The organism is Pseudomonadota bacterium (genome assembly GCA_016195085.1).
Lineage (GTDB): Bacteria > Pseudomonadota > Alphaproteobacteria > SHVZ01 > SHVZ01 > JACQAG01.
The window spans coordinates 1-48,694 of record JACQAG010000015.1 but is presented as its reverse complement, the minus strand read 5'-3'; the positions used below and the strand labels follow the sequence as shown (position 1 = coordinate 48,694).

Sequence of the window (48,694 nt, the reverse complement as noted above, 5' to 3'; positions counted from 1 at the left end):
TACCAACAGGAACCATCCTGTCTTACGCGTTCTCTCTACCAAGACGCGCGAGCCAAAACAGCACCTAAAAGCGCCGCCGCCCACGCATCCCTTCCATCCTATAAACACTGTCAAAGAGCAATGCCCGATGCACAGCGCCACCGGGCAAGAGGCGCGGCTTATACGCTGCGCACCCTAGCCTGTCAACATTCTCCGGCCTCGCCCCCGAGGCAGGCTCGGAGGAATGCGCGCGGGCCGTTTTCAAGGGTGCGCGCGATCGCGTATTGCGCCGTCAGTCGGCCGCCGCCTTGACCGGTATGCCGCCGATCAGCAGGCCGCCCTCGCCGGTCGAAACCGACACGACCTCGCCCTCGTGGATCTTGCCCTCGAGGATCAAGCTCGCCAGCGGATTCTGCAGCGCCCGTTGGATCACGCGCTTCAGCGGCCGCGCGCCATAGACCGGATCGTAGCCGGCCGCCGCGAGCCAGGCGCGCGCCGATTCGTCGACCTCGAGCGTGATCTTGCGATCCGCCAGCATGTGCTGCAGGCGCTCCAGCTGGATATCGACGATGCCGGCCATCTGCTGGCGGCTCAAGCGCCGGAACAAGAGGATCTCATCCAGCCGGTTCAGGAACTCCGGCCGGAAGGCGCTGCGCACGATCGCCATCACCTCAGCGCGCACCTCTTCGCTCTCCTGGCCTTCGCTCTGGCTCGCTAGAACCTCGCTGCCGAGATTGGATGTCAGCACGATGATCGTGTTCCGGAAATCGACGGTGCGCCCCTGGCCGTCGGTCAAGCGGCCGTCGTCCAGCACCTGCAAGAGCACGTTGAAGACGTCGGGATGCGCCTTCTCGACCTCGTCGAACAGCACGACCTGGTAAGGGCGCCGCCTGACCGCCTCGGTCAAGGCGCCGCCTTCGTCATAGCCGACATAGCCCGGCGGCGCGCCGATGAGCCGGCTCACCGCGTGCTTTTCCATGTATTCCGACATGTCGATGCGGACCATGGCGGCCTCGTCGTCGAACAGGAACGCGGCCAGCGCCTTGGTGAGCTCGGTCTTGCCAACGCCGGTCGGGCCTAAGAACAGGAAGGAGCCGATCGGACGGTGCGGATCCTGCAGCCCGGCGCGCGCCCGCCTGACCGCGTTGGCGACGGCGATAATCGCCTCGTCCTGGCCGATGACGCGGGCGCGCAAGGCCGCTTCCATGCGCAAGAGCTTCTCGCGCTCGCCCGTTAGCATCTTGTCGACGGGAATGCCGGTCCAACGCGAGACCACGGCGGCGATGTCCTGCTCGGTCACCGCCTCCTTCAGCATGTGCTTGCCGGCCGCACCCTCCGCCCCCAAGAGCTGCTTCTCGAGCGTGGGGATGATGCCGTATTTGAGCTCGCCCGCGCGCGCCAAGTTGCCCTGGCGCTGCGCGATCTCGAGCTCGCCGCGGGCGTGGTCCAGCTGCTCCTTCAACTTTTGCGAGCCCGAGAGACGGCTCTTCTCCGCCTGCCACTCCAGCATCAGGTCCTTGAGGTCCGCCTCCAGCCCCTCGAGCTCGCCTTCGAGCCGCTCCAGGCGCTCGCGCGAGGCCGGATCGCTTTCCTTCTTTAAGGCCTCGCGCTCGATCTTGAGCTGGATGATGCGTCGGTCGAGCTCGTCGATCGCCTCGGGCTTGGAATCGACCTCCATGCGCAGCCGGCTCCCCGCCTCGTCGACGAGGTCGATCGCCTTGTCGGGGAGGAACCGGTCGGAGATGTAGCGGTGCGACAAGGTCGCCGCCGCGACGATGGCGCTGTCGGTGATGCGCACGCCGTGATGGACCTCGTATTTCTCCTTCAGGCCGCGGAGGATCGAGATCGTGTCCTCGACCGTCGGCTCGGCGACGAAGACCGGCTGGAAGCGCCGGGCCAGGGCGGCATCCTTCTCGATGTGCTTGCGATACTCATCGAGCGTGGTGGCACCGACGCAGTGCAGCTCGCCGCGGGCGAGCGCCGGCTTCAGCATGTTGGAGGCATCCATCGCACCTTCGGCCTTGCCGGCGCCGACCAGCGTGTGCAGCTCGTCGATGAACAGCACGATCTCGCCGGCGGCAGCCGAGATCTCGGCCATCACCGCCTTCAGGCGCTCTTCGAACTCGCCGCGGAACTTCGCGCCGGCGATGAGGGCGCCCAGATCGAGGGCGAGCAACCGCTTGCCCTTGAGGCTCTCCGGCACGTCGCCATTGACGATGCGAAGCGCCAAGCCCTCCACGATCGCCGTCTTGCCGACCCCGGGTTCGCCGATCAGCACCGGATTGTTCTTAGTGCGCCGGGACAAGACCTGAATGGTGCGGCGGATCTCCTCGTCACGGCCAATGACCGGATCGAGCTTTCCCTCCCGCGCCACCTGGGTGAGATCGCGGGCGTATTTCTTCAAGGCGTCAAAGCCGGCCTCGGCGCCGGCGGTATCGGCTTTGCGGCCCTTGCGCAGTTCGTCGATGGTCCGGTTCAGGCCTTGCGGCGTGACACCGTTCTCCTTGAAGATGCGCGCCGCCGGCGATCCTTCGGAGAGCGCCAAGGCCAATGCCAGGCGCTCGACGGTGACGAAGCTGTCGCCGGCCTTTGTCGCCAGCTCCTCGGCACGCTCGAAGACTCGGGCGGTTTCCGGCGCGAGATACACCTGGCCGGCGCCGCCGCCCTCGACCCGCGGCACCTTGCCCAGCTCCGCCTCGACCGAGGCGCGAATGCGCTCGAGGTTGCCGCCGGCGTTCTTCACCAGGCCCGCGATCAAGCCTTCTTTGTCGTCGAGCAGCACCTTCAAGAGATGCTCGGGCGTCAGCCGCTGATGGCCGCGCCGCATCGCCAGATCCTGCGCCACCTGGATGAAGCCGCGAGAGCGTTCGGAATATTTCTCGAAATCCATGAATTTCCCCTCTCGACCGCCGGCTCACGAGCGAGCCCGGCGTCTCCGGCCGCCCTGGAGCCGACCGACTGAAAACCATATGGGCGTGTCAAAACGGACACACAAGGGATTCAGGACGGCCGGACCCATGGCTCAGACGGGCTCCTAGCCCTAAGCTCCCGCCCATGCCGATCCTGGTCAGTGGCCTCTACCGCTACCCTGTCAAAGGCCTGACGGCCGAGTCCTTGACCTGCGTCAAACTATCGCCCGGGCGCGGCTTTCCCCATGACCGGCGGTTCGCCATCGCCCACGGCACCACCCAATACGACCAGACCGAGCCCCGCTGGCAGCCGAAGACCGCCTTCCTCCAGCTCATGAGCAATTCGAGGTTGGCGACGCTCACGGCGGATTTCGAGGCAGATTCCGGCACGTTGACGCTCGCCCGCGACGGCCGCACGGTGGCCCGGGGCCAGGTCACGACGCCGATCGGTCGCACCATCATCGACCAGTTTTTGAGGGCCTATCTCGCCCAGGATGCCCGCGGCCAGCCTCGCCTGGTGGAGGCGCCGGAAACCGGGCTCGCCGACGTCTCGCACCCGCGTGTCTCGATCATCGGCGAAGCCAGCGTCGAGGATCTGGCCCGGGTCGTGGGTCGGCCGGTCGAGAAGCTGCGCTTTCGCGCCAATGTCTATCTAACGGGGAGCACGGCCTGGGAGGAGCTGTCTTGGGTCGGAAGCGAGATCCGGCTTGGCAGCGCCCGGATGAGGGTCGCCAAGCCCATCGCGCGGTGCGCCGCCACCACGGTCAATCCGGCGACGGCGGAACGCGATCTTGCCATCCCGCGCGATCTCGAGCGCGGCTTTGGCCATGTCCATATGGGCGTCTACGCAGAAGTGCTCGCCCCCGGAACCGTCAGCCTTGGCGACGCTCTGGAACCGCTGCCCGGCGGTCCCGCATAGCCAAGATTGGCTGGGCTAACCGAGAGCGGCCGGGCTAACCGAGATTCGGTTCGCGCGGCGGCAAGAGCGGCTGGCCGCCCTCGTCCACTTCGTCCAGGTCGCCGCCGAGGAGCGGCTGGCCTCCGGCCCCGACCGGCAGACCGCTCGACGGCAGGCCGCCCGGCGGCCCCAGGGGGTCGCCTGGATTGCGCTGGCCATTGCCGTTCTGCAGGCCGCCCGGACCTTGGTGGGCCTGGGTATTGGCCAAGTCCGCGCTGATAATGCGGAAATAATGCTCGGCATGCTGGAAGTAGTTCTCCGCCGCCACCCGGTCGCCCGCCGCCGAAGCGTCGCGCGCGAGCTGCAGATACTTCTCATGCACCTGGTAGGCATTGCCGCGAATTCGAACGTCTGGACCGTTCGAGTCGAAAGTCTGGAGCCGAAGCGGTAGATGGTGCTTGCGGCCACCGCCGCCGCCGCTACCACCGCCACCGCCATTGCCGCGGCCCCGCGACCGCTTGGGGTGAGGACCTTGTCTCATATTGCCTTAGTTTTGACCATGTGGAATGACAAGCGGCGATCCGCGCGCTGTGGTCCCAGACCTCACCTTGAAGGTTCTGGACCCCGGTTATGATGATCTTTTGTTCGGGCGCCCCCCTGGGCGCGGAGCCAGCGGCTCGTCTATGCAGGCAACCGTAGTCGGAACGCGCGGTAAATCCAACAGATATTTTGGGCCTGGCCTGTTTTTCTTAGGCACTGTTGCCGGCCCGAACCAGGGTGAGACAGCGCTCGATCGCCGATAAGTCCCGCCGCCGTTCGACGGTTCTGAGCCCGGACGCCCGCAAGATCGCCTCCACCTCGTCGGCTTGGCCCCGTCCGACCTCCACCACCGCGAAGCCGGCGGACCCGATGAGGCGAAGGAGTTCGGCCCCGAGCCGCCGGTACTGCTCGAGCCCGTCGGACCCGCCGATGAGTGCCAGGCGGGGTTCGTGGCGAGCCACCTCGGGCTCAAGCTGCTCGATCTCGCCCGTCGGCAAATAGGGCGGATTGCACAAGATGAGATCGTAGGGACCATCGAGCCCCGCACCCCAATCGCCCTCTTGAAATCGAACCCGACCGGCAAGGCCGTGGCGGGCCGCGTTCCGCCCGGCGACGGCGACAGCCTCCGGGTCGATATCGATGCCGAGTCCGGTGGCGAGCGGCCTCTCGCTCAACAGCGCCAGCAACAGGCAACCGCTGCCGGTGCCGAGGTCGAGAACCGCAAGCGGTGTTTCCGGCCGGCTTACCGCAAGTGCCGCCTCGATCAGGGTCTCGCTGTCGGGCCTGGGGTCGAGGGTCGCCGGCGAAAGCACGAAATTGAGGCTCCAGAACTCACGGTGGCCGACGATCCGGCTCACCGGCTCGCGCCCAACGCGCCGGGCAATGAACCGCTGATACTGGTCGCTGACCGCCGGCGGCAGGCTCACCTCGCCAGCGCCCATCAGGGGCTCGAGCGGCCCCCCCAGCGCATGCGCCAGCAGCACGCGGGCATCCAGGCGCGGCTGCGGCACGCCGGCTTGAGCCAGGATCTGGACGGCCTGGCTCAGCTCCTCGCCGATGGTCATGCCAGCGTCGCCATCCGCTCGGCCTCGTCCTCGGCGGTGAGCGCGTCCACGAACTCGTCCAAGGCTTCGCCCAGCAGCACCTTCTCGATCTTGTAGAGGGTGAGATTGATGCGGTGGTCGGTCACGCGACCCTGCGGGTAGTTGTAGGTGCGGATACGCTCGGAACGGTCGCCGGAGCCGATCTGGCTCTTCCGGTTGGCGGCCCGCTCGGCTTCCTGCCTCTCGCGCTGGGCTTGATAAATCCGGGCGCGCAGCACCTTGAGCGCCTTCGCCTTGTTGCGATGCTGCGACTTCTCGTCCTGCTGCTGCACGACGATCCCAGTCGGCAGATGCGTGATGCGGACGGCGGAGTCGGTGGTGTTGACCGATTGGCCGCCGGGGCCGCTCGAACGGAAGACGTCGATGCGGAGGTCCTTCTCCTCGATATGGACGTCCACCTCTTCGGCTTCCGGCAGCACGGCCACGGTCGCCGTCGAGGTGTGAATACGGCCCGATGCCTCGGTTGCCGGCACCCGCTGCACCCGGTGCACGCCCGACTCGAATTTGAGCCTGGCGAAGACATTGCGCCCGACGATCGAGGCGGTCGCATCCTTGAAGCCGCCGAGTGCCGTCTCCGACAGATCCATCGTCTCGAACTTCCAACCCTTGAGCTGCGCGAAACGCTGATACATGCGAAAGAGCTCGGAGGCGAACAGCGCCGCCTCGTCGCCGCCGGTGCCCGCCCTCACCTCGAGGATGGCGTTCTTGGTATCCGCCTCGTCCTTCGGCAGGAGCAGGACCTGCACGGCGCGCTCGAGCTTGGGGACACGCGCCTCGAGCTCGCCACGTTCGGTCTCGGCCAAAGTCTTCATCTCGCTGTCCGTCGAGCCATCGGCGATGATCTCGTTCAGGCCCTCGATCTCGGCGCGAACCTGCCGAAGCCGCTTGATCTCGTCAGTGATCGGCGTGAGCTCGGCATATTCCTTCGACATCTTGGCGAAGCTGCCGGGATCGACGCGCTCCGCGGCCAGCGCTTCCGACAGCTCGGCATGGCGCGCCACCACCTTGTCGAGCTTCGCGTCCAAACTCATGCCTCATCCTCCAGGCGAAACAACATACGGACCAGCCCTTCCGCGTCGGACTGCAGGCCGGGATCCTCGGCCGCCAGGCGCCGCAACGCCTCGGAGGGATCATGCAACAGCCGGTTGATCAGGAGCTCGGTTGCACGCTCGACATCGCCGGTCTCCCCCAGGATCTCGGCCCTGAGCCGCTCGAACCGGCGGCGGAGCGCCACTACGGCGGGCACCGCTCGGCGCTCGGCCCGGCTCTCGGAAAACCGGCGCGCCTCCTCGGCGACGATCGCCCGCGCGGCCTCCGCCGCCAGCGTACGCTGCGTCCGCCCGGCGAGCGCCACGCGCTCCAAATCGTCGATTCCGTAGAGGAAAGCCCCATCGAGATCGTTGATGGCGGGCTCGACATCGCGGGGCACCGCCATGTCGGCGAAGAACATCGGCCGGCGGCGGCGTTGGCGCAAGGCCTGAGCAACCATGGGGAGCGTCAGAGCCAGACGCCCCTCGCCCTGACAGGCGACGATCACGTCGGCTCCGATCAGCAGGCGGTCGAGCTCCGAGAGCGAGGCGAAGTTGCACCCGAATGCCCGCGCCAGCGCCTCGGCACGGTGCGGCTGGCGGGCGACGACCACGAGCTGACCCAGGCCGGCCCGTTGCAGCTGATCCACCAGGAGCTGGCCCATGTCGCCGGTGCCGATGAGCAGGCCGCTGGCGCGTCCGAGCTCGCCATGCAGGTCGCGGGCGAGCTGGACGGCGCAGGCCGCCATCGACACGGGATGCTCGGCGATCGCCGTTTCGCTGCGCACGCGCTTGGCGCAGGCATAGGCGGCCTGCAGCACGGCTTCCAGCTCGCCGCCGAGCCCGCCCAGCTCGCGGGCCAGACGGTGCGCGGCCTTGAGCTGGCCCAGGACCTGCGGCTCGCCCAGGATTTGGCTCTCGAGCGCCGATGCGATGGCGAAGAGCTGGGCGATGGCGGCCTCGCCCTCGAAACTTCGCGCCATCGCCAGCACGTCGTTCTCGTTGAGGCCCGCATGCCGGGCAAGGCGCTGAAGGCCGTTGCGGGCGGCTTCAGTCTCGGAGGCGATGCCGATCGCCACGACGCGGTCGCAGGTGGACAGCGTCAGAACCTCGGAGAAGCCGGCGCTCCGGAGCTCCTGCAAGGCGGTCGGCACCGCCGGCTCCTCGATGAACAAGCGCTCGCGCAACTCGGCCGGTGCCGACCGATGATCGAGGCCGACGACGACGAGGCGGCCAGCGCGTGGCTCCTCGGCCATCGCTCCGCTAGCGGTAGCGGCTGAGGCGCTCGGCCAAGCCGTCGAGCGGGACCTCCACCTGCTCGCCCGTATCAAGGTCACGCAGAGTGGCGGCGTTGCGGGCGAGCTCGTTCTCGCCGATGAGCAAGGCGGCGGCGGCATTCAGCTTGTTCGCCCGCTTCAAGCGCCGCGCCAAATTGCCGCCATAGCCATGCTCGACGGTGAACCCGTCGCGGCGAAGCCGGTGGGCGAGCTGAAGCGCCTTCGCCTCGGCCGCCTCGCCGATCGGCACCACCGCGATCGGGCGGGTGAGCGGCGGCAGATCTTCCACCAGCATGGCCATGCGCTCGATCCCCGCCGCCCAGCCAACACCGGGCGTCGCCGGCCCGCCCATGGCCTCCACCAGGCCATCATAGCGCCCGCCGCCCATGACCGTGCCCTGGGCGCCCAAGGCGCCGGTTATGAACTCGAAGGCGGTATGGCAGTAATAGTCGAGGCCGCGGACCAGGCGGGGATTGATCGTGTAGGCGATGCCGAGCGCATCCAAGCCATTGCGGACGTCGGCGAAGAAGGCCGCTGCCGAGTTGGTGAGGTAGGCGCTGTAGATCGGCGCGTTCGCCAAGATCCGGCGGTCGCCCTCGTCCTTGGAATCGAGGATGCGGAGCGGATTGCGCTCCAAGCGATCGAGGCTGTCCTTGGACAATCCGCCGCGATGGCCGCTGAGATAATCGACCAGCACCTTGCGATAGGCGGCGCGGCTGTCACTGTCGCCAAGCGTGTTGAGCTCGAGGGTGCAGCGCTCGAGGATGGCGAGCTTGTCCAGGATCTCGGCACCGAGAGCCACCACCTCGATGTCGGCCTGCGGGGCGGGAACGCCCAAGAGCTCGACGTCGATCTGATGGAATTGCCGCAAGCGCCCCTTCTGCGGCCGCTCATAGCGGAACATCGGACCATGGCAGAAATACTTCAGCGGCAAGTGCTGGCTGAGCCCGCCTGAAATGAGCGCGCGGGCGATGCCGGCGGTGGCCTCGGGGCGCAAGGTCACCTCCTCGCCGCCACGGTCGGTGAAGGTGTACATCTCCTTCGACACGATGTCGGAGGTTTCGCCCAAGGTGCGGCGGAACACGTCGGAGAATTCGAAGATCGGCGTCGATATCTCGGCGAAGCCGAAGCGCTCGGCGATGCGCCGGGCGGTATCGATCACATGTCGATGCCGCCGGCTGTCTTCCGGCAAAAGATCGTGGGTGCCGCGAACCGGCTGCAACGCTGCCAAGGACCGAGATCTCCAGCTATTCGGCGGCTCTCGCGCTTTCCTTGAAAGCGCTTTGCGTCGCCGCGGGCTTCGCGGCTTCGATCTCGGCCGCCTTCTTCTCGACGAGACCGACGAGATGGTCGACGATGTCCTTGTCCTTCAGACGATGCGCCGGCTGGCCGTTCAGGTAGACCATGTGCGTCCCGCTGCCGCCGCCGGTGAAGCCGATATCGGTTTCCCGCGCCTCGCCCGGACCGTTGACCACGCAGCCGATCACCGAGAGGGTCATCGGCGTGGTGATATGGGTCAACCGCTCCTCCAGGGCCTCCACCGTCTTGATGACATCGTATTGCTGGCGGGCGCAGGACGGGCAGGCGATCACCGTCACCCCACGGCGCCTGATCCCAAGGCCTTTCAAGATGTCGTAGCCGACCTTCACCTCTTCCACCGGATCGGCCGACAGCGACACGCGAATGGTGTCGCCGATGCCGCTCCACAACAGCATGCCGAGACCGATCGAAGACTTGACGGTGCCGAGGCGCTGGGCGCCCGCCTCGGTGATGCCGATGTGCAAGGGATAGTCGCAGGCCTCGGCCAAGCCCTGATAGGCGGCGACCGCCAGGAACACATCGGAGGCCTTCACGCTGATCTTGAACTCGTGGAAGTCGTGATCCTGCAGAATCTTCGCGTGGTTGAGGGCGCTCTCGACCATCGCCTCGGGACAGGGCTCGCCGAACTTCTCCAGGAGGTCGCGCTCGAGCGAGCCGGCATTGACGCCGATGCGCATGGAGCAGCCATGATCCTTGGCCGCCTTGACCACGTCGCGCACGCGGTCGGCCGAGCCGATATTGCCGGGATTGATGCGCAGGCACGCAGCCCCCGCCTCGGCCGCCTCGATGGCGCGCTTATAGTGGAAATGGATGTCGGCCACGATCGGGATCTTCGCCGCCTTGACGATGGTCCTGAGAGCGGCGGTCGACTCCACATCCGGGCACGATACGCGCACGATGTCGCAGCCCGCCTCCTCCGCCCGCCGAATCTGGTCGATGGTGGCCTTGGCATCCGCGGTCGGCGTGTTGGTCATCGTCTGCACGGCGATGGGCGCATCGCCGCCGACCGGGACCGATCCCACATGGATCTTGCGGCAGGCGCGGCGATGGACGTCGCGGTAGGGGCGAATGCTCATGACTTCGAACTCCGTCGGGCGCCTTCCGGCAACGGAAGCAGCGCCTATCGATGCAGGCGAGGAAGTAGCACGGAGCCAGTGGCCTCGAACAGAGCCGAGCGAGGCTCCTCGAGCTGGACGAGGCTTAAGACCTAGGTGCGGCGGTGCCGGATTTCAGCCGTTCCGGGTCGAGGACGATGTCGCGCCGGACCTGGCCGCGGGGGCCGACGGCCGGCACCAGCTCGCCATCGACCAAGACTTCAAGGGCGCCCGCATTGCCGGTGAGCAGGGTGAGCCCCGAGCGATCGGGAACCCGCACGAAATCGCCAGGCTTCAGCACCCGGGTAATGACCGGCGAATTGTCGGCGTCGCGAACCTGAACCCAGCTTTCCTCCTTGGCCCGCAGCATGACCCGGCCGCCGCCGGTCTCGACCGCCGGCGCCGCCGGCACGGCGGCCAGCTGCGAGCGGGGCGGGGTGGCGGAGGCCGCACGCTGGGAACTGTCGGCGACGGCGGTCGGCGGCCGCTCCTCCGGGGGCGGAGCCACCCCATCTTCTTCCTCGGCGGCCTCTTCGACCGGCCCGGGCTCCGCCGAAGCGCTCGCCGCGGTGGCGGACTCGCCGGAAATGGGCGGCGCCGGTTGACTGCCGGCCGCGCTCGCGGTTTGGCTTGGGGCGGCAACCGGGCTCGGTGCGGCGGCAACGGGGCTGATCGGCGAAGCCGAACCCAGCGCCGCACGCGGCTGATCGGGAAGGCTCCGCGTCACCGCGGCCTCGGCCTGATCGGCGCGCGGCAGCCGCAAGGTCACCGGCTCGCCCGAGGGCGCCAGGTTGGAGACGATCTGCGCGAGGCGCGCCGGCACCTCGGGCACCAGCTCCACCAGCGACCGCTCGCGCGCCGTCAGCCAGTACCAGGCGCCGTAGGCGAGCACGCCAAGCACGATCGATGCGAACAACACCGCGCCACCGGGAACGCGGCCCTCCGGCGGCGGCGAGGGAAAGGTCAGCACCGGAACGCGGTCGATCCCGTTCGCCTCTTGCTTGAACCGGGCCAGGGCCTCCTCGACGTCGAGCCCGAGAAGGCCGGCATAGGCGCGCACGAAGCCGATGGCATAGGCGCGACCGGGCAGGACGTCGTAGCGGCCGTCTTCTATGGCTCGCAAGTAATCGGGGCGGATCTTGAGCGCGCTGGCGACGGCGACCAGCTCATAGTCCCGGAACTCCCGGGCGCGCCTCAGCTCGGTTCCGAGCGACGTCTTGATCAGCGTCGGTCCCAGCACGCGCGCATCGTCGCCCGCCCCCGATTCGGGCGGCGCGATCTCGCGCTCTTTATGCTGTCGCAACGCCATTGGTAATCCACTCAGCTTGGACGTTACTTGGCCAGTATAGGGTCCGCTACTTCTTTTGCCTCAAATTAGGTTAAAAGACCCATCGCAAGTCGCTACTAAAAAATAGCAAAATCAGAGCGATGAAGGCAACACTTTAAACGTTAACACCATGATCTTGTGCAAAGCCCCTGAGTTTTTCCCTAACGCTATGGTCCGGCAGGTCGAGTAATGATTGCAGGTACTGCCGGAGCGGCAGAATAGCAAGACTCCGCGCCATAGTCTTGACCGCGCCGACGGTGGCCGGCGGCATCGACAGGCTGCGGAAGCCGAGACCCAAAAGCGCCATCGCCTCCAAGGGCCGGCTCGCCATCTCTCCGCACATGGTCAACGGGACCCGCGCCCGCTCGCAGGCCTGGGCGAGGCGCCAGAGGAGCGAGAGCACGGGCGGCGACAAGGGATCGTAGCGCTCCGCCATCCTCGGGCTGCCGCGGTCGCTGGCAAAGAAGAACTGCAAGAGATCGTTCGATCCGACCGAGACGAAATCGACCCGCTGAAGCAATGCCGGAAGCTGATAAAGGAGCGCCGGCACTTCCAGCATGGCGCCCACCTTGACCGCGCTCGGCGGCTCGAGCACACCTTCGCCGCCCAGGGACTCCCGCGCCCGCTCGAGCTCGAGCTCCAGGATCGCCCGCGCCAGGGTGAGCTCGGCCACCTCGGCCACCATCGGAAACATGACGAAGAGCCGCCGCCCCGCTGCCGCCCGGACCAGCGCGCGCAGCTGCTGGCGCAGCATCGAGGGACGATCGAGGGAAATGCGCAGCGCGCGCCAGCCCATGGCCGGGTTCTCGTCTTCGGCGTAGGAGAAATACGGCAGACGCTTGTCGCCGCCGGCATCGAGCGTGCGGAACACCACCGGCTTGTCGCCGGCGCGCTGCAGCACATGGCGATAGACGGTCGTCTGATCCTCGAGGCTGGGATAGTGGGTGCGCACCATGAAGGGAATCTCGGTGCGATAGAGACCGACGCCGTCGGCGCCGGTGTCCTCGAGCTGGGCCACATCCATGAGCAGACCGGCGTTGAGATAGAGCGCGATCGGCGTGCCGTCGAGGGTCACCGCCGGCAAATCCTTGAGCTGGAAGTAGTGGGCGCGGCGCGCTTGGCTCGCCGCCACCGTGCTGGCAATGGTCTCGACGATATCCTCGGAAGGCCTGACATAGACGACGCCGTGGGTTCCGTCGACGACGATGCGATCGCCGGGCTCGACGGTGGTGCGGATGTTGGGCACGCGGGCGACCGTCGGCAGATCCAGAGCGCGCGCCACGATGGCGACATGGGCGGTGGGCGAGCCCTCCTCCAGGACGAGGGCTCTGAGCCGCGTGCGATCGTAGTCGAGCAGCTCCGCCGGCCCCATGTTGCGGGCGATCAGCACGGCATCCTCCGGCAGCTCGCGCCCGCGGTCGGCGCCGGCGAGATGCGCCAGGAGCCGGTTGTTCAGGTCCTCGAGATCCAGCAGCCGCTCGCGCAGATACGGATCGGCGATCTGCGCCATGCGCGCGCGGGTGTCGTTCTGCACCTTCTGCACCGCAGCTTCGGCGGTCAACCCCGAGCCGATCGCCTCGCGAATGCGCCCGAGCCAGCCGCGGTCTTCCGCGAACATGCGATAGGTCTCGAGCACGTCGCGGTGCTCGCCCGCATGCGCGAGCTCGCCATCCTCGAGAAGATCATCCAGCTCATCGTGCATCTCCGAGACGGCGCGCTTCAGCCGTTCGAGCTCAAGAGCGGGATCCTCGGCGACGAGCTGATGCACGGTGATGCGCGGCGTGTGCAGGACCGCGCTGCCGATCGCCAGGCCGTCATGGAGCCGCGTGCCCTCGAGCCTGGCGGGCAAGAGCGAGGTTTCATCCGCCGTCCCCGGCTCCGCCAGACCGACGAGATGGCCGCCGGCGACCAGCTCGGCCACCACCATGGCGATGGTCTCGAGCGCCTCGACCTCCTCCTCGGCATATTGCCGCTTCGATCGGTTCTGCACGACGAGAACGCCCAAGGTGCGGCCGCCGCGCAGCATCGGCACGCCCATCAGCGAGTGATAGACCTCCTCGCCGGTCTCCGGGCGGTAGGCGAAGTTGGGATGGCTCTGCGCGTCGGCGAGCGCCAGCGGCCGGGCATTGAGCGCCACGTCGCCGACGAGGCCTTCGCCGACCCTGAGGCGGGTGCGGTGCACCGCTTCCTGCTTCAGGCCTTCGGTCGCAAACAGCTCGAGCACACCGCCGCGCACCACGTAGCAGGAGCAGACCTCGGCCACCATCTCGGCGGCGATCAGACGCACGATCCGGTCGAGCCGCTCCTGGCCCGAGCCGGGACCAGCCATGACGTCGCGCAAGCGCTTGAGCAAAAGCCGGGGACCGCCACTCCAGGCGCCGGCGGCTTGCATCATCCGGCCGCTCCGATCCGCTCCTGGCGGGCGATCGTGGCGATCGCCTGGCCGACGAGCTCATCGAGGATCGTCTCGGTCGACTGCTCGCTCTTGACCATGCCGACGCTTTGGCCGGCCATCAGCGAGCCGTTCTCCACATCGCCGTCGATGACCGCCCGGCGCAAGGCGCCCGCCCAGAAATGCTCGATCTCGAGCTGGGCGGATTTCTGGTCGATCTCGCCCTTGTTGAAGCGCTCGATCACCTGGCGTTGGGTTTCGAGAAAGCGCTGGCTCGCCTTGTTCTCCAGCGCTCTGACCGGGATCACCGGAAAGCGCCGGTCGAGCTGCAGCGAGGGCATGGCGTCGCGCGCGACGGCGCGGATGAACGCCTGCTTGAAGCGCGGATGGGCGATCGATTCCCTCGCACAGACGAAGCGGGTGCCGAGCTGGCAGCCGCTGGCGCCCATCTCCAGATAGCTGGCGATGGCCTCGCCGCGGCCGATGCCGCCGGCGACGAACACCGGCACCTCGCTCACCGCCGGCAGGATCTCCTGGGCCAGCACACTGGTCGACACCGGGCCGATATGGCCACCCGCCTCGGTGCCTTCGATGATGAGCGCATCCACCCCGCCGCGGATCAGCTTCTTGGCGAAGACCACGGCTGGGGCGAAGCCCATGACCTTGACGCCGGCATCCTTGAGCCGGCGGACGATCGCCGTCGGCGGCAGACCGCCGGCGAGCACGACGTGGCTCACCTCGGCAGCGATGCAGGCCTCGGCCAGGCCCATCAGTTCCGGATGCATGACAATGAGGTTGACGCCGAAGGGCTTGGCGGTGAGCCGGGTCGTCGCCTCGATCTCCTCGCTGAGCCGCGAAGGCGTCATCGAGCCCGAGGCCAGCACGCCGAAGCCGCCGCCATTGGAGATGGCGGCCACCAGATTGTGCTCCGAGACCCAGGTCATGGCGCCGCCCATCACGGCGAGCCTCACGCCGAGGAAGTCTCGACCGCGGCGCCAGAGGCGATCGAGCCGGGCCTCGGCGTCCGCCGTCACCTCAGGCGCCGTCGAGGCCGTAGGCCGTATGCAGCGCGCGGACGGCAAGCTCGGTGTATTCCTCCGCGATCAGCACGCTCACCTTGATCTCCGAGGTGGAGATCACCTGGATGTTGATGCCCTTCTCCGCCAAGGTCCGGAACATGCGCTGGGCGACGCCCGCATGGCTGCGCATGCCGACGCCGATCACGGATACCTTGACCACGTTCGGATCGGAGACCAGATCGGCGAATCCCAAGCTTTTCCGGTTCTGCCCGAGCACGGCCAGCGCGCGCTCGAGGTCGGCGCGCGCCACGGTGAAGGTGATGTCGGCCTGGCGCCCGTCCTCCGAGGCGTTCTGCACGATCATGTCGACGTTGACCGCCGCATCCGCCAGCGGTCCGAAGATGCCGGCCGCGACGCCTGGGCGGTCGGCCACTTTGACCACGGTGATCTTCGCCTCGTCCCGGCTGTAGGCGATGCCGCTCACCAGTTCCTGTTCCACGATCTCGTCCTCGCCTACCACAAGGGTCCCGGGCGCATCCACGAAGCTGGAAAGCACCTGCACCCTGACCCGGTGCTTCATCGCCATTTCCACCGAGCGCGTCTGCAGGACCTTGGCGCCGAGGGACGCCATCTCCAGCATCTCCTCATAGGTGATCTTATCGAGCTTGCGCGCCTTCGTCACGATCCGGGGGTCGGTCGTGTAGACCCCATCGACATCGGTGAAGATGTCGCAACGGTCGGCAGCGAGCGCCGCCGCCAACGCCACCGCAGATGTGTCCGATCCGCCGCGCCCCAGCGTGGTCACGCGCTGGTCGGGGCCGAGCCCCTGGAATCCGGCGACGACGGCGACCTGGCCTTGCGCGAATCGGCGAATCAGCTCGGCCGTCTCGATGCCCTCGATGCGCGCTTTGCCGTGCACCCCGTCGGTTCTGACCGGCAGCTGCCAGCCGAGCCAGGAGCGGGCGTTGACGCCGATGCTCTGCAAGGCGATCGCGAGGAGACCCACGGTCACCTGCTCGCCCGAGGCGACCACCGCGTCGTATTCGCGCGCGTCGTGCAGCTGGCCCGCCTCGGTGCACCAGTTGACCAGCTGGTTGGTGGACCCGGCCATGGCGGAGACCACCACGGCGATCTCGTGGCCGGCGTCCGCCTCGCGTTTCACCCGAAGCGCCACGTTCTTTATGCGCTCGACATCGGCGACGGAGGTGCCGCCGAATTTCATCACCAGTCTTGCCATGGGATCCGGGCCGGCATGGGGCCTAAGAGGGTCCTCGAAGCGGACCCGAGATGGTTCAAGTGCGACGCGCGGGCTATAGATATGGGAAGTCCCGGGCGGGAGCAAGATTGGCCGCCGGGAGAGGCGTGAGGAGCGAATAGGGGCTAGAGCCATGCCGACCGCGACCAGCGTCGATGCCGCCGAGATCGAGCGCTTCGCCAAGCTGGCGGATGCGTGGTGGGATCCGCAGGGCGCCTTCCGCCCGCTGCACAAGCTCAACCCCGTGCGCTTGGCCTTCATCCGCGATCAACTCAGCTTCCATTACCGCCGCGAGCCCACGGCAAAGCGGCCGCTCGCCGGCTTGCGCCTCCTCGACATCGGCTGCGGCGGCGGCCTGGTGAGCGAGCCGATGGCGCGGCTCGGGGCCGAGGTGGTCGGCATCGATGCGGGCGAGAAGAATGTCGTGGTCGCGCGCCTGCATGCCGAGCAAGCAGGCCTCGCGATCGACTACCGCTCGGGCACCGCCGAGGCGCTTTGGCAAGCGGGCGAGCGCTTCGATGCGGTCCTCAATCTGGAGGTGGTCGAGCACGTGGCCGATGTGGAGCTGTTCATCCAGGCCTCAGCCGGCTTGCTCAAGCCCGGCGGCGCCATGGTCGTGGCCACGCTCAATCGCACCGCCAAGGCCTTCGCCTTCGCCATCCTCGGGGCCGAGTATGTGCTGGGCTGGGTGCCGCGGGGCACGCATTCCTGGACCAAGTTCGTCCGCCCCTCGGAGCTGGACGCCGCACTGCGCCTTTCGGGCATGCGGCTCCAGCAGCTTTCGGGGGTGAGCTATAGCCCGCTGGCGGATAGCTGGCGCCTCAGCAAGGACCTCGACGTCAACTATCTCGGCTTCGCGGTCAAGGACTGAGGTGGGAGATCAGTTGTCGGCGGGCGGAACCCAGGGCACCCGGTTGACGGTGATGCCTTCATCCTTGAGCGCCTCAGCCTCGGTGTCGCTCGCCTCGCCGTAGATGCCGCGCTGCTCGGTCTCGCCGTAATGGATCTTCCTTGCCTCTTCCGGGAAGCGTTCGCCGACATAGTCGCAGTTGTCCTCGATCTGCTTGCGCACCCCGCGGAGCGCCTTCAGCATCTCGGCTTGCTCGACATTCACCATCTTCTCGTTCTTCGCCGGGAGCTTGCTCTCTCCGCGGCGAGAGCGGGCGAGCCGGGGCGCCATCAGCGCCTTCTCGACCTTCTTGCTGCCGCAGACCGGGCAAATGATTTTGCGCGCCTTGGCTTGCTGATCGTAACCGGCGCTGTCGCGGAACCAGCCCTCGAAGGAATGGCCATCCTTGCATCTGAGATCGTAAAGGATCATTCGGCCCCAGTCCTCAAATCCGACCCCGCTCTTGGCGCCGCCTGGTCCAGCCCCCCAGGATCGCACCAGCGTCGAATCGTCATGCTACGGTAATTCAAGTGGCATCGGAAGATCGCCAAGGCAAGAGCTTACGATGGCTCGGTCGGCGCTTCATGGGATGGTGACGCCTTGATGCCACAGACGCCGGCTTGCGACTCCTCCCCCCAAGTCTCGTCCTGGGTCGAACGCTTCGCCCGGCTGGTGCCTTCCGGCGGGACGGTCTTGGACCTGGCAGCAGGGAGCGGCCGCCACACGCGCTTCTTCAGGCGGCTCGGCTACCGCGTCCTCGCCGTCGATCGGGACATCGCTGGTCTTGCCGATCTCGCAGAGGACGCCGCCGTCGAGGTGGTCGCTGCCGATCTCGAGTCGGGCGCGCCGTGGCCCTTGGGCCAAGGGCGCTTCGCCGGCGTCGTCGTTGCCAACTATCTCTGGCGGCCCTTGTTGCCGGCGATCCTCGGCGCCGTCGCTCCCGGCGGCGCCCTGCTCTACGAGACCTTCGCCGTCGGCAATGAGCGCTTCGGCCGACCTCGCAATCCCGATTTCCTGCTCCGCCCGGGCGAGCTTCTGGAGGCCGTCCATGGCGCGCTGGCGGTGATCGCCTACGAGCATCTCGAGGTGGCGACGCCAAGACCCGCCCTGGTGCAGCGGATCGCCGCGATCAAGCCGGCTGGCTGAGCTTGCCGGCGATGGCGCGACCGGCGCGCAAGACCTCATCCGAAAGCGGCGTGCCGCCGACCGCGCGCGCAAGCTGGATGCCGCCGAAACACAAGGCCAGGATCGCCAAGGTCTCGGCCCGGCGCTCGGATTCGTCCCGCCCCGGCATCTGCAGAGCGACGGCGGCGATCAGCCGTTCCAGATCGCCGGCGATGGCATGGCGGGTCGGCTCGGCGGCCCGCGCCAGCTCGGAGAGCGCCGGGGCCAAGGGACAGCCGGCTTCCGGCTGATCGCGATGGCCGCGGTTCAAATAGCGGCGCACGAAGGCTTGCACGAACTCGGGTCCGCTGATGGCCTCGAGCCCGGCCAGCCAGAGCGCCTGCGACTCCCCGAGCGCCGCACCCAGCGCCTCGGCGACGAGCGCGTCCTTCGAGCGGAAATGCGCGTAGAAGCCGCCCACGGTCAACCCGGCCCGCGCCATGATCTTGTCCACGCTGGCGCCGGCGAGCCCGCCGGTGCGCAGCATGGCTCCCGCCGCCTTGAGGATGCGCTCGCGCGTGCGCGGCTTATGATCGGCGGCGTAGCGCATGCCTCAGCTTTTCGCCTCCAGGATCATGCAGGTGGTGGTCGCATGGGCGAAGAGCTTGCCCGCCTCGTCGAGGACCTTGCTCTCGGCGGTGGCGATGCGCCCGCCGCGATGCAGCACCCGGCCTTCGCAGGTGAGGCGACCGGTCTCGGCCGTGGCCGCGCGCACGTAGTTCACCGACAGCTCGAGCGTGGTGAAGAAGGTTGCCGGCGGCAGGGTCGACAGGATCGCGCAGCCCATGGCCGAGTCGCAGAGGGTGGCCAAGAGACCGCCATGCACGGTGGCCATCGGATTGTAGTGATGCTCGCCGGGCTCGACCGCGAACACCGCCACGCCCGGCTCGGCGGATTCCAGCTCCAGCCCAAGCAGCCGGGCCATCGGCGGCGGCGCCACCGCGCCCGCCACGATGGCGCGCAGAAAACCGAGACCGTCGAGGCCGCTTGCCGCCGCCAGCCCCGCCTGCGGGTCCTGCCACTCGATCGTCCGGCGCCGGGTTTGGTCGCTCACGTCGTTCATGTCGCCACCATGCAATTAGATTATATAGATAATATTATAATTCAAATGTCATGGCAAAGCCGTGCCGAGCGACCGCGGCGACTGGCAAAGAAAACGCTTCTGTGTGTGATCGGGGTCACATCCGGGGGGAGCGGATGGGAGGACACTAGGATCGGATCGAGACACTGCCGAGCCCCACTCCTCCCCCGGGGTTCGACCGTCACGGTCCCTCCAGACAACTCGCCCCGCGCGCTCGCGCGGGGCACTTTTTATTGGCGACGCCCCCCGGGAGGGTCGGGGAGGGGGTGATCCTCACCCCCTCCCAAAGTCCACCCCGCTTAGGCGCGGTTCATGCGCTGATCGACCAGATCCTTGACCACGGTTGGATCGGCCAGGGTCGAGGTGTCGCCCAGCTGGTCGTGCTCGTTGGCGGCGATCTTGCGCAAGATCCGGCGCATGATCTTGCCCGAGCGGGTCTTGGGCAATCCCGGCGCCCATTGGATGAGGTCGGGCGAGGCGATCGGCCCGATCTCCTTGCGCACCCATTGCACCAGCTCCTTGCGCAAAATGTCGGTCGGCTGCTCGCCCATCTTGAGCGTCACATAGGCGTAGATGCCCTGGCCCTTGATGTCGTGCGGGTAGCCGACGACGGCGGCCTCGGCCACCTTCTTGTGCGCGACCAAGGCACTCTCGATCTCCGCGGTGCCGAGCCGGTGGCCGGACACGTTGATCACGTCGTCGACGCGGCCGGTGATCCAGTAGTAGCCATCGGCATCGCGCCTGGCGCCGTCGCCGGTGAAGTATTTGCCTTTGAAGGCGGCGAAGTAGGTCTCGCCGAAGCGCTTATGGTCGCCATAGACGGTGCGCATCATGCCGGGCCAGGCATCCGCCAGGCAGAGATTGCCCTCGGCCTCGCCTTCCAGCTGATTGCCTTCGTTGTCGACGATGACCGGCTTGACGCCGAAGAAGGGCTTGGTGGCCGAGCCCGGCTTCGTTGCAATGGCGCCCGGAATGGGCGTGATCAGGATGCCGCCGGTTTCCGTCTGCCACCAGGTATCGACGATCGGGCAGCGCCCGTCGCCGACCACCCGGTGATACCACAGCCAGGCTTCGGGATTGATCGGCTCGCCGACGGTGCCGAGGATCCTAAGCGAGCTGCGCTTGGTGCGCTGGACCGGCGCCTCGCCCTCGCGCATCAAGGCGCGGATCGCGGTCGGCGCGGTGTAGAAAATATTGACCTTGTGCTTGTCGACGACCTGCCAGAAGCGCGAGGCATCGGGATAGTTGGGAATGCCCTCGAACATGACCGTGGTGGCGCCATTGGCGAGCGGGCCGTAGACGATGTAGCTGTGGCCGGTGACCCAGCCGACATCCGCCGTGCACCAGAAGATGTCGCCGTCGTGGTAGTCGAACACGTATTGGTGCGTGAGCGACACATAGACGAGATAGCCGCCGGTGGTGTGCAGCACGCCCTTGGGCTTGCCGGTCGAGCCCGAAGTATAGAGGATGAACAGCGGATCCTCGGCGTTCATCTCCACCGGCGGACAGTCGCTGGACACCTTGGCGGCTTCCTCGTGGTACCAGAAGTCGCGGCCGTCGACCCATTTGACGCTGCCGCCGGTGCGACGCACCACGATCATGGATTTGACGCTCGGGCATTGCTTCAAAGCCTCATCCGCGTTCGCCTTGAGCGCCACCGTCTTGCCGCCGCGCAGCCCCTCATCGGCGGTGATGACCAGGCTGGAGTCGCAGTCGCGAATCCGGTTCACCAGCGAGTCCGGCGAGAAGCCGCCGAAGACCACGGAATGGATCGCGCCGATGCGCGCGCAGGCCAGCATCGCGTAGGCGGTCTCGGGTATCATCGGCATGTAGATCGTGACCCGGTCGCCCTTCTTGACGCCGCGGGCCTTCAGCACGTTCGCGAGCCGGCATACATTCTGGTGCAGCTCGGCGTAGCTCACATGCTTCTGCTCGTTCGGGCTGTCGCCTTCCCACAGAATCGCCGTCTGGTCGGCGCGGGTGGCAAGATGGCGATCGATGCAGTTGTAGGAAATGTTGAGGGTGCCGTCGTGGAACCAGCGCACGCGGATGTCGCCGGTGAAGGAGACATCCTTCACCTTGCTGTAGGGCTTGATCCAATGGATCCGCTTGCCCTGCTCCGCCCAGAAGCCCTCGGGATCGTCGATCGAGCGCTGATACAGCGCCTCGTATTTCGCCGCATCGATCCAAGCGCGTTTGGCCAAGGACTCGGACACGGGAAACAAGGTCGTGTTGCTCATGGCGCCGGCATTCCTCCAAGCTAGTCTTTGTTTCCTTTGGCCTTTTCGGATCGGATCGAGATCCTGAAGAGACCTCCGAATTATCCATGGATTGATCGGCAGAGACAAGCCGCACAGGGCCGTGGCCGGGCGCGGCCAAGCAATTGCCGCAATCCTCTGCGAGATGACAGTCCAAACGCGCCTCTATAGTGTCGGATCCGGATCTCCCACCCATGACAGCGCCTGCGATGATCGGCCTACGCCTGTTGATTGCCGCTCTCTTCGGGGCCTGGCTCACGCTTGCGCCGGGAATGGCAAGCGCGCAGACGCGCCCACCCGCCGCCGCCCAATCCCACAGCCAGCCGGCGCAGGCGCTGGCAGCGGCAAGCGCGGCCGCCACCGCCATTCCGCCCGATCAGCTGAAGAGCCTCATCGGCACGCTCGAGAACGATGCCGAGCGCGCCAAGCTGCTGCTGCAGCTGAAGGCGCTGCTGGCGCTCCATGCACCGCCCGCGCAGCCGAGCGAAGATAGCCCGGTCGAGGCCTTGGGCCAGCTGGCGCTCACCACCTTGGCTGCCCGCATCAATCAGCTGAGCACCGACATTCTCTCGGCGACCGACGTGCTGACGGTGCTGCCGCGCGTCGGCTCCTGGGTCCAGGAGCTGATCTTCGAGACCGACCAACGCGCGCAAGCGCAGGAAGTCCTGATCAAGCTGGCACTCGTGCTCGGCTCGGCGCTGGCCGGCGAGGCCTTGGTTTGGCTAGGGCTGACACGGGTGCGCCGCCTCCTGGAAGCCAAGCGTGGCCGGAATCTGCTGAGCCGCCTCGGACTGCTCCTCATGCGCGCCGCGACCGAGCTGGCGCCGATCGCGGTCTTCGGCATCACCGCCTATCTCTCTTTGCCGCTGACCGAGCCCAGCTTGCGCACCGCGCTGGTTGCCGGAACGTTGATCTACGCCTTGCTCTTGGCCCGAGCGGTCAACCTCGCCGGCCGGTTGCTGCTCTCGCCCTATAGCGCCGGGCTCAGGGTGCCGGCGATCGAGGACGAGACGGCGGCCTATCTCTATCTCTGGATTCGCCGCTTCGGCGGCCTGTGGATCTACGGCTACTTCCTTCTCGATGCCTCGCTGTTCCTGGGCCTGCCCTATGGCGTCTATCGGGCGCTTGTGCATTTCCTCGGCCTCGTCCTGGCGACCCTGGGTGTGATCTTCATCCTGCAGAATCGCGCCGCGGTTGCCGATTGGCTGCGGGGGCCGTCGAGTGCCGAGCCGGCCTTAAGCCCGGATGGTCTCGGCAGCGGCATCGTCCGCCTGAAGCGCCGGTCCGCCGATATCTGGCATGGGCTCGCCATCTTCTATCTGGTTGCGATCTATCTCGTCTGGGCGCTCTCCGTGGATGGCGGCTTTCCCTTCATTCTCAGGGGAACGCTGCTGACGGCGATCGTGCTCCTGGCTGCGCGGCTTGCCTCGCTCGGCCAGCGCCGGCTCGTGACCTACGTCTTCTCGATCGCCGAGGACGTGAAGCGTGCCTATCCCATGCTGGAAAAGCGCGCCAATCTCTATCTGCCGATCCTGAAGACGGTATTCGACGCGGTGATCTTCCTGTTCGCCGGATTCGCGCTCTTGGAATCCTGGGGCGTCGCCAGCTTCGCCTGGCTCAGCACCGATCTCGGCCGCCGGCTCACCGGCATCGTCGTCAACATCGCCTTCGTGCTGGGCATCGCCGTCATCTTCTGGGAGACGGTGAGCGCGCTCATCGAGCGGTCGCTGAAGCGCCTGGATCTCGCCGGCAACACCGCCGACCACCGCGCCCGCATGCGCACCTTCCTGCCGCTCATGCACAACGCCATCTTCATCATGCTGGTGGTGGTGGTCAGCCTCGTGGTCCTGTCCGAGCTCGGCGTCAACATCGCGCCCTTGCTCGCCGGCGCCGGCGTGATCGGCCTTGCCGTCGGCTTCGGCTCCCAGACCTTGGTCAAGGACGTCATCACCGGGCTCTTCATCCTGTTCGAGGACACGATCAATGTCGGCGACGTCGTCGACATCGACGGACGCTCGGGCGTGGTCGAATCGATCTCGATCCGCACCATCCGCATGCGCGACGTGCAGGGAGCTCAGATCACCATCCCGTTCAGCCAGGTGAACGCGGTCAAGAACATGACCAAGGATTTCGGCTACTACGTCTTTGATATCGCCGTCGCCTATGACAGCGACGTCGACCACGTCACCGCCACCCTCCGAGAGGTGGACGAGACGGTACGCGGCGAGCGCGAGTGGGGCATCGCCATCCTCGACCGCATGGACATCTTCGGCCTCGACAAGTTCACCGACACCGCGATCGTCGTCAAAGCCAGGATCAAGACCCGGCCGGGACGGCAATGGCTGGTCGGGCGCGAATACAACCGGCGCATCAAGCTCGCCTTCGATTCCGCCGGCATCGTGATGCCGCATACCGCGCCGTCGGCGCCGGCGGCGATCGCCGAGCCCGCCGACGCGGCGGCGCCGCTTCTGGGTCGACCGACCGCGGCCGCCTAAATCGCCGTCAGCGGCGCCGCGCCACCAGGAGCTTGGCGAAGAACGCCCGCTCGCTCCGCTCCACCACCAGCCCGTGATCGCCGAACAGCCGGGGCAAGTCCGCGCCGATGTAGTCGGCGTAGTAGGGTTCGTGCGCCACCGCCGGAAAGCGTTCGAGGATGGCGTCATAGGGCGGGTGATCGCCCGTCTGCAGGCTGTCGAGGAAGAGGAAGGCGCCGCCCGGCTCCAACACCCGTGCCACCTCCTTCACCACCTCGCGGCGCACCTGAGCGGGCAGCTCATGGAAGAGAAAGCTCGCCGTCACCGCCTGCATGCTGGCGCTTGCCAGCGGCAATGCCTCGGCCTTGGCATTGATGAAGACGAGCTTGGAACAGCCGTCGAGGGATCGACGCGCTTCGGTGAGGTAGGGTGGGCTCAGATCGAGCCCGAACGTCGCCAGGCGCGGATGGTTCGCCTTGATCTGGTGGAGGAGCCGACCGGTGCCGCAGCCGAGATCGAGAAGCCGCGACGGTCTGCGGCCGCGCCGGCGCAGCAGCTCCGCCAGCGGCACCAGCAGCCGGCGGCGCATGGCATCAGCGCCGCCGATGAACAACGTCTCCACCTGGTGATCGTAGAGCCGGGCCGACTTGGCGCTGAGATAGCCGTCGGACTGGTAGTGGAAGTTCTGCCGGTAATAGGCGGGGTAGCGGCTCGCCGTCGGATCCTGGCGCACATCCTCTCCATTCCGGGTGCGTCGGCGCAGAAACACGGCAGGCAGGTCGCGGAAATAGAGGAGGCTTCGATCAAGGGCATCGAGGATCGTCCAGGGCCCGATGAAGCCTCCGGGCAGCCGGTACTGGCCGGCTTCGATCGAGGCGCGATCGGCCAGAAAGAGCTGTCCCAGATCCGCCAAGACTTCGCCGAGCCCCGGCGGCCTGGCACCGCCCCTTGGGCGCGGCCTCCGCCCGGTTGGCCTGGGCTGGATGCGGACCGTCGCCAAATAGTGGCCCAGATACCAGGACACGCGAAGTCCCTGGGACAGGGCGTAGGCCGCCCGCTCGATGGCTTGCAAAGGCTGCACACGAACCCTCTGAAGTGCTCGGCATCATGCTGATGCCCTCGGGTCGGCGAAAGCAAGCGACAGGTGCTGGCAGCCGACCGGCACGGGGTTGCCAAGACGCTGAGGGTCGTGGTTTGAGAATGGAAGGAAGCGAGCTTGAGGGCGAGACGGGGGACCATGGCCGATTTTCGGACCATCGATGATTTCGAGGTGGCCGGTAAGCGCGTGCTGCTGCGCGCCGATCTCAACGTGCCGATGCAGGCCGGACGGGTGAGCGACACCACCCGGCTCGATCGCCTGGCGCCGACCATCAAGGAGTTGGTGGGAAAGCGGGCGCGGGTCATTCTCCTCTCCCATTTCGGCCGGCCCAAGGGCGGCCCGGACCGAGCCAACTCGCTCTCGCAGCTGGTCCGGCCGCTCTGCCATACCTTGGGCGGGATCGCCGTTCGCTTCGCCCCCGACTGCATCGGCCCGCAAGCCGAGACGGTTGCCCAGGCGCTCGGCGACGGCGAAGTGGCGCTCCTCGAAAACCTGCGCTTTCACGCCGGTGAGGAAGCCAACGATGCCGCCTTCGCCGAGGCGCTGGCGGGCTTGGGCGAGCTCTACGTCAACGATGCGTTTTCCGCGGCCCATCGGGCGCACGCCTCGATCGATCGGCTGGCCCGGCTCCTCCCCGCCGCCGCCGGCAGGCTCATGCAGGCGGAGCTGGAAGCCCTCGGACGGGCCTTGGAACATCCCCAGCGTCCGCTCGCCGCCATCGTCGGCGGCTCCAAGATCTCGACCAAGCTCGAGCTCCTGGGCAACCTCGTCGCCCGCGTCGACCTGCTCGCCATCGGCGGCGCCATGGCCAACACCTTTCTTGCCGCCCAGGGGGTGGCGATCGGCCGCTCGCTCGCCGAGCGCGACTTGGCCGAGACCGCCCGCGCCATCAGGGAGAAGGCCAGCGCCCGCGGCTGCACCTTGATCCTGCCCGAGGATGCCGTGGTGGCGTCCGAGCTCAAGCCCGGGGTTGCCGCGGCCACGGTGCCGATCGGCGAGGTGCCCGCCGACAAGATGATCCTCGACATCGGGCCCGCGAGCGTCCGCACGTTGGTCCAGCACCTTCGCACCTGTCGCACCCTCGTCTGGAACGGGCCCGTCGGCGCGTTCGAGACGCCGCCCTTCGATGCCGGCACCACCGAGATCGCCCGCGCCGTCGCCGGGCTCACCCAAACGGCAGGGCTCGCCAGCATCGCCGGTGGCGGCGACACGGTGGCAGCCCTGGTCGATGCCGGTGTGGCCGATCGCTTGAGCTACGTGTCCACCGCGGGCGGTGCCTTCCTCGAATGGCTCGAAGGCAAGGAGCTGCCGGGCGTGGCCGCCCTCAAGCGCCGGGCCTAGAGCAGCTTTATCCGGCCAGATGGAATCGCTTTGCGATTCCATCTGGCCGGATAAAGCTGCTCTACTCTTTGAAAGATAGGGCAATTGCATCCACCGGGATCGAACCGTCCGGTTCGATCCCGGTGGATATTGCCCTAGATCCGAGCTCTATTCGGCTGCCGGTCTGCCGGCGCTGGGGGTGCGACGCCAGCCATCCACGACCTCGCGCGCGCCCTCGGGCTGCAACGTCGCAAAACAGCGCAGCACGCGCGGCACCTCGCTCTGGGCGATCTCGCGGCCGAGCGCATGCGCCCCGCGCACGAGCCCCAGAAGGGTGGCGAAATCGGCGGCATTGAGATCGATGGTCTTGGCCGCGACCGCCAGGCATTCGCCCGGAGACTCGTAGACGATCCGCCTCAGGATCGCCGGCTCGAGGCGCAGCAGGCGGGCCAGCACCGCCTCGAACAATGCGACATTTCCCGCCTGCAAGGTCGGAATCAGCAGCTGCGGACCCAGGGCCTTGCGGCTCGCCAGCTCATCGGCCAGCCGGGTCGCCCGCATATCGGCGCTTTCCGGCTGGCGCGGCTCCTCGACCGGCTCCCAGGGGGCGTTGCCGAGCAAGGTCGGGTCGAGATGCCAGCGCTCGATCAGCACCCGGCGCAGGGTCTCCGACACCCAGCCATAGAGCCGCCTCGCCAGTTCCACTGGCAGGTCGGCGCGTTTGACCAGAGGCTCCTGGAGGACCACGATCCGCTTCGACTCTTCGACCAGATGCTGGAACAGCTCTGGCGATAGGACAGCGCCGGGATTGCTCGCCAGCGCCACCATCAAGGGCTCGCTGCCGGTCGCCGCGATCGCCTCGCTCACGGCTTCGCTCAGTCGGGGACGCAGCGCCACGGCCAGCTGATGGGCGAAAGTGCGGTGCCGGACGATCTCGATGAGCGCCACATCGTCCAGCTCCGGGCTGGTCAGCAGCACCGGCAATGCCACTTCGATCTCGTCATTGGCGAGCGCCAGAATGAGGTTTTTCGGCGCGCCGGCTTGGCGCGCGAGATGCTGGGCGAGTGCGCGTCGCACCTGCAGCTCGGTGTCGTGCACGAGCTGCGTCAGGATATCGCCCATGAGCGTGCGCTCGCGCTCGGTCAACGCATCCCCATAGGCGAAGTAGAGGCCGCCCACCGTTGCCGCGATGGCCGAGCGCGGCTTGATGCGGCGCTCCTGCGCCAGGCGCAGGACCTGATTGAAATCGGCAAGGTCCCAAGCCTTGCCGCCGGCAACCCAATCCTTCTCGCTCGTTGCCGCCTCCGTCGGCCTGGGATGGCCGCAAGCACTTATTATATCAAACATTTTATCTTTTAACACTATCCTTCCATGGCAACTGACGGGCGCAAGCTCTTGTAATATATGATTTTGCTTAGAATCGAAGGGGCTGAAGGCGGTCCGCTGGAGCCGCCGGAACGGGCGGACACAAGATTGATTCAACCCTCGATTGGGTCTAATCTGCCGGCGAATCCCATGGGGTTTCGAGCGCCGCCTTGACCATCCAGTTCACCGTTCCGCCGCCGCCGCCGACACCGATCGTGATCGCGCGGCCGGTGGAAATTCCGCTCGAAAGCCGGCAAGTGGCGCCGGCGGCGATCCCGCCCTCGCGCCCGACGCTTGCCAGCCGCGACGAGCAGCAAAATCGCACCGAGCGCGAGCGCGGCGACCGCGAGTCCGCAAGCCAGAATCCCGCGCGGAGCCGCGGCAGCCAGGTCGACATCCGAGCCTAAGCGCCGGCGGATCGGCCGGCGAGTGGCCGCGCCGGGCGAGGTCGGGCGGTCGATCGTCCTGTCGCCCGGGGAGGGTCAGGGAGGGGGTGCCCTGCACCCCCTCCCAAAGTCCACCCCCGCCGAGAGCATCCCCGATGGGTTCCGACCCCACGCCAAAAGGCCCGAGCGTTCCGCGCATACCCGAGGGCGACGACCGGCTGCGTCTGGTCTGCCCGGATTGCGGCTTCATCAACTACGAGAATCCGAAGATCGTGGTGGGCTCGGTGGCGCGCTGGGAGGAGCGGATCCTCATGGTGCGCCGTTCGATCGAGCCGCGCAGCGGCTTCTGGACGCTGCCGGCGGGCTATCTCGAGCTCAATGAGACGACCGAGGCCGGCGCGCTCCGCGAGGCGGAAGAGGAAGCCAACGCGCTGATCGAGATCGAAGGACTGCTCGCGGTCTACAGCATTCCGCGCATCAGCCAGGTGCAGCTCATCTACCGCGCCCGCCTGATCTCGCCCGATGTGGCTCCGGGCCGCGAGGCCCATGAGGTGGCGCTCTACCACTGGCCGGAGATTCCCTGGGCGGACATCGCCTTTCCCAGCGTCAATTGGGCGCTCCAGCATTTCCGCGACTCCCTGGCCACCCCTCATTGGACGCCGCGGACGAACCCGCCGGAGCACGCCGCTTCTTAGGGCGTGAACTCAGAAGCGGGCAAGGGTCGCCTTGGCGCGGCAATGACCGCTTCCAGATTGGAAACGGCCTTCGTTCATGTGCCTAGGCATGTCGCAGAGGTACAAGAAGCGGGCAGCCGGTCTTGAAAACCGGCAGACCTGCAAGGGTCTCGTGGGTTCGAATCCCACCCCATCCGCCAATCTCGACCTGTCCGGCCCGGACAGATGGGTGACAGAACGTACCTAAGACATGGGTGACAACCTCGGGCCGAACGGGTTGTCCAGGGGTTGCAGGGTTTTCTGCTCCAGGTCGATGAAGCCGAGATCGTAGTGCATGAAGCTGACGATCCAAATGCCATCGTCGACTTCCTTGAGTCCGAGCTTTTGACCGGCGAGCACGGTTGAGATGTTGACCCGCTTGCGATGCATGCAGATGCGGCCGCAGGCGGTGACCAGGATGCGCGCTCATGCAGAGGATAGGAGAGCTCGGGTAGGTCCTGTTCATATTTGAATACCGTCAGTTCACCTGGGATTGACAGGAGGGGCCCTCGGCATCACAGTTCCGGCAGGATTCGTGCCTAAGAGGCCGACCCATGACAGGGCCTGTCATGTAATCACTTGCGAAAAGCAAGCATGGCCGCAAGGGAGGATAGTCAATGGCCGATTCGCGAAATCGTGATGCCGTTTCGTCCACTATCGATCGGCGTAAATTTCTGCAATATTCGGCCGGCGCCGGCGCGCTGGCGTCCGGCCTGATCCTGCCAGGACAGGCGTCCGCTGCGGCGGCCGGGGGTGTCGATACGGCCCTGTGGACCCCCGACTACGTCAACAGCATTGCCGGAACTCTTGAAGTCGACACCGCGGCCGAATGCGCCAAGGTGGTGCCGCTGACCTATAAGGGCAAGGTTACGTTCTGGTGGGTCGGCCCAAATGAGGCGTCGCCCAAGCTGGACCATGAGATCTGGGCCCAGTTCTGGGAAGCCTTCGGCAAGACCTACCCGAACATCACCGTCGAGAAGACCAGTCTCGACTACAACCAGATCCAGAACAAGCTGCGCACCGCGGCGCTGGGCAATGCGGCGCCGATGGTGTCGCGGCTTATGCTGATGTGGAGCCCGGAGCTGGCCGCCAAGGGCTTGGTGCGCGAGCTGAAACCCGAGGATGTCGGCTACAACTCGGCCGACTTCTGGCCGGGCGCCATGAAGTCGGTCACCTGGAAGGGCAAGACCTACGGCATCCCGACCAACAACGAGACCATGGCGCTGATCTGGAACGCCCAGCTGTTCCGCGACGCCGGCCTCGACCCCGAGACGCCGCCGGCTACCTGGGACGAACTTGTCAAGTTCTCCAAGCAGATCAAGGACAAGACCGGCAAGTACGGCTACGGCATGGTGGCCCGGCCCAACGCCGGCAACACGCCCTACCGGTTCATGCCGCAGGCCTGGGCCTATGGCGGAGGCGCCCTGGACGAGGCCGAGGATCACCCGACCTACCAGCGCGTCTACATGAACAACGAAGGCACCCGGGCCGCCCTGCAGGCGTCATACGACATGTATGTGCGCGACCAGTCAGTGCCGCGCTCGGCACTCACCAATACCCAGACCGAGAACCAGGACCCGTTCATCGCCGGCCAGCTGGGCATGATGATCAGCCATCCCAGCGAATATGCCGTCATGGTCGACCGCGCCCGCAAGGCGACCGGCGACGACCGGGCGGTCGCCGAGTCGGTAGTCGCCAACATGCGCTACGGCCTGATCCCGAAAGGGCCGGTACGCCGCGCCGTCGTGTTCGGCGGCTGGAATGCGCACATCTTCAACAACGGGAGTGTCGGCGGCGGCCTCGACCTGGAGGCGGCGCGCGCCTTCGTCGCCTTCATGACCGGCCCGGAATGGTCGGTCAAGCTGGCCTGGACCGGCTCGAATCCCGGCAACATTCGCGGCTTCCGCACCAAGTGGATGAAGCAGCGGCTGGAGCAGATCAAGTTCCTGAACGTCACGACTTCGATGCTTGCCGGCGGCGTACCGTTCCCGACGATCCCCGAGGCCGACGAGATCATGAACATCATCGTGCCCGAGATGATGCAGAACGCGTTGACCGGCAGGATGTCGATCGCCGCGGCGACCGACTTGGCCGCCAAGAAGGTGCGGGACGCGCTTTCCTTGATGTAGGCCCGGCGCTGTAGACCGGGCGTTCCTGGCTTCGGCGCCATTGCCGGCATTTGCCCAGCAATGGCGCCGCTGTCTTTTGCCTCAGCCGCCGAAGCCGTCCAGGGCGTTGGCGCGCAGATAGTCCATGTTCATTGCCACGCCCAGTCCAGGGGCGCGGGGCATGTGCAGACGGCCGCCCGTGTTGTCCAGCGGCTCCTGGATCATCTTGTTGTAGCGGCTCAGGTCGTAGCGGGACGTCTCGACGCGATAGAAGTTTGGCACCGTCATCATGACATGGGCGCCGGCTAGGACGTTGATCGGGCCGCTGGCGTCATGCGGCGAGACCGGGATGTAGTAGGCCTCGGCCATGGTCGCGATCTTCTTCAGCTCGGTGATGCCGCCGGTCCAGGTGACGTCGGGCATGATGTAGTCGGCCAGCCGCTTCTCAAGGATCGGCACGAACTCCCAGCGGGTGTGCAGCCGCTCACCGACCGTGATGGCGGCGTTGACCTTTTCGCGCACCTGCTGCAGCGCGTGGTAGCTCTCGACCGGCACCGGCTCCTCGAACCAGTCGATCTTGCCGGCGTCCTCCAGGGTCCGGCACAGCCGGATCGCGGTCGGCACGTTGAAGCGCCCATGGGCGTCGATCAGGATCTCGATGTCGGGGCCGGCGACCTCGCGGATGCGGGCCGTCAGGGTGGCGGCGTGCTTCTCGCCCTGCTTGCTCATGTCACCGGCCAGATAGCCGTCGTTCGCCCAGGTCTTGCCGTCGAGATGCGGGAAGGGATCGAATTTTAGCGCGGTGTGGCCGGAGGCGACGATCGCCTCGATCTCCTCCCGCAGGCCTTCGTCGGTGGCGAGCTTGCGGCTGTCGGGATGGGTGTAGAGCAGGATGTCGTCGCGCACCTTGCCGCCCAGCAACTCGTAGATCGGCAGGCCCAGCATCTTGCCGCGGATGTCCCAGAGCGCGATGTCGATGCCGCTGATGCAGTGGGTGGTCGCCCCGCGCGTGCCCATGTAGGTAAACGACCGGAAAGTCTTGTGCCAAAGCCGCTCGATCTCGGTCGGGTCCTCGCCGACCAGCAGGTCGTTGAGCTGGCGGATCATGCCCGCCACGGCCCGGTTGGCAATGCGCGTCGTCGTCGTGACCTCGCCCCAGCCGGTGATGCCCTCGTCGGTCCGGACCTCGACGAACAAATATTCCCCCCATCCAATCCCGTCCACGCGGACGAGCCAGGGCGCCAGTGCGGTGATCTTCATGGATTCGCTCCCGAGCCGGTATCGTTATCTATGGCAGTATCGTTGAAACCGCCGCGGCTGCGAAGGATCGTCCGTCATGCCGCATCGAAACATAGCGCTTGCCGCCGTGGCCGGATGACATTCCCTCAGGTCAGTCCAAGAAACCGGGAGGAGACCAACTTTGCCTTAGAGCGGCGACGATCAAGAGTTGTCGCTGAGAAGCTGCACACCTTCGCTCGGCAGACTGAGGCTGACGTCCTGACCTGGCGCGAAAATCTCCGCTTCAGGCGGGTCGGAGCGTACGACTTGCAACATCTGCCCCGCCAAGCGCACGACGTATTCGACCTTGTCACCAAGGTAGACGCGGCTCACGACCTCCGCACTCACGCTCTCGTCCGAAGGGCCGAGCGAGATTGCCTCGGGACGGATCACGACACCCAATTTGGTACCCGGCGTATAGGAAAACGGGCTCTTAAATCGCATCATCGTCCCGCCCACGTCGAGGGTCATGCGGTTGCCGACGACCTCGCGCACGACACCGTAGAGGATATTTGCGCGGCCGAGGAATCCCGCTACGAAGGTGGAGGCGGGCCGCCGATAGAGCTCTTCGGCGGTCCCGAGCTGGGCGATGCTGCCATCCTGCATCACCGCGATGCGGTCGGAGATGGCCATGGCCTCCTCCTGATCGTGCGTGACGTAGAGGGTTGTGATGCCGAGCGTCCCTTGAAGCCTCTGGATCTCGGTCCGCATCTCGACGCGGAGCTTAGCATCAAGATTTGAGAGAGGCTCGTCGAAGAGCAGCACCCGCGGCCTGATGATGATTGCGCGAGCGAGAGCAACGCGCTGCTGCTGGCCACCAGACAATTCGCTGGGTTGCCGCCGGTCGAAGCCCTCCAATCCCACGAGAGCGAGCACGTCGGTGACCGCGGCGCGCACCTCGCTCCCGGACATGCCGCGCACGCGCAGCCCGTAGGCGACATTCTCGAATACGCTCAGATGCGGAAATAGCGCGTAGCTCTGAAACACGAAGCCGATGTCGCGCTTGTTCACCGGCACATGCGTTACCTCGCGCTCGCCGATGAAGATTTGACCGGAGGTGGGCTCCTGAAAACCCGCAATCATGCGTAGCGTTGTCGTCTTGCCGCAGCCCGAAGGGCCGAGAAGCGTCAGGAGCTCACCCGGTCGCACCTCGAGATCGACATCGCGCACAGCAGGAATATCCCCGCGCTCCGGGTGGCGAAACACCGCCGACACGCGGAGCAATCGGATTCCAACGGAAGATGCGCCCGCCATCGATCAGCCGCCCACCGTCGATGGACGCATCTCCGGCGTCGTCATCTGCCGTAGCGCGAGATTGAGGGCGCTGGTCACGACTAGAACGACGACAATGACGAAGACCGAAAAGGCGGCTGCCGGGCCGAGCGACAGTTCGGTCATGTTCTCGAGGATCCGTACGGTGATCAGCGTCCAGTTGATCGAGACGAGGAAGATCGTGGCGCTGATCGCCGTCATGGCGCGGATGAAGACGACGCCGAGGCCGGCGAAGAAAGCCGGCAAGATGAGTGGCAGCATGATGCGCCGGAATGTCGCAAAACTTCCCGCTCCCAGGCTGAAGGAGGCTTCCTCGATGCTGCGGTCGATCTGCTGCAGCAGCGCGACTGTGGTGCGGATTCCGGTCGGGCTGTAGCGAAAGACGTAGCAGACGATTATGATCGCGGCCGTGCCCGTCAGGACGAAGGGTTTGTCGTTGAAGGCGATCAGATAGGCGATGCCGACGATGGTGCCGGGAAGCGCATAGTTGATCATGCTGACGATCTCCATCGCCTGTCGGCCGGCGAAGCGCGTGCGGCTCACGAGATAGCCGACGACCACGCCGTAGAGGCCGCCGAGCGGCATGCCGATGAGGGCGATGATCAGCGTATCCCTGATCGCCGGCAGCCCCTCCGTGAAGATGACGCGGTAGTGGTTGAGCGTCAGCGTCCCGTTGGCACCGAACGCGACGACAGCCGAGGCATAGACGAGGAGCGCGTAGAGGTAGACGATGAAGGCCATGACGGCGACGCAGATGCAGATCAGGAACACCCGCGTCCAAGGCGCGACGCTATCCGGCCGGCCCTGGCCGCCGACCTTTCCCGTGACCGTCACATAGCTGCGGCGCGCGACGAAGTGGCGCTGCGCCAGAAAGACAAGCGCCGCCGGCGCCAGCAGCAGAAGCGAGAGTACCGCACCGCTCTTGAGGTCGAACATGCCGGTGATCTGCAGATAGGCTTCCGTCGGCAGAACCGGCAAATCGTTGCCGGAGAGGATTAGCGGCGTGGCGAAATCGGCAAGCGAGGCTGCGAACAGCAGCAGGAAGGCGTTGCCGAGGCCGGGCACGGTCAATGGCAGCGTCACCGTACGGAAGACGCGCCAGCGAGAGCCGCCAAGGCTGTAGGCTGCCTCCTCGAGGTCGCCGCCGATCGACGCGATCAGCGGACGCAAAGCAAGGTAAGCCAGCGGGAAATAGGTGAGCGCCTCGGCTGCCAGCGTGCTCGTCCACCCATAGACCTGGGTGTTCTGCAGGCCGAGCAGATCATGCGTGATCAATCCGCGCGGGCCGAAGGAGAATACGAAAGCGATCGAGGAGGTGAAAGGCGGCGAGATCAACGGTAGCAGCGCGACCGCATCGAGGAGACGCTTCGCGCTGCGCGAGATCCTCGCCCGCTCCGCGGTAAAGGCGAAGAGGAATCCCGCAACCGTGCCGACGACCGCGACCAAGAACGCCAGCAGGAGGCTATTGCGCAAGGCGCGCAGATGGTTTGCGTTCCGCAACGTCGAGACGAACGGCGCGAGAGTGAAGGCGCCGTCGTCGCTAAAGGCCCTAACGACCAGGCACGCGAGCGGATAGACAACAAAAACGCCGAGCAGCAGCCAGAGCCCGGCGATAACGATCGCACGCAAAGGATCATCCGCGACGCGCCATCGTCGCCGCGCGGTCGATGCGGCGATCATCGTTCAGCTGGCGTTGAGGACTTCGGCAATCCAGCGTTCGACGATGCGCTGGCGGTTTGCCCCGGCCCAGCTGTCATCGATCTCGATGATCTTGACGCCCTTGAGCACGCTGACGAGGCTCGGGTCCGTCTCGACCTTCGGATGGGCGGGAATGAAATTGATCTTGCTGGGGGCAAGCAGGGACTGCATCGCCGGGCTCGTCGCCCAATCGATGAGCTTCTTGCCGGCGTCGGGATTCTTGGCACCTTTGATGAGCGCGATGCACTCCGCCGCCGAGCCGATGCCCTCTTTCGGAAAGCTGATCTGCACGTTGTAGCCCTGCTGACGCGTGTAGAGCGCATCGACGATGAAGAAGATACCGGCTCCTGCCTGGCCGAGGCCGACAGGTAGCGTGCCACCGCCACCGCTCTTGGTGTAGAGCTGCACGTTCTGCCGGAGCTTCTTCATGTATGCGAAAGCCTGCTCCTCGTTGCGGTTATGGATCTGCAGGATCGAGAAGATGCGCGTCACCGCGGTCCCTGAGGTGCGCGCGTCGGCCATCTGGATCATGCCCTTATAGGCCGGATTGAGCAGATCATCCCAGGAGGACGGCGGATTTAAATTGTGCTGCTTAAGGAACTCCGTGTTGGCCATGAAAACTAGCGGGTCGTCAGCCATCGCGGTCCACATGCCGCCGGCATCCTTGAAGCGCGCCGGTAGCTCCGACCAGGAAGCGGGCTTATAGGGTTCGAACACGTCCTTGCCCTGGCCAGCCGTAAAGGTTTCGACCGGACCGCCGAACAGGACGTCGATCTGTGGGTTGCTTTTCTCCGCGATCACGCGTGCGAGCGCCTCGCCCGACGAGAACCTGATGAAGTTGACATGGATGCCGGACGCTTTCTCAAACGCGTCCATCATCGGGCGGGCATAGTTCTCCGGCCAGATCGAATAGGCATTCAAGCTTGTGGCGGCGCGGGCAGCCCTCGCCAGAAAAGGGGCAGCCAGAGTGGCTCCCAGGAAACTGCGCCTGCTGATCCTCGCGGCATTGGATCGGTCATGCGGCCCGCGTTCGGAGGCTTCCGTCGCAGCCAAACTCATCATTCCCTCCCGTGGCGCCGAGCGCTCAGTTATATTTATGACTTGGCGATGACCATCGCGCCGACGGCGAGGCAGTGTCAAGCGTATGACATACGATGGTGACGCAAGTTTGGGATGTCTGTTTCGTTCGATAGCCAGGGTCCGCCTAAGCGCCAATCATAAGCGGTCGTCCGCCCTCGTGGTTATGGAATGAGCGCGCCATAGTCGTGCGTGTATTCACCGGGTTCGAACCGGTCGATACGCTGGCAAAAGGTTTTTCCGGGCCAGAGATAGTCGACCCGCCCCTCGGTTGGCCGGTAGACCGCGGTATAGACGGTCGGGGACGCGGCCCGGCGGGAGTAGAGCGGCGGCTCAAGGAAGCATTCGACCAGCCGAACCAGTGTCATGCCGGGCTCGGCGAGCCGGTGCTGAAGTGCGTCGCGGCGCTCGATCGTCCGGCACATCGCAGCATGCTCGGGCCAGACCACCTGCTCTTGATGGTTGGTGCAGAGCGGCTCGGCCGTGACCGCCGGCGCGCGGTCGGGTCCGAGGAACAGGGTCGCGTAGGCGCCCGACCGGTCGAGCAAGGTCACGTTCTGCGACAGCCCGATCGGAATCCGGCTGAGCGCCGTGATCGCCTCGTCCACCCGGCGACAGGTCTCGAGCACATAGCGCAATATCAGGATGATCGAGAACCCGCGGCCTTGAGCCCGACTCCCGCCGAACGTCAGGCTTGCGACCAGACCGTCCTCGTTCATGCCGTCGATACAACCGCCCCAGGGCCTCTGCGCCTTGGCGACCACTGTGCGCCCGGACCATGCGGTCGCCTCGAAGCCATCGGAGACGATATCGAGCGGGAAGTCATAGTTGCGCACCAGCGCCGGGCCGTCGTCCCCGAGCCAGACCGCCTGGCTGCAGCCGCCGATGACCGGCGGCGGCCGGTAATGGCTCAGTATGCGGTGGGCCAGATCGTCGTCGCCGACCAGATCGCAGACCCGATCATAATGCGGCATCAGCTCCGGCATGTGGCGGCGGAGCGCGGCTCGGCATTCGGCGGCGGTCGGCGGGGCCGCCAGGCCTCCCCCCAGATACCAGCGCTCGGCTTCATTTCGGCCGGCGGCGAAGCGCGCCAGCCAGGCCCTGTCCGGCCGATCCTCGCTGGCGAAGACGAAGCGCTTCAGCATGGCGCTATCCTACGCGCGCGTGCCGGCGATCGGTATGGTGCAGGCTTGCGCCATCGCCCCCCGCGAGCGGATCCGGGGCCGGCGCTAGGTGTGGCTCTCCGCCTCCAAGCCCATGAGCCCGCGGGCGAACGGCCCCGCCTCGAACGGACGAAGATCCTCAAGCCCCTCGCCGATGCCGATCCAGTGTACCGGCAAGCCGAAGCGCTGGGCCAAGGCCACCAGCACGCCGCCCTTGGCGGTGCCGTCGAGCTTGGTCACCGCAAGCCCGCTCACCTGGGCGACCGCACGGAAGACCTCCACCTGCTGATGCGCGTTCTGGCCGATGGTGGCATCGAGGACCAGCAGCGTGTCGTGCGGAGCGGAAGGATCGCGCTTCTTCAGAACCCGGATGAGCTTGTCCAGCTCGGCCATCAATCCCGCCTTGTTGTGCAGCCGGCCGGCGGTGTCGATCAGCAGCACATCGATGCCCTCTCGCTGCGCCCGCTCGAGCGCCTCGAAGGCGACGCCGGCCGCATCGGCCCCTGGCGCGCCGGTGACCACCGGCACGCCGGCACGGCTGCACCAGATGGCGAGCTGCTCGATGGCGGCGGCGCGGAAGGTATCGCAGGCCGCCACCATGACGCGCCGCCCCTCGCCCGCCATCAGCGCGGCGAGCTTGCCCAAGGTCGTCGTCTTGCCGCTGCCGTTGACGCCGACGATCAGCACCACATGCGGGCGGTGCCGGGGATCGACGGTGAGCGGACGCTGGACCGGAGCCAGCAGCCGGGCGATGTCCTCGGCAAAGAGCCGACGCACCTCGTCGGGCGTCACTTCCTTGTCGAACCGGTTCTGCTTCAGATCCTCGATCAGCCGGCCGGCGGCCTCGACGCCGAGATCGGCCTGGATCAGCAGCTCCTCGAGCTCGTCCAGCATCGCCTGGTCGAGGCGGCGCTTGGTGACGAGATCGGCAATGCCGCCGCCGAGCCGGGCAGCGGTCTTGCCGAGACCGGTCTTGAGCCGCGCCAACCACCCGGTCACGACGCGATTCCCGCCTCCGATCCGATCGCTTCGACTGAAGGAGCGTCGTTGGCAGCCGGTATGCGCTCGCCCTGGAGCGCCTCATCGCTGCGATGCGCGAGCCGAGCGGTGGCGATCTCGCCCGGCCGGACATCCTTCAGCATGACCGGGGTGAAATCCTCGGCCCGGCCGAAACCATCGCGCTCGACCAGCACCTGGGCAAGGCTTCCAACGCGACGGTCGAGATGGCGGCCCAGCGCCGCCCGACCGGCCGCGCGCAGACGGGAGGCGCGCTCGCGCGCGATCGCCTGAGGGGTCTGCGGCATGCGCGAAGCCGGTGTGCCCGGTCGGGGCGAATAGGGAAAGACATGGAGGTAGGCGAGATCGCACGCCTCGACCAGCGCCACGGTGTCGGCGAACATTCCCTCGTCCTCGGTCGGAAACCCGGCGATCAGATCCGCGCCGAACGCCGTCTCCGGCCTCACCGCGCGCACCCGCCGGCAGAACTGGATCGCCTCGGCGCGCGTGTGCCGGCGCTTCATGCGCTTCAAGACGAGATCGTTGCCGGCTTGCAAGCTCAGATGCAGATGCGGCATCAGCCGCGGCTCCTCGGCGATGAGCCGGAAGAGGTCGTCGTCGACCTCGACCGGATCGAGCGAGGACAAGCGGAGGCGGGGCAGGTCGGGCACCTGCGCCAGCACGCGGCGGATCATCTGGCCCAGGCTCGGCCGTCCCGGCAGATCGGCGCCATAGGCGGTGACGTCGACACCGCTCAGCACCACCTCCCGGCAGCCTCGCTCGGTCAGATGCCGGAGCTGCTGGACGATCGGTCCCAGCGCCACCGAGCGGCTGGGCCCGCGTCCCTGCGGGATCACGCAGAAAGTGCAGCGGTGATCGCAGCCCTGCTGCACCTGCACGATCGCCCGAGTGCGGCCGTCGAGCCCGTCGATGAGATGCACTACCGTCTCGCGGGCGCTGGCGATGTCGTTGACTAGCAGAGGTGCCGTGTCGGCGAGGCCGGCGAGGGTCAGCTTCTCGGCGTTGCCCAGGACCCGGTCGACCTCGGGCATCGCCGCGTAGCGCTCCGGCGCGATCTGCGCGGCGCATCCGGTGACGATGATGCGGGCATCCGGGCGCAGGCGACGTGCGCGGCGGATCGCCTGGCACGCCTGCCGTTCGGCCTCCTGGGTGACCGCGCAGGTGTTGACGATGACGGCGTTGGCGAGCCCGGCTTCCTTCGCCAAGCCGCGCATGACCTCCGACTCATAGGCATTGAGCCGGCAGCCGAAAGTGAGAACATCGAGGGTCATGGCGCGGCTCGCCCGACCATGTCGGGCGCCAGCGTGCCGGTGAAGCTGACGGCGACCGGGCCGGTCATGATCACGTGATTGTCGCGCTCCCAGCTTATCGCGAGCACGCCGCCGTCGAGCACCACCTCGGCGCGCCGCGGCACCATCCCGCGCCGGCTGGCGGCGACGACCGCGGCGCAAGCCCCGGTGCCGCAGGCGCGCGTGATGCCGACGCCGCGCTCCCAAACGCGCATGCGCAGCCGGTCCGCGCCCAGCGCCTGCACCACTTCGACATTGGTGCGCTCGGGAAACAGCGTGTGGCGCTCGATGACCGGCCCGAAGGCGGCGAGATCAATCGCTTGCGCATCGGCGACGAAGAAGACCGCGTGCGGGTTGCCGATGTTGACCGCGACCCCGTCCTTGAGCGGCCCTACCGTCACCTCGAGATGCAAAGGGTCGGCGGCCGTCGCCAAGGGGATGTCGCGCCAATCGAACCGGGCCGGCCCCATATCGACGCTGACCAGCCCATCGGCGGCCGCTTCCGCGTCCAGGAGGCCGACCCCGGTCTCGATGACGACGTGACCGACCGACTTCTCGCGCATGATGAGGTCGGCCACGCAGCGCGTCGCGTTGCCGCAGGCCTCGACCTCGCCGCCATCGGCATTGACGATGCGCATGAAGGCGTCGGCGAGATTGGCGCGCGCCGGCTCGATCACGATGAGCTGGTCGCAGCCGACGCCGGTATGGCGGTCGGCGATCCGGCGTGCCGCCCCGGGATCGAGCGCGAAGGCGCGCTGACGCGCATCGACGACGACGAAGTCGTTGCCGAGGCCGTGCATCTTGATGAAAGGCAGCCCATCCATGCTGCGCCTTATATGGCCCGGCCCGGCAAGCTGTCTATCTGCATGGAAAGAAAGGGCCGGCCGCGTCCGGGTCGCTGCTCAGCGCGGGGACGCCGCGAAGTGGGCGAAATAGCCTTCGATTTGCCGCTTCTTGTCCGGGGGCAGGAAGATGAAACGGCCGGCGATGCCGCTCGCATCCGTGCGCACGATGATCGCCTCGGCGTCGAAGGCGATGTCGAAGGTCTCCTGGCGCACATGGATCTTGAGCTTGCAGCGCTGCTTGGCAATGAGGTCGCCGTCATAGGGACCGGCGAGAAAGCCGAGCGTGCTCCAGTTCTTCAAGGGAAAGCGCTTGCCGTCGAAGAACACCGCGCATTCCGGCGGCGTATCGACGCGCGGCGCCTGACGCCGATTGGCGCCGCCAACCTCCGGAGCGAAGAACCGCTTTACCTGATCGAGAACGCCAACCATGCCGACGGGCAGGTTACCCGCGTATGGTTAACGGGGCCTTACCGGCGGCGGTTAGCCGTGGCCGTAATACTTCAGATAGTCTTCGATCTGCTTCTTGTAGGCAGGATTCAGATAGAAGAACTTGCAGGCGAGCCCATTGTCATCGACGCGCGTAACGATCACGTCGGCGTCGAACTCAATATTGAAGTTGCCATCCTTGACGATCATGGTGAGCCGGCTGCGCTGCTTGGCAACGAGGCCGCCGCCATAGGGGCCGACCAGCACGCCGGCCGTGCTCCAGTTCTTCAAGCGGTAGCGCTTGCTGTCGATGACCGCGACGGCCTCACCCCGGGCATCGACCCGCGGCGCCACGCGCCGTGGCTCGCTCGACACCGACTCGGTGAAGAACTTCTTCAGATCCTTCAGCATCGCCACCACCCATGCTCGCGAATATGAGGGATTCCGGCGGTTTCCGCCGGCGAATCACCCGCCCGATTACTGTTTGAAAGCTGCCAGATTAGGCAGGAAAGTCAAGGAAATTACAGAAATACAAGGTTTTGACTTTAGTAAAACCCAAATAAAATTTTTCTCAATATCAAAGTATTGCGGATGGCCGAAAACGTGGTCCTAGCTGTAGTGAGAGACGTAAGCTTGGATTTGCTTCTTATGCTCTGGACTGATGAAGTAGAACTTGGCGTCGACACCCGATCCGTCGACTCGGTTGATGGTGGCCACCGCCGAACAGCGAAGCTTGAACTCGCCGTCCATGACGATGAGCTCGACCTTGACCCGGCGCCCGGCCACCAGGTCGCCGGTGTACGGGCCGAATAAAAAGCCTTCGGTGTTCCAATTGCGTAGCTGATAGCGCCGACCGTCGAGGATGACCGCGCTCTCTCCCTTGGGCGCCACGCGCCGACCGGGCACGCCTTTGGCCGCCGGATCGCTCTTACCAAAGAGCTTTTTCAAAGAATCGAGCATCCCAAGCTCCTTCCGCCCAGCCCTCTATAGCATTGTCGCCGGCGGACTACGACCGCTGACAAATGTAGTTCCCCACATCACAAGATACCATAGTTTTCGTCCGGCCATGCCGTTGCTGTTGTTGCCAGGTTTTCTGTTCGGGCCTTGCCAACAATGACCTCCCCGGCCGCTGGCCTTGACAGCCTTCGGGCAGGATCATAGGGTCGCCCCGCTTTCGGCAGGAGTGTCTTGCCGGCTCCGAAGGGTTCGGGGCTCCGTCCGTCCGCGAGATTCGCGCACGGGCGCATTTGTGTTTGGCCCTGTTCGCGTTTGATGGGGCCGATCGCCGCAAAGGATACCGTTCCCGTGTTCGACAGCTTAGCCGGCCGGTTGGGTCAAGTATTCGACCGTTTGAAGCGCCGCGGCGCCTTGAGCGAGGTCGACGTCACCGCCGCGCTGCGCGAGGTCAGGGTGGCCCTCCTCGAGGCCGACGTGGCCTTGCCGGTGGTGAAGATCTTCGTCGACGGCGTGCGCGAGGAGGCGGTCGGCCAGGCCGTGCTGCGCTCGGTGACGCCGGGTCAGATGGTGGTCAAGATCGTGCACGATCATCTGGTGCGGCTCTTGGGCCACGAGGCCAGCGAGCTCCGGCTGGCGGCGGTTCCCCCGGTGCCGATCCTGATCATGGGGCTGCAAGGCTCGGGCAAGACCACCACCACGGCCAAGCTCGCCCGCCGCCTCCAGACCCGCGAGAAGAAGCGGGTGCTGATGGCCTCCCTCGACGTTTATCGGCCGGCGGCCCAGGAGCAGCTGGCCCAGCTCGGGCGCCAAGCCGAGATCGCCACCCTGCCGGTAGTAGCGGGCGAATCGCCGGTCGAGATCGCGCGGCGCGCCGTCGCCATGGGTCGGCTCGAGGGCTATGACGTGGTGCTCTTGGACACCGCCGGGCGCCTGCATGTGGACGACGCCTTGATGCAGGAGGTCGCCGCGGTGCGCGACGCGGTCAGGCCGACGGAGACGCTGCTCGTCGCCGATGCCATGACCGGCCAGGACGCGGTCAACCTTGCCCGGAGCTTTCAGGAGCGCATCGGAGTGACGGGCATCGTGCTGACCCGGGTCGACGGCGATGCTCGCGGCGGTGCGGCGCTCTCGATGCGTCAGGCGACCGGCGCGCCGATCAAGTTCATCGGCGTGGGCGAGAAGCTGGATGCGATCGAGGAATTCCATCCCGATCGCATCGCGGGGCGCATCCTCGGCATGGGCGATGTCGTCAGCCTGGTGGAAAAGGCCGCCGAGACGATCGACCGCGAGGAAGCGGAGAAGCTCGCCCTCAAGGTGCAGAAGGGCAGCTTCGATCTCGACGACATGGCAAGCCAGCTCCGCCAGCTGCGCAAGATGGGCGGACTCGGCGGTGTCATGGGGATGCTGCCCGGCATCGCCAAGATCAAGGATCAGCTCGCCGGCGCCAAGATCGACGACACCATGGTCAAGCGTCAGGAGGCGATCATCTCCTCGATGACCCGGGCGGAACGCCGCGATGTGCGGCTGTTGAACGGCAGCCGCAAGCGCCGCATCGCCTCTGGATCGGGCACCAGCGTGCCCGAAGTCAACCGCCTGGTGAAGCAGTACCAGGACATGAGCCGGATGATGAAGCAGGTCTCGAAGCTGGGGCAGAAAGGCCTGATGCGCCATGGGCTCAAGGGCCTGTTCGGGCGCGGATGATGACCGCGATGCTCCAGCACATATCCTTCGGCGTCGCCGATTTGCAGCGAAGTGCGGCCTTCTACGATGCCGTGCTGAAGCCCTTGGGCTATGCCCGGGTGATGGAATTCGATACCGCGGTCGGCTTTGGCGAGCCGTCTCGGCCGATGTTCTGGCTGAACGCGGTCGGGCCGACGAACGCGCCGATGCCGGTGCCGCCCGGAACCCACCTCGCCTTCGGCGCCGCCTCCCGGGCATCCGTCGATGCCTTCCATGCTGCCGCGCTGGGCGCCGGCGGCGGCGACAACGGGCCGCCCGGGCTTCGCCCGCACTACCATGCCAACTACTACGCCGCCTTCGTCATCGACCCCGATGGCCATCGCATCGAGGCTGTCTGTCATCGACCCGTTTAACCCTGAAGCGAAAAGGACGAGATCAACAAATGGCATTGAAGATCAGACTGGCTCGCGGCGGCGCCAAGAAGCGGCCGCACTATTCGATCGTGGTCGCTCCCTCGACCAGCCCGCGCGACGGGCGCTTCCTGGAGAAGGTGGGCACCTACAACCCGATGGTGCCCAAGGACCACCCGCAGCGGCTGACCTTGAAGGAGGAGCGTATCAAGCATTGGCTCTCCCACGGGGCATTGCCGACCGAGCGGGTGGCACGGTTCCTCGGCGAAGCGAAGCTCGGGCCGATGCCGGCGATCCGCGAGACGCCGGAGAAGTCGAAGCCGCGCAAGAAGAGCCTCGAGCGTCAGGCAGCGGCGGCCGGCGCGGCGCCGGCGGCGGCTCCGGGCGAGACGCCGGCCAGCTGAGCCGGGCGGGCGAGGCTCCTCGAGGCAACCCCATGGCTGAAGCGGCAAGGCTCCTGGTCGGCGAGATCGTCGGTGCGCAAGGCATCGGCGGGCTCTTGCGCGTCCGCAGCTTCACCCAGGAGCCTGCCGACCTCCTCGCCTATGGCCCGGTCATCGCCGAGCCCGACGGCAAGCCGATCGAGCTCCGGCTGGAACGGGTGGCCAAGGGCGGGGTGGTGATCGCCCGGGCGCCCGGCGTCACCGACCGCAATGCGGCCGAGCGCCTGCGCGGGGTCAAGCTCTTCCTCGAACGCGGCCAGCTACCGGTGGCGGGGGAGGACGAGTTCTACCACGCCGATCTCATCGGGCTCACGGTCGAGCTTGCCAGCGGCGAGCGGCTGGGGGTGGTGAGCGCCGTGCAGGATTTCGGCGCCGGCGCCCTCCTCGAGGTCAGGCACGCAAGCGGCAGCACCTTGTTGCCGTTCACCCGCGCCGTGGTGCCGGCGGTGGACCTGGCCCTCCGGCGGATCGTGGTCGAGCCGCCGCCCGGTCTGTTGCCGGCCGAGCGCAGCGGCTCGGGGGGCTGAGCCCATGGCCTGGGAGGTAACCGTCATCACCCTCTTCCCGGAGATGTTTCCGGGGCCGCTCGCCCATAGCCTCGCCGGCAAGGCGCTGGCTTCCGGGTTATGGCGGCTTGAGACGCTGGACATCCGTGAGTTCGCAAGCGATAAACACCGCTCCGTCGACGACACCCCGTTCGGGGGCGGCGCCGGAATGGTGTTGCGGCCCGATGTGGTGGACGCGGCCCTGGCCGCGGCAGCGGGCCGGCGGGGCCCACAGGCCTACCTCTCGCCCAGGGGGCGTCGGCTCGATCAAGAGCGCATACGGGAGCTTGCCAGCGAGCCGGGGGTGGTCTTGCTGTGCGGCCGCTACGAGGGGATCGACGAGCGCGTCCTGGAGGCGCGCGGACTGGAGGAGATAAGCCTCGGCGATTTCGTCTTGTCCGGCGGCGAGCCGGCGGCGATCGCCCTGATCGATGCCGTGGTGCGGCTGCTGCCGGGGGTCATCGGCGCCGCCGAAGGGCTCGAAGAGGAGAGTTTCCAAGCGGGTCTGCTCGAGTACCCGCACTATACCAGGCCCCGCGATTGGGCCGGCCGCGAGGTGCCCGAGGTGCTGCTTTCCGGGCACCACGACAAGATTCGAGCCTGGCGGCAGGGCCAGGCGGAGCGGATGACGGCGGAACGGCGCCCCGATCTATGGGCGCGCTATGTCGCCAGCCGGGATGCGAAGCCCGGAACGTGAGTGAGTGAGTTTGGGATCGAGGTGAACGTGCCATGAATCTGTTGCAGACGCTCGAACACGAGCAGGTCGAGAAGCTGAAAGCCAAGCGCGCGGTGCCGGATTTCGCCCCGGGCGACACGCTCCGCGTCAACGTCAAGGTGATCGAGGGCACGCGCGAGCGGGTGCAGGCCTATGAGGGCGTATGCATCGCACGCTCGAATGCCGGCCTCAACTCCTCCTTCACCGTGCGCAAGATCTCCTACGGCGAGGGCGTGGAGCGGGTCTTTCCGCTCTACTCCACCATGATCGCCGGCATCGAGGTGGTTCGTCGCGGCAAAGTGCGGCGGGCGAAGCTCTATTACCTCCGCGGCCGCACCGGCAAGTCGGCGCGCATCACCGAGCGCCAGGCACGCCAGGGCGGAGAGGCCGAGGACGCCGGCGCCGAGGCTGCCGGCGAGAGCGCGCCAGCCCAGTCCTGAAGCTGCTCAAGGGGCGCGGTTTTCAGCCGATCGAAACCCGCCCTCACCTCGCTTTGAGGCGTTTCGATTTCGGGTAATCTCTTCGAGCGATCGGAGCCGAGAGGATGGCGATGGCGAAGCCGCGCACGCTCTTCGACAAGATCTGGGACAGTCACCTCGTCGACCAGCAGGACGACGGCACCTGTCTTCTCTACATCGACCGCCACCTCGTGCATGAGGTGACCTCGCCGCAGGCATTCGAAGGCCTGCGCCTGGCCGGCCGCAAGGTCCGGCGCGCGGACCTGACCCTGGCCGTGGCCGATCACAACGTGCCGACCAGCGACCGCAGCCACGGCATCGACGACGAGGAGAGCCGCATCCAGGTCGAGACGCTGACCGCCAATTGCCGCGAGTTCGGCGTTCCCCTCTTCGAGATGAACGATGTGCGCCAGGGCATCGTGCACATCATCGGCCCGGAGCAGGGCTTCACCTTGCCCGGCACCACCATCGTTTGCGGCGACAGCCACACCGCCACCCACGGCGCCTTCGGCGCGCTTGCCTTCGGCATCGGCACCTCCGAGGTCGAGCATGTGCTGGCGACCCAGACGCTGGTGCAGCAACCGGCGAAGAACATGCGGGTCACCGTCGAGGGCGATTTGCCCATCGGCGTCACCGCCAAGGACCTGATCCTCGCCGTCATCGGCATGGTCGGCACCGCCGGCGGCACCGGACACGTCATCGAGTATGCGGGCGATGCCGTCCGCAAGCTCTCGATGGAAGGCCGGATGACGGTCTGCAACATGTCGATCGAAGCCGGCGCCAGGGCCGGGCTGATCGCCCCGGACGAGACCACCTTCGCCTATCTCGAGGGCCGCGCCATGACGCCCAAGGCCGGCGCCTGGGAGACCGCCCTCGCCTATTGGAAGACGTTGCCGTCGGATCCCAGCGCGGCTTACGCCAAGGAGGTCAGGCTCGCAGCCAAGGACGTGGCCCCGCAGGTGACCTGGGGAACCAGCCCGCAGGACGTGCTGCCGATCACCGGCAGCGTGCCCAACCCCGCCGCCGTCGCCGATCCGGCCAAGCGCGACGCCATGGAGCGCTCGCTCGCCTATATGGGCTTGGCTGCCGGCATGCGCCTCAAGGACGTCAGGATCGACAAGGTCTTCATCGGCTCCTGCACCAATGGGCGCATCGAGGATCTGCGCGCCGCGGCCAAAATCGCCGAAGGCCGCAAGGTCGCCGCCGAGGTCTATGCCATGATCGTTCCGGGATCGGGCTTGGTGAAGCTGCAGGCCGAAGCGGAGGGGCTCGATCGGATCTTCCTGGCGGCGGGATTCGATTGGCGCGAGCCGGGCTGCTCCATGTGCCTTGCCATGAACGCCGATAAGCTCGAGCCGGGCGAGCGCTGCGCCTCCACCTCGAACCGCAATTTCGAGGGTCGCCAGGGCCGCGGCGGCCGCACCCACCTCATGAGCCCGGCCATGGCGGTGGCCGCCGCCGTCACCGGCCGGCTCGCCGATGTGCGCGAGCTCATCTCCTAGGATGAGCGTCGTTTGCCAGTCGTCCGCCCGCACGCCATTGCCGAAGAGCTGAGGCGAGGAGCAATCCCATGCAGAAATTCACCGAGCTCACCGGTATCGCCGCCCCCCTGCCGATGATCAACGTCGACACCGACCGGATCATCCCCAAGCAATACCTGAAGACGATCGAGCGCACCGGGCTCGGCAAGTATCTCTTCGACGAGCTCCGGCGCGACCTCGAGGGCAATGAGAACCCGGACTTCGTCCTGAACAAGCCCGCCTATCGCAAGGCGGAGGTCCTGGTTGCCGGCGCCAATTTCGGCTGCGGCTCCAGCCGCGAGCATGCGCCTTGGGCCTTGCTTGATTTCGGCATCCGCTGCGTCATCGCCTCCAGCTTCGCCGACATCTTCTATAACAACTGCTTCAAGAACGGCATCCTGCCGCTGGCCTTGCCCCAGGCGGAGGTCGACAAGCTGATGGCGGATGCCGAGAAGGGCGCCAACGCCAGGCTCACCATCGATCTCGCCAAGCAGGAGATCACCCGGCCCAACGGCGAGGTGATCCGCTTCGAGCTGGATCCGTTTCGCAAGCACTGCCTGTTGAACGGCCTCGATGACATCGGCCTCACCATGGCGAAGGCGCCGTCCATCGACAACTTCGAGGCAAAGCAGCGCGCAAGCCAGCCCTGGCTGGCGCCGCGCGGCTGATCAACGAGAACCATGCTCCAATGAAACGGCGTTTCCCCCTCACCCTACCCTCTCCCCCAGTGGGGGAGAGGGTTGCGAAGGGTTGGCGTGGCGCCAGCCACGCCTTACCCGGTCGGGACGGTTGGGGACGGATCCCCCCGTCCCCAACGCCCGCGCCGGAAGGATCCGGCGCGGACGTCCCCGACGGGTGAGGGGGATTCCACGTCACCGGAGTTCGCACTACCCAACAACCGGC

General features: G+C 66.6%; 44 protein-coding genes and 1 pseudogene. 16 read left to right on the top strand and 29 right to left on the bottom strand.

Annotated features, from left to right (window positions below; all coding sequences use genetic code 11):
* Positions 1-271: 271 nt before the first annotated feature.
* A complete protein-coding gene (clpB, locus tag HY058_04305; protein ID MBI3496507.1) occupies positions 272-2,869 on the bottom strand; it encodes an ATP-dependent chaperone ClpB in 2,598 nt (865 codons plus the stop codon).
* A 164-nt stretch (positions 2,870-3,033) separates the two neighbouring features.
* Here clpB and HY058_04300 point away from each other — a divergent pair, with 164 nt between their 5' ends.
* Entirely contained in the window at positions 3,034-3,807 is a 774-nt protein-coding gene (locus HY058_04300) for an MOSC domain-containing protein (GenBank protein ID MBI3496506.1), read from the top strand.
* Positions 3,808-3,841: 34 nt separating this feature from the next.
* Here HY058_04300 and HY058_04295 read toward each other — a convergent pair whose 3' ends face one another.
* The 10 genes from HY058_04295 to HY058_04250 form a co-directional block, all read right to left on the bottom strand.
* Positions 3,842-4,327 carry a DUF4167 domain-containing protein gene (locus HY058_04295; GenBank protein ID MBI3496505.1) on the bottom strand — a complete coding sequence of 162 codons (486 nt, stop codon included), beginning with the start codon at positions 4,325-4,327 and terminating at the stop codon, positions 3,842-3,844.
* 208 nt (positions 4,328-4,535) lie between these two features.
* Positions 4,536-5,390: a peptide chain release factor N(5)-glutamine methyltransferase gene (gene prmC, locus HY058_04290; GenBank protein MBI3496504.1), complete on the bottom strand. Its 855-nt coding sequence runs from the start codon at positions 5,388-5,390 to the stop codon at positions 4,536-4,538.
* Positions 5,387-6,460: a peptide chain release factor 1 gene (gene prfA, locus HY058_04285; protein MBI3496503.1), complete on the bottom strand. Its 1,074-nt coding sequence runs from the start codon at positions 6,458-6,460 to the stop codon at positions 5,387-5,389. Before prfA ends, prmC begins: the two co-directional genes overlap by 4 nt.
* Positions 6,457-7,713, bottom strand: a complete 1,257-nt coding sequence (locus tag HY058_04280; GenBank protein MBI3496502.1) for a glutamyl-tRNA reductase — start codon at positions 7,711-7,713, stop codon at positions 6,457-6,459. The genes prfA and HY058_04280 overlap by 4 nt, the downstream gene beginning before the upstream one ends.
* A gap of 7 nt (positions 7,714-7,720) precedes the next feature.
* On the bottom strand, positions 7,721-8,965 hold the full coding sequence (locus HY058_04275; GenBank protein MBI3496501.1) for a histidine--tRNA ligase: 1,245 nt from the start codon (positions 8,963-8,965) through the stop codon (positions 7,721-7,723).
* Positions 8,966-8,981: 16 nt separating this feature from the next.
* Complete coding sequence (ispG, locus tag HY058_04270) at positions 8,982-10,130, bottom strand: flavodoxin-dependent (E)-4-hydroxy-3-methylbut-2-enyl-diphosphate synthase (GenBank protein ID MBI3496500.1); 1,149 nt, start codon at positions 10,128-10,130, stop codon at positions 8,982-8,984.
* 124 nt (positions 10,131-10,254) lie between these two features.
* Positions 10,255-11,457, bottom strand: coding sequence for a DUF4115 domain-containing protein (locus HY058_04265; GenBank protein ID MBI3496499.1), 1,203 nt, complete (start codon positions 11,455-11,457; stop codon positions 10,255-10,257).
* A gap of 133 nt (positions 11,458-11,590) precedes the next feature.
* Entirely contained in the window at positions 11,591-13,870 is a 2,280-nt protein-coding gene (ptsP, locus tag HY058_04260) for a phosphoenolpyruvate--protein phosphotransferase (protein ID MBI3496498.1), read from the bottom strand.
* Positions 13,867-14,901, bottom strand: coding sequence for a nitronate monooxygenase (locus HY058_04255; protein ID MBI3496497.1), 1,035 nt, complete (start codon positions 14,899-14,901; stop codon positions 13,867-13,869). The genes ptsP and HY058_04255 overlap by 4 nt, the downstream gene beginning before the upstream one ends.
* A 1-nt stretch (position 14,902) precedes the next feature.
* Positions 14,903-16,123: an aspartate kinase gene (locus HY058_04250; GenBank protein ID MBI3496496.1), complete on the bottom strand. Its 1,221-nt coding sequence runs from the start codon at positions 16,121-16,123 to the stop codon at positions 14,903-14,905.
* Positions 16,124-16,274: 151 nt separating this feature from the next.
* Here HY058_04250 and ubiG point away from each other — a divergent pair, with 151 nt between their 5' ends.
* Positions 16,275-17,012: a bifunctional 2-polyprenyl-6-hydroxyphenol methylase/3-demethylubiquinol 3-O-methyltransferase UbiG gene (ubiG, locus tag HY058_04245; protein ID MBI3496495.1), complete on the top strand. Its 738-nt coding sequence runs from the start codon at positions 16,275-16,277 to the stop codon at positions 17,010-17,012.
* 9 nt (positions 17,013-17,021) lie between these two features.
* Here ubiG and HY058_04240 read toward each other — a convergent pair whose 3' ends face one another.
* A complete protein-coding gene (locus HY058_04240; protein MBI3496494.1) occupies positions 17,022-17,462 on the bottom strand; it encodes a DUF1178 family protein in 441 nt (146 codons plus the stop codon).
* A 171-nt stretch (positions 17,463-17,633) separates the two neighbouring features.
* Here HY058_04240 and HY058_04235 point away from each other — a divergent pair, with 171 nt between their 5' ends.
* Positions 17,634-18,176 carry a class I SAM-dependent methyltransferase gene (locus HY058_04235; GenBank protein MBI3496493.1) on the top strand — a complete coding sequence of 181 codons (543 nt, stop codon included), beginning with the start codon at positions 17,634-17,636 and terminating at the stop codon, positions 18,174-18,176.
* Here the strand turns inward: HY058_04235 and HY058_04230 are convergent.
* From HY058_04230 to acs, 3 genes are all read right to left on the bottom strand, one after another.
* Positions 18,160-18,744, bottom strand: coding sequence for a TetR/AcrR family transcriptional regulator (locus HY058_04230; GenBank protein ID MBI3496492.1), 585 nt, complete (start codon positions 18,742-18,744; stop codon positions 18,160-18,162). The genes HY058_04235 and HY058_04230 overlap by 17 nt on opposite strands.
* A 3-nt stretch (positions 18,745-18,747) precedes the next feature.
* A complete protein-coding gene (locus HY058_04225; protein MBI3496491.1) occupies positions 18,748-19,257 on the bottom strand; it encodes a PaaI family thioesterase in 510 nt (169 codons plus the stop codon).
* Positions 19,258-19,574: 317 nt separating this feature from the next.
* Positions 19,575-21,515 (bottom strand): acetate--CoA ligase, encoded by a 1,941-nt coding sequence (gene acs / locus HY058_04220; protein ID MBI3496490.1) that lies wholly within the window; start codon positions 21,513-21,515, stop codon positions 19,575-19,577.
* 212 nt (positions 21,516-21,727) lie between these two features.
* Here acs and HY058_04215 point away from each other — a divergent pair, with 212 nt between their 5' ends.
* Positions 21,728-24,028 carry a mechanosensitive ion channel gene (locus HY058_04215; GenBank protein ID MBI3496489.1) on the top strand — a complete coding sequence of 767 codons (2,301 nt, stop codon included), beginning with the start codon at positions 21,728-21,730 and terminating at the stop codon, positions 24,026-24,028.
* A 7-nt stretch (positions 24,029-24,035) separates the two neighbouring features.
* On the opposite strand, the gene HY058_04210 is transcribed toward HY058_04215, so the two are convergent.
* The gene (locus HY058_04210; GenBank protein MBI3496488.1) at positions 24,036-25,088 is read right to left on the bottom strand and encodes a methyltransferase domain-containing protein; all 1,053 of its coding nucleotides are present in this window, start codon (positions 25,086-25,088) and stop codon (positions 24,036-24,038) included.
* 156 nt (positions 25,089-25,244) lie between these two features.
* Here HY058_04210 and HY058_04205 point away from each other — a divergent pair, with 156 nt between their 5' ends.
* Complete coding sequence (locus tag HY058_04205; protein MBI3496487.1) at positions 25,245-26,447, top strand: phosphoglycerate kinase; 1,203 nt, start codon at positions 25,245-25,247, stop codon at positions 26,445-26,447.
* A gap of 147 nt (positions 26,448-26,594) precedes the next feature.
* Here the strand turns inward: HY058_04205 and HY058_04200 are convergent, their stop codons facing one another.
* Positions 26,595-27,773 carry a DUF2336 domain-containing protein gene (locus HY058_04200; GenBank protein MBI3496486.1) on the bottom strand — a complete coding sequence of 393 codons (1,179 nt, stop codon included), beginning with the start codon at positions 27,771-27,773 and terminating at the stop codon, positions 26,595-26,597.
* Positions 27,774-27,961: 188 nt separating this feature from the next.
* Here HY058_04200 and HY058_04195 point away from each other — a divergent pair, with 188 nt between their 5' ends.
* Both HY058_04195 and HY058_04190 read left to right on the top strand, forming a co-directional pair.
* The gene (locus HY058_04195; protein ID MBI3496485.1) at positions 27,962-28,198 is read left to right on the top strand and encodes a hypothetical protein; all 237 of its coding nucleotides are present in this window, start codon (positions 27,962-27,964) and stop codon (positions 28,196-28,198) included.
* Positions 28,199-28,332: 134 nt separating this feature from the next.
* Positions 28,333-28,872 carry an NUDIX hydrolase gene (locus tag HY058_04190; protein ID MBI3496484.1) on the top strand — a complete coding sequence of 180 codons (540 nt, stop codon included), beginning with the start codon at positions 28,333-28,335 and terminating at the stop codon, positions 28,870-28,872.
* 222 nt (positions 28,873-29,094) lie between these two features.
* On the opposite strand, the pseudogene HY058_04185 reads toward HY058_04190, so the two are convergent.
* Positions 29,095-29,390, bottom strand: a pseudogene (locus HY058_04185) (transposase).
* Positions 29,391-29,507: 117 nt separating this feature from the next.
* On the opposite strand from HY058_04185, the gene HY058_04180 reads away from it, so the two are divergent.
* Positions 29,508-31,019, top strand: a complete 1,512-nt coding sequence (locus tag HY058_04180) for a sugar ABC transporter substrate-binding protein (protein MBI3496483.1) — start codon at positions 29,508-29,510, stop codon at positions 31,017-31,019.
* Positions 31,020-31,100: 81 nt separating this feature from the next.
* Here the strand turns inward: HY058_04180 and HY058_04175 are convergent, their stop codons facing one another.
* The 11 genes from HY058_04175 to HY058_04125 form a co-directional block, all read right to left on the bottom strand.
* A complete protein-coding gene (locus HY058_04175) occupies positions 31,101-32,258 on the bottom strand; it encodes a mandelate racemase/muconate lactonizing enzyme family protein (GenBank protein ID MBI3496482.1) in 1,158 nt (385 codons plus the stop codon).
* A 180-nt stretch (positions 32,259-32,438) separates the two neighbouring features.
* The gene (locus HY058_04170) at positions 32,439-33,530 is read right to left on the bottom strand and encodes an ABC transporter ATP-binding protein (GenBank protein MBI3496481.1); all 1,092 of its coding nucleotides are present in this window, start codon (positions 33,528-33,530) and stop codon (positions 32,439-32,441) included.
* A 3-nt stretch (positions 33,531-33,533) separates the two neighbouring features.
* Entirely contained in the window at positions 33,534-35,228 is a 1,695-nt protein-coding gene (locus tag HY058_04165; GenBank protein MBI3496480.1) for an iron ABC transporter permease, read from the bottom strand.
* A 3-nt stretch (positions 35,229-35,231) separates the two neighbouring features.
* On the bottom strand, positions 35,232-36,305 hold the full coding sequence (locus HY058_04160) for an ABC transporter substrate-binding protein (protein MBI3496479.1): 1,074 nt from the start codon (positions 36,303-36,305) through the stop codon (positions 35,232-35,234).
* 182 nt (positions 36,306-36,487) lie between these two features.
* The gene (locus HY058_04155; protein MBI3496478.1) at positions 36,488-37,468 is read right to left on the bottom strand and encodes a peptidase C45; all 981 of its coding nucleotides are present in this window, start codon (positions 37,466-37,468) and stop codon (positions 36,488-36,490) included.
* Between the two features lie 84 nt (positions 37,469-37,552).
* Positions 37,553-38,506 carry a signal recognition particle-docking protein FtsY gene (gene ftsY / locus HY058_04150; protein ID MBI3496477.1) on the bottom strand — a complete coding sequence of 318 codons (954 nt, stop codon included), beginning with the start codon at positions 38,504-38,506 and terminating at the stop codon, positions 37,553-37,555.
* Positions 38,482-39,774, bottom strand: coding sequence for a tRNA (N(6)-L-threonylcarbamoyladenosine(37)-C(2))-methylthiotransferase MtaB (gene mtaB / locus HY058_04145; GenBank protein MBI3496476.1), 1,293 nt, complete (start codon positions 39,772-39,774; stop codon positions 38,482-38,484). Before mtaB ends, ftsY begins: the two co-directional genes overlap by 25 nt.
* Entirely contained in the window at positions 39,771-40,616 is an 846-nt protein-coding gene (locus HY058_04140) for a diaminopimelate epimerase (GenBank protein MBI3496475.1), read from the bottom strand. Before HY058_04140 ends, mtaB begins: the two co-directional genes overlap by 4 nt.
* A 78-nt stretch (positions 40,617-40,694) precedes the next feature.
* A complete protein-coding gene (locus tag HY058_04135; GenBank protein ID MBI3496474.1) occupies positions 40,695-41,066 on the bottom strand; it encodes a hypothetical protein in 372 nt (123 codons plus the stop codon).
* A 51-nt stretch (positions 41,067-41,117) separates the two neighbouring features.
* Positions 41,118-41,480, bottom strand: a complete 363-nt coding sequence (locus HY058_04130) for a hypothetical protein (GenBank protein MBI3496473.1) — start codon at positions 41,478-41,480, stop codon at positions 41,118-41,120.
* 192 nt (positions 41,481-41,672) lie between these two features.
* Complete coding sequence (locus HY058_04125) at positions 41,673-42,023, bottom strand: hypothetical protein (protein MBI3496472.1); 351 nt, start codon at positions 42,021-42,023, stop codon at positions 41,673-41,675.
* Between the two features lie 345 nt (positions 42,024-42,368).
* On the opposite strand from HY058_04125, the gene ffh reads away from it, so the two are divergent.
* The 8 genes from ffh (at position 42,369) to leuD (ending at position 48,459) form a co-directional block, all read left to right on the top strand.
* Entirely contained in the window at positions 42,369-43,721 is a 1,353-nt protein-coding gene (gene ffh / locus HY058_04120) for a signal recognition particle protein (protein ID MBI3496471.1), read from the top strand.
* Between the two features lie 8 nt (positions 43,722-43,729).
* A complete protein-coding gene (locus HY058_04115) occupies positions 43,730-44,113 on the top strand; it encodes a VOC family protein (GenBank protein MBI3496470.1) in 384 nt (127 codons plus the stop codon).
* Positions 44,114-44,142: 29 nt separating this feature from the next.
* The gene (rpsP, locus tag HY058_04110) at positions 44,143-44,514 is read left to right on the top strand and encodes a 30S ribosomal protein S16 (GenBank protein ID MBI3496469.1); all 372 of its coding nucleotides are present in this window, start codon (positions 44,143-44,145) and stop codon (positions 44,512-44,514) included.
* A gap of 32 nt (positions 44,515-44,546) precedes the next feature.
* Entirely contained in the window at positions 44,547-45,080 is a 534-nt protein-coding gene (rimM, locus tag HY058_04105; GenBank protein MBI3496468.1) for a 16S rRNA processing protein RimM, read from the top strand.
* 4 nt (positions 45,081-45,084) lie between these two features.
* A complete protein-coding gene (trmD, locus tag HY058_04100; protein MBI3496467.1) occupies positions 45,085-45,795 on the top strand; it encodes a tRNA (guanosine(37)-N1)-methyltransferase TrmD in 711 nt (236 codons plus the stop codon).
* 32 nt (positions 45,796-45,827) lie between these two features.
* Positions 45,828-46,253 (top strand): 50S ribosomal protein L19, encoded by a 426-nt coding sequence (rplS, locus tag HY058_04095; GenBank protein MBI3496466.1) that lies wholly within the window; start codon positions 45,828-45,830, stop codon positions 46,251-46,253.
* A gap of 110 nt (positions 46,254-46,363) precedes the next feature.
* A complete protein-coding gene (gene leuC, locus HY058_04090; GenBank protein ID MBI3496465.1) occupies positions 46,364-47,773 on the top strand; it encodes a 3-isopropylmalate dehydratase large subunit in 1,410 nt (469 codons plus the stop codon).
* Between the two features lie 68 nt (positions 47,774-47,841).
* Positions 47,842-48,459 carry a 3-isopropylmalate dehydratase small subunit gene (gene leuD, locus HY058_04085; protein ID MBI3496464.1) on the top strand — a complete coding sequence of 206 codons (618 nt, stop codon included), beginning with the start codon at positions 47,842-47,844 and terminating at the stop codon, positions 48,457-48,459.
* Positions 48,460-48,694 lie beyond the last annotated feature (235 nt).

What these genes read in the sequence shown, in the direction of transcription:
- clpB (MBI3496507.1), bottom strand. Translation starts at nt 2,869, where the DNA reads ATGGATTTCGAGAAATATTCCGAACGCTCTCGCGGCTTCATCCAGGTG.
- HY058_04300 (MBI3496506.1), top strand. Translation starts at nt 3,034, where the DNA reads ATGCCGATCCTGGTCAGTGGCCTCTACCGCTACCCTGTCAAAGGCCTG.
- HY058_04295 (MBI3496505.1), bottom strand. Translation starts at nt 4,327, where the DNA reads ATGAGACAAGGTCCTCACCCCAAGCGGTCGCGGGGCCGCGGCAATGGC.
- prmC (MBI3496504.1), bottom strand. Translation starts at nt 5,390, where the DNA reads ATGACCATCGGCGAGGAGCTGAGCCAGGCCGTCCAGATCCTGGCTCAA.
- prfA (MBI3496503.1), bottom strand. Translation starts at nt 6,460, where the DNA reads ATGAGTTTGGACGCGAAGCTCGACAAGGTGGTGGCGCGCCATGCCGAG.
- HY058_04280 (MBI3496502.1), bottom strand. Translation starts at nt 7,713, where the DNA reads ATGGCCGAGGAGCCACGCGCTGGCCGCCTCGTCGTCGTCGGCCTCGAT.
- ispG (MBI3496500.1), bottom strand. Translation starts at nt 10,130, where the DNA reads ATGAGCATTCGCCCCTACCGCGACGTCCATCGCCGCGCCTGCCGCAAG.
- HY058_04265 (MBI3496499.1), bottom strand. Translation starts at nt 11,457, where the DNA reads ATGGCGTTGCGACAGCATAAAGAGCGCGAGATCGCGCCGCCCGAATCG.
- ptsP (MBI3496498.1), bottom strand. Translation starts at nt 13,870, where the DNA reads ATGATGCAAGCCGCCGGCGCCTGGAGTGGCGGTCCCCGGCTTTTGCTC.
- HY058_04250 (MBI3496496.1), bottom strand. Translation starts at nt 16,123, where the DNA reads ATGGCAAGACTGGTGATGAAATTCGGCGGCACCTCCGTCGCCGATGTC.
- ubiG (MBI3496495.1), top strand. Translation starts at nt 16,275, where the DNA reads ATGCCGACCGCGACCAGCGTCGATGCCGCCGAGATCGAGCGCTTCGCC.
- HY058_04240 (MBI3496494.1), bottom strand. Translation starts at nt 17,462, where the DNA reads ATGATCCTTTACGATCTCAGATGCAAGGATGGCCATTCCTTCGAGGGC.
- HY058_04235 (MBI3496493.1), top strand. Translation starts at nt 17,634, where the DNA reads ATGCCACAGACGCCGGCTTGCGACTCCTCCCCCCAAGTCTCGTCCTGG.
- HY058_04230 (MBI3496492.1), bottom strand. Translation starts at nt 18,744, where the DNA reads ATGCGCTACGCCGCCGATCATAAGCCGCGCACGCGCGAGCGCATCCTC.
- HY058_04225 (MBI3496491.1), bottom strand. Translation starts at nt 19,257, where the DNA reads ATGAACGACGTGAGCGACCAAACCCGGCGCCGGACGATCGAGTGGCAG.
- acs (MBI3496490.1), bottom strand. Translation starts at nt 21,515, where the DNA reads ATGAGCAACACGACCTTGTTTCCCGTGTCCGAGTCCTTGGCCAAACGC.
- HY058_04215 (MBI3496489.1), top strand. Translation starts at nt 21,728, where the DNA reads ATGACAGCGCCTGCGATGATCGGCCTACGCCTGTTGATTGCCGCTCTC.
- HY058_04205 (MBI3496487.1), top strand. Translation starts at nt 25,245, where the DNA reads ATGGCCGATTTTCGGACCATCGATGATTTCGAGGTGGCCGGTAAGCGC.
- HY058_04200 (MBI3496486.1), bottom strand. Translation starts at nt 27,773, where the DNA reads ATGTTTGATATAATAAGTGCTTGCGGCCATCCCAGGCCGACGGAGGCG.
- HY058_04190 (MBI3496484.1), top strand. Translation starts at nt 28,333, where the DNA reads ATGGGTTCCGACCCCACGCCAAAAGGCCCGAGCGTTCCGCGCATACCC.
- HY058_04180 (MBI3496483.1), top strand. Translation starts at nt 29,508, where the DNA reads ATGGCCGATTCGCGAAATCGTGATGCCGTTTCGTCCACTATCGATCGG.
- HY058_04175 (MBI3496482.1), bottom strand. Translation starts at nt 32,258, where the DNA reads ATGAAGATCACCGCACTGGCGCCCTGGCTCGTCCGCGTGGACGGGATT.
- HY058_04170 (MBI3496481.1), bottom strand. Translation starts at nt 33,530, where the DNA reads ATGGCGGGCGCATCTTCCGTTGGAATCCGATTGCTCCGCGTGTCGGCG.
- HY058_04165 (MBI3496480.1), bottom strand. Translation starts at nt 35,228, where the DNA reads ATGATCGCCGCATCGACCGCGCGGCGACGATGGCGCGTCGCGGATGAT.
- HY058_04160 (MBI3496479.1), bottom strand. Translation starts at nt 36,305, where the DNA reads ATGAGTTTGGCTGCGACGGAAGCCTCCGAACGCGGGCCGCATGACCGA.
- HY058_04155 (MBI3496478.1), bottom strand. Translation starts at nt 37,468, where the DNA reads ATGCTGAAGCGCTTCGTCTTCGCCAGCGAGGATCGGCCGGACAGGGCC.
- mtaB (MBI3496476.1), bottom strand. Translation starts at nt 39,774, where the DNA reads ATGACCCTCGATGTTCTCACTTTCGGCTGCCGGCTCAATGCCTATGAG.
- HY058_04140 (MBI3496475.1), bottom strand. Translation starts at nt 40,616, where the DNA reads ATGGATGGGCTGCCTTTCATCAAGATGCACGGCCTCGGCAACGACTTC.
- HY058_04135 (MBI3496474.1), bottom strand. Translation starts at nt 41,066, where the DNA reads ATGGTTGGCGTTCTCGATCAGGTAAAGCGGTTCTTCGCTCCGGAGGTT.
- HY058_04125 (MBI3496472.1), bottom strand. Translation starts at nt 42,023, where the DNA reads ATGCTCGATTCTTTGAAAAAGCTCTTTGGTAAGAGCGATCCGGCGGCC.
- HY058_04115 (MBI3496470.1), top strand. Translation starts at nt 43,730, where the DNA reads ATGCTCCAGCACATATCCTTCGGCGTCGCCGATTTGCAGCGAAGTGCG.
- rpsP (MBI3496469.1), top strand. Translation starts at nt 44,143, where the DNA reads ATGGCATTGAAGATCAGACTGGCTCGCGGCGGCGCCAAGAAGCGGCCG.
- rimM (MBI3496468.1), top strand. Translation starts at nt 44,547, where the DNA reads ATGGCTGAAGCGGCAAGGCTCCTGGTCGGCGAGATCGTCGGTGCGCAA.
- trmD (MBI3496467.1), top strand. Translation starts at nt 45,085, where the DNA reads ATGGCCTGGGAGGTAACCGTCATCACCCTCTTCCCGGAGATGTTTCCG.
- rplS (MBI3496466.1), top strand. Translation starts at nt 45,828, where the DNA reads ATGAATCTGTTGCAGACGCTCGAACACGAGCAGGTCGAGAAGCTGAAA.
- leuC (MBI3496465.1), top strand. Translation starts at nt 46,364, where the DNA reads ATGGCGAAGCCGCGCACGCTCTTCGACAAGATCTGGGACAGTCACCTC.
- leuD (MBI3496464.1), top strand. Translation starts at nt 47,842, where the DNA reads ATGCAGAAATTCACCGAGCTCACCGGTATCGCCGCCCCCCTGCCGATG.